The sequence below is a fragment of the Companilactobacillus hulinensis genome, assembly GCF_003946555.1.
GTDB classification, from domain to species: Bacteria; Bacillota; Bacilli; order Lactobacillales; family Lactobacillaceae; genus Companilactobacillus; species Companilactobacillus hulinensis.
The window spans coordinates 1-57671 of sequence record NZ_RHOO01000015.1 but is presented as its reverse complement, the minus strand read 5'-3'; the positions used below and the strand labels follow the sequence as shown (position 1 = coordinate 57671).

Sequence of the window (57671 nt, the reverse complement as noted above, 5' to 3'; positions counted from 1 at the left end):
CACTTGCCAAAGTTGCTCCGCATCAAACTGCATTATTACCACGACAATAATCGCTCCAAGAGCAAACCAAGCCACTTGAGAAATAACATTTCTAGTAGGACTCTGTGAATCTTGGATAGTCGCAACGTAAATAGACATTAAGCCAATTATGGCCAACATCATTACGGAAAAGATTATTCCGTAATCGATTCGTGAATCCGTATCATTTGCTTTCTTATTATTTCTAATTTGCATTTTTACACCTATTAATGATTATGTAGATTGTATTGCATAAGCAATTCATTTATAGCGTCGTCTAATTTCACCGACTTAAATGGAGTATCAGTACTTTCAATAAATGAAAGATAACGTTCCCCTTCTTTTGTAATTGTACCAACATACTTCTTGCCATCCCATAATTCATATCTCTCAGGATCGCTGCTAATATCTTTTAGGTTAATTTCAACTGCTTTCTTCTTCTTAGACATTAAATCTTCCTATTCTTTTCTGTTGTGAAATTTCTGAGCAATAATTTCATCCTCATAGTTCTCTGGATGCGGATTTCGAAAGATAGTGAAATTGTCCGGAACTGGATCAACACCACCACGAACGAAAGGGTTGCAACGTAATATACGAGCAATCCCCATAATTGAGCCCAAAATTGCACCATGTTTTTTTACTGCATCAATAAAATATGTAGAACAAGTTGGATAGTACCGACAACTTGGAGGTAAAACTGGTGATATAAATTTTTGATAGATATGGACTAAGCCAATTATTAATTTTTTTATCATAATTATCTCAAGAAATCAAACATATGCATCCAAGTCCCAGGCCATAGAACAGCTAAGGGATTTGATCCACCTAAAGCTGATCCAATGAGCATGCCTAAAACTAGAAAAATAAGCATAATTAATAAAACCCAACCAATTTTTCTGAAAATATCATGACGATATTCTTTACCAAAGTCTCGTTTCATCATTCACCTTAATATTTCTTATGTTTTTCAATGTTATCCAATAGAATTCCAGTTCCTAATGCAACTGAATCTAATGGGCTTTCTGTCAACAATACAGGTACTTGTAACTCATCTGCCAATAGCTTATCAAGATTCTTCAGCAACGAACCACCACCAGTAAGCATGATACCACGATCGATAATATCAGCTGATAATTCAGGTGGGGTTTGTTCCAATACACCCTTAGCAGCTTCGATAATCTGTGTGACACCATCTTTTAATGCATCTTCAACTTCTTTTTCGTTGATAGTGATTTCTTTTGGTAATCCACTAACAATATCAATACCACTAGCTGAGAATGTGACGCTTTCATCTGCGTCCATTGCACAACCAATTTCGATCTTGATTTGTTCCGAAGTTCTTTCACCAATGATAAGGCCATGATTTTGCTTAACATAGGCTTGAATAGCACTAGTCATCTTATCACCCGCAAATCTCAATGAACGGCTTGTAACGACGTCTCCCATTGATAGAACGGCAATATCACTAGTACCACCACCGATATCAATAACCATGTTACCTTGTGGCTTGAAAATATCCAAACCTGCACCTACTGCTGCGACCTTGGGTTCAAGTTGTAAATAAACCTTGCCACCGCCAGCTTGTTCGGCAGCTTCAATAATAGCCTTTTGCTCAACTGGAGTAACGTTTGTCGGAGCACAAATCATAATGGTTGGCTTAGAAAAACGTCCTCCTACATTTAATTTATCAATGAAATATTGAAGCATTTTTTCTGTTATATTGAAGTCAGCAATAACACCATCTTTCAATGGACGAACCGCTTTAATATTTGCTGGTGTCCTACCAACCATCATATAAGCGTCTTTACCAACAGCGACTACATTGTCGTTCTTGGTATTTATTGCGACCACAGAAGGCTCATTCAAGACGATACCTTCCCCTTTTACATCTATAAGTACATTTGCTGTACCCAAATCAATTCCTAGATATTTTGACATGCGCTATATCCTCCAAAATCTAAACACAAAAAGTATATCATAATCGAGCGTATCATATTAAATTTTCAATAAAAAAAGAAAGTGGTATTCCACTTTCTTAAGATAATTCTAAGCTAATTTTGTAACACTAGATACTGTATTGAACACTAAACTTTCTCTACCATTTTCATCGATAGAAACACGTCTAACGTTAGCACCCAGATCTCTTAATTTCTCAGTAAAACGGTAATATCCGCGGTCCAAATATTGAAGGTTGGAAACTCTAGTCTCACCTTCAGCAACTAATCCTGCTAGAACTAATGCAGCTGCAGCACGTAAATCAGTAGCAGCTACTTTGGCACCAGACAATTGAGCTGGTCCAAACATAATGACAGAATTACCTTCAATTTTATAGTCAGCCTTCATTTTTCCAAATTCAGGAAAATGCATAAAACGATTCTCAAATACAGTCTCTGTCATAACGGTGGTTCCAACACTTAATAATTGTGCCAAGGTCATTTGAGCTTGCATATCTGTAGGGAATCCTGGATGTGGCAAAGTTTTAACATCAACTGGTTTCAGTTGATTAGAACCAATGACACGAATTCCTTCATCGTTCTCCTCAACCGTAACGCCCATTTCTATTAGCTTTGAAATCAAAGGTTTGTTATGAGCTGCAACGGCGTCTTCGATGAAGATATCACCATTTGTAACGGCAGCGGCAACCATGAAAGTTCCTGCTTCGATACGATCTTGCATAATTGAGTGTTCACAACCATGCATTGATTCAACACCAGTAATACGGATAGTGTTTGTACCAGCACCAGTAATATCAGCACCCATTTTGTTCAAAACATTAGCTAAATCAACGATTTCTGGTTCACGAGCAACGTTATCAATAACGGTTGTTCCATCAGCAAGTGATGCTGCCATCATGATGTTTTGTGTTGCACCTACACTTGGAAAGTCCAAGTAAATATTTGCTCCATGCAAACCATCTGTCTTGGCATCGATAAATCCACCATTTTGGCTAAATACAGCCCCCATGGCTTCCAATCCCTTGATATGTAAATCAATTGGTCTAGAACCAATTGCACAGCCACCAGGCATAGCAACGTGAGCCTCTTTACTACGAGCTAATAGCGGTCCTAAAACGACAATAGAAGCACGCATTTTATCAACAAGTTCTTCAGGAGCCGTTGTAGAAATACCATTAGAAGTATCAACAGTTAAAATTTCATCATTTTCATCAAAAGTTACATCAGCGTTTAAGGCTCTTAAGACTTTAGCCATCGTTGTAACATCAGAAAGTGGAGGGATATTTGATAAGGATGTTTTTCCTTCGGATGCTAACAATGTTGACGCCAAAATAGGTAGCGCAGCATTTTTAGCCCCCTCAATTCTAACTGATCCCTTTAATTGACTAGGTCCATTTACGATAATTTGTTGCACAATATTCTCCTCCGAAACGTTGGATTCATTAAAAAAGTAAGGTTAGGTTTTGTGAAACACTGATGATGTTCAAAAAGAATGAACTCACCGTATAACCCAGAGCGATTGAAACAAACGCTACAAGTAATTGTAACATTCTAGGATTGGATTTGTTATAAATTTTTCTCCAATCTACAACTTGTAATATATTGAAACTGAGCCAAATGAATACCACATGACTAACCAGTGTGATTATCGCATTTATTCCTAAGCTTGTCATTTTTTAAACCTCGCTTTTTTATAGAGTAACACGGTTGGTGTTGCTATGATTTTTTTTCATAATATTTTAAAGGTTACTTTAAAATATTAGCAGATTATTTGACAAATTTAAAACTTCATTTGAGCAACAAAAAAGGACTGACACTTTCCACATGGATTTGTGTTAGTCCTTATTTATTTACATTTTAAGTCTCTCTACTTATTAAGATGAGAGCTTACATTGATTCTATTCACAGCTTTACGCAAAGAAACTTGAGCACGTGCTAAGTCATCGACATTATGCTTCTCTTCAGCCGTCTTAATTGTAGTTTCGGCTTTCTGTTTAGCATATTCGGCACGTCTTAAATCAATATCTCTAGCTCTTTCAGCACTATTAGCTACGATAGAAACTAGATTATTGCTGAACTCCAAGAATCCGCCGTTTACAGCGATAGCATCTTCGTGATGCGGATTATCAGTACGCTTTACACGCACCTCAGCAATTCTAAGTGGCGCAATAATTGGTTCATGGTTAGCCATGATACCTAAATCACCATCAATTGCACTCGCAACCAAAAGATTGGCGTGATGGTCATATACAACACCATCAGGAGTAACAATATTGACCGTCACAACATTATTTTGATCAGCCATATTATTCCCTCCTTATTAGTTAGCTACTGCCTCAGCAGTATTATCATCTTGTTGTTCGTCATCTGCAGGTGTCCAGCCCATCTTCTTGGCTTTAGCGATAACATCTTTAATTCCACCAACACCATTAAAGGCATCTTCTGGAATGTCATCGTACTTACCTTCAAGGATGTCCTTAAAGTCCTTAACTGTTTCTTCAACAGGAACATAAGAACCTGGAATACCTGTAAATTGTTCAGCAACACTGAAGTTTTGTGACAAGAAGAATTGAATACGTCTTGCACGTGCAACGACAGTCTTCTCTTCATCAGACAATTCGTCCATACCAAGAATTGAAATAATATCTTGGAGTTCACGATATCTTTGAAGAACTTGTTGAACTTGTGTAGCAACATCATAGTGTTCTTGTCCAACAACATCAGGATCAAGGGCTGATGATGATGAAGCCAATGGATCAACAGCTGGATAAATACCTTGTTCAGTTAACTTACGTTCCAAGTTGGTTGTAGCATCCAAATGGGCGAAAGTTGTGGCTGGAGCAGGGTCAGTATAATCATCGGCAGGAACATAAACGGCTTGAATTGAAGTGATTGAACCCTTCTTAGTAGAAGTGATTCTTTCTTGCAATTGACCCATTTCTGTAGCCAATGTTGGTTGATAACCAACGGCTGAAGGCATACGTCCAAGCAAGGCTGAAACTTCAGAACCAGCTTGTGTAAATCTGAAGATGTTATCGATAAACAATAGAACATCTTGTCCTTCAACATCACGGAAGTACTCAGCAATTGTCAAACCTGTTAAGGCAACACGCATACGAGCACCAGGTGATTCATTCATTTGACCATAAACCATGGCTGTTTTTTCAAGAACACCGGATTCCTTCATTTCATAATAAAGGTCATTACCTTCACGTGTTCTTTCACCAACACCAGTAAATACTGAGATACCACCATGCTCTTCAGCAATATTGTGGATCAACTCTTGAATAAGAACGGTCTTACCAACACCGGCACCACCGAACAAACCAACTTTACCACCACGAACGTATGGTTCTAGAAGGTCAATAACCTTGATACCTGTTTCAAGAATTTCTGTTGATGTGTTTAATTCATCATATGCAGGTGCATCACGGTGAATACTGTCTCTTCTGAAATCGGCAGGGAATTCCTTACCTCCATCAATTGTTTCACCTAAAACGTTGAACACACGACCCAGTGTTTCTTTTCCAACAGGAACAGAAATTGAACTACCTGTGTTTTCAACATCAGCACCTCTTTGAAGTCCGTCAGTAGAACCCATGGAAATAGCACGTAAGGCGCCATCACCTAATTCTAGAGCAACTTCAAGGGTAATCTCTGATCCGTCATTTTTCTTAACAACCAAAGCATCATTAAGTTCTGGAAGGTTTCCATCTAAAGGAAACTCAACATCAACAACTGGACCGATTACCTGAATAACTTTACCTTTGCTACTCATTTATTTGGCTCCTTTCTAAACTATTCTAGTGCAGCAGCACCGCCGACAATTTCAGTGATCTCTGTAGTAATTTGAGCTTGACGAGCACGGTTATAATGCAATGACAAACTTGAAATCAAGTCGTCCGCATTATCAGTAGCACTCTTCATGGCTGTTACAGATGCAGCGTGTTCCGCTGTCTTCGCATCCATCATTGCTCCGAAAATTAAAGACTCAATGTATTGAGGTACGATTGCAGACAAGACCGCTTCAGGACTTGGATCTGTAATGTATTCACTTGCAACATGTTCTTCTTCTAGAGTGGTATCTGTAGTCTCCGCAAGTGGGAGTAGTTTATCAGTTGTAAACTTAGATACCAATGAATTAACGTGATGATTATGACAAATATAAATTTCGTCAAATGTTCCAGCTTGATATAACTGCAAAATGGTCTTCATAATTGGAGTTACATCTTTAACAGTTGGAATATCAGGTAATCCACGGATTTCATATGAAATATCAATTCCACGTGTCTTGAAGAATTCAGTTCCTGTGGCACCTAATGAAATAACAGTAAACTTACTTTGGTCATTATGGTATTTTTCACTAAAAATACCCATCATTTCCTTTAAAATATTACTATTATATCCACCAACTAAACCACGATCACTGGTAATAACAACATATGCAGTCTTTTTGACCTCACGCACTTGTAGAAGATTGTTCAAACTCCATGGATCTGCATCATTTTCAGATGAAATGGTAATATCTTTGAACACGTTTCCCATTGTCAAATGTCTGACAATATCTTCAACTTTTTTTGCGTACAATTGATAAGCAATAGATTTCTTTTCAATACGAGAGAGTTTAGCACCAGAAACCATTTGCATGGCTCTTGTTATTTGACCGGTTTTCTTAGTAGAAGAAATTCTTCTTTTAATATCCATAAGTGACTCAGCCATAATTTAAACCTCCTGTATTATTTATCTTGCTTTCCTGATTTAGAAGCTAAGAAGTTTTCAGTGAATTCTTTTACACCGTCGCTCATCTTATCTTCATCAGGTAGTGTACCTTTTTCTTTAATTTCAGTTAAGAGATCAGAATGATTTGCGTCGAAGAATTCAGAAAGTGATGATTCATATTCCTTGATGTCTTCAATGGCAACCTTATCTAAGAAGCCTCTTGTCAAAGCAAAAAGGATCAATACTTGTTTTTCAACAGGAATTGGTGAGTGTACTGGTTGTTTTAGAACTTCAACTGTACGACTACCACGATCCAACTTAGCCTTTGTAGCTTCATCAAGGTCAGAACCAAATTGAGCAAATGATTCCAATTCACGGTATGAAGAAAGATCTAGACGTAATGTACCAGCAACCTTCTTCATAGCCTTGATTTGTGCGTCACCACCAACACGAGAAACAGAAGCACCAGCATCAATAGCTGGACGTGTACCTGAATAGAATAAATCACTACCCAAGAAGATCTGTCCATCAGTGATTGAGATAACGTTTGTTGGGATATATGCGGAAATATCACCGGCTTGTGTTTCAACGATTGGTAAGGCAGTCATTGAACCACCACCCAATTCGTCACTCAACTTAGCAGCACGTTCTAGTAAACGTGAGTGCAAGTAGAAAACATCACCAGGATATGCTTCACGCCCAGGTGGTCTACGAAGCAATAATGACACTTCACGATAGGCATTAGCCTGTTTGCTTAAATCATCATATACGATAAGAACGTGCTTACCATTATACATGAAGTATTCACCCATAGCTGCTCCAGCATATGGTGCGAAATACAACATAGGAGCGGGTTGACTAGGACCAGCCTCGACAACGATGGTATAATCCATTGCTCCATTCTTTCTTAAGGTTTCAACTTGACTTCTAATAGTTGATTCCTTTTGACCAATAGCAACATAAACACAAATCATGTCTTGGTCTTTTTGGTTGATAATTGTATCAATAGCGATTGAAGTTTTACCAGTCTTACGGTCACCAATGATCAACTCACGTTGGCCACGACCGATAGGTACAAGTGCATCAACGGCTTTCAAACCAGTTTGTAATGGTTCAAAAACTGACTTACGTTGCATAACACCGGGTGCAGGAGATTCAATAGGTCTTGTCTTATCAGTCTTGATTTCACCAAGACCATCAACAGGTTGACCCAATGAATTTACGACACGTCCAATAAGTGCATCACCTACTGGAACTTCCATGATACGACCAGTTCTCTTAACTGTATCGCCTTCACGAATTTGATCGTAATTTCCCAAAATGATAATACCAACATCATCACTTTCAAGGTTTTGAGCCACACCATATGTACCGTCTTGGAATTCAAGTAACTCAGATGCCATAGCATTTTCAAGGCCATTAGCACGAGCGATACCATCACCGACGTATGTAACTGTACCTACTTCATCAACTGAGAGTTCATTTTTATAGTTCTTTAACTGTTCTTTGATCAGTGAACTAATCTCTTCAGTTTTGATGCTCATTCTTTTCACCTCTACTTATTTGTTAACAATAGCATATGTTTAATGTCGTTAAATCTCTTAACGACACTTCCATCTATAACTTGATCACCAACACGGATAACAATCCCACCGATGATGGATGGATCTACTATTTTCGTTAAATTTACTTGATTTACTGAAAATCTATCTTTAACTACAGATTTTAGCTTATCTTCTTGTTCAGGACTTAAATCGATTACGGAAGTTACCGTAACTTCTTCGATACCATGTTCGGAATCGTATTTTTCAATAAAAGCTTCAGTAATTTCCTCTAAACAATTCAACCTATCTCTGTCAAAAAGCATACTTACGAAATCTTGCATTAATTCACTTAAATCAGACTTCAAAGTATCAACGATTTTAGATTTTTCAGTGCGGGAAATGGCACGTCCTGAAAATGCAATATTTAATCCAGGATTTTCTGAAAACACTTGGTTCAAACTCTTAAGTTCTTCCAAAGTATTATCGACTGAATCCTGTTCTACTGCAACCTCATAAAGTGCTCTACTATAACGTTTTCCCACTTGGAATTTACTTAGTTTCATTGTTTACAGTCAACTCCTTAATATAAGAGTCGATCAGTGACTTTTGGTCATTTGCATTGAGTTCTTTGGAAATAACTTTTGAAGCAACTTCCAGAGACAAGCTAGCGATGTCATTTTGTGCATCGTTCATAGCTTCTTGTTTAGCTCGTTGTGCATCTAACTTAGCCTTTTGTCTTACTGATTCGGCTTCACTATGAGCGTCGGCCATAATGGATTTCTTTTGATCTTCACCATTATCTTTAGCCTTATTAACGATCTCAATAGCTTCAGCACGTGAATTCTTAAGTGCGTCTTCACGTTCCTTTGCCAACTTGTCAGCACGTGCACGTTCTTGATCAGCGTAATCCAAATCTCCGGATATCTTCTCTGATCTTGCATCCATCATCTTTGTGACAGGACCCCATGCAAACTTCTTAACAGCTGCAGTTAAAAGGACGAATGAAAGTAGAATAAAAAGCATGTCACCTAAAGCTAATTTACCTGCTCCAAGCACTAATAAACTTGCCAATATTCTCCACTCCTTCCTTATAAAACATAAAAAGGCGATTTGTTTAATTTATCGCCGATTTGATTGTATGTATTATACGAAAAGAATAACGAATGCAATAGCAATAGCAATGATAGGAACGGCTTCGATCAAACCAACACCAATGAACATTGTTGCTCTTAAGTCACCAGAAATTTCTGGTTGACGAGCCATACTTTCCATTGTTTTTGAAATAACAAGTCCGTTACCGATTGATGCTCCAAGAGCTGCAAAACTAGCTGCAATAGCTGCCGCGATTTCTTTCATGATGTAAAATTCCTCCAAATAAAATTATTCTTTTTCCAGTTTACGTGAAATATAAACCATTGATAAAGTGGTAAATACATACGCTTGGATGGCTCCAATAAAGACTGAAAAGCCTTGCCAAATCATTTCTAGTGGTAAAGCAACCACAAACGAAACGACTCCAAAACTCTTAGCAACAGTCCCAATAAGTGCAAGAAGTACTTCACCGGCAAAAATATTACCGTAAAGACGTAATGATAACGTCAAGAAGTTGGTGAACTCTTCAAGGATATTTATTGGTAACAAGAAACCTACAGGTTTTACATAGTTGCTTACATAACCACCAAATCCAAACTTCTTCACTGAATAATAATGTGAAATTAGCAATGATATTAAGGCAAGAGCCATTGTGATCATTGGATTTGTAGTAGGAGATTTAATGTAAGTATATCCGCCTACTTTCACTTGGAATATCAATCCCAATTGGTTTGCGAAAAATACAAATGTAAACAATACGAACGCATATAATCCGAATTGTTTAACCGCTGCGTCAGGCATTAGTGACTTTATAATATTGTTTGTAAAATCAATAATCCATTCGAGCACATTCTGTGCCTTACCTGGCCTCATTGTAACGTGTCGTGACAATGCGAATACAAAGATAAAGACAAGAATTGCGGCGATCAATGCTGATAAGTCATTAGCAACATTGAATCTCAAACCTAGGAATTCGATAAACTTATATTTATCATTCAACAATACCCCCCCTTTCTTCGCTTATTGAAAACAATTGATACCACAAAATAATAACACTTCTAAAAATATATTCAAACAATGTTTTTATTTTATTTAGTACCGAATAGTCTATCACCAGCATCACCTAATCCTGGGAAAATATAACCACTATCAGTGATCTTTTCATCTAATGAGGCAGCGTAAATGTCTACATCTGGGTGTGCTTCTTGAACAGCTTTTACACCTTCTGGTGCAGCAACAAGAACAACAAGACGCATGTGTTTTGCTCCACGTTTCTTCAATGCTTCGATAGCCATATTAGCTGAACCACCAGTGGCAAGCATTGGATCGACGATGAACAATTCACGTTCATCAATATCACTAGGTAACTTCACAAAGTATTCATGTGGCTTAAGAGTTTTTTCGTCACGATACATACCAATGTGACCAACCTTGGCAGCTGGAATTAGTTCCAATACACCATCAACCATGCCCAAACCAGCACGGAGAATAGGAATAACTGCTAACTTCTTACCTGCAAGAACCTTTTGTGTTGATTTGCCCATTGGTGTTTCAATTTCGATTTCTTTCAGTGGCAAATCTCTAGTGATTTCATAAACCATCAATTCACCAATTTCATTGGCAACTTCACGGAATACCTTAGTACCTGTGTGTTTGTTTCTGATAATTGTTAACTTGTGTTGGATCAATGGATGGTTTAATACTTGAAATTTAGACATTTTTGACTCTCCTCTTTTTTTATAACTTTTATTAATTAACTTAATAACCCTTTTACTATTTTTCGAAATGCTTTTGACCAGCTGATTTATTCAAACGGTTTCTATATGCCTCGCCGTGATCAGCATCTGGGAAGCCTTGGGCAAGAATGTACTCCACACCTAAACCATCAAGACCACGTAACCCAGCAAACAATTCCTTCGATGCACTGTAGATATCGTCACCTAACGAAAACTTAAAATACCCCTCATCGTCAGAAATCTTAGATAAAACGTCATCGGTTGCCATGATACCAAGCTTCGTATTCTTGTAATCATTAATAGCTATACCAAAATCGTTTACATCATCAACGATAATAACCTGTGCACTTGGTGCATAATGTTTGTACTTCATCCCTGGAGCCTTTGGTATTTCACCAGCCGCCACCTTATGATGATCGCTGTTTACATTATCTAAGACTTGAAGCAAGTCTTCAACCGTAATCATCCCGGGACGCAAGACAGTTGGTATATCCGTTGAAAGATCAATAACAGTTGATTCAACTCCCAGCTTAGTTGGACCATCGTCAAGAATAGCTGAAATCTTACCTTTCAAGTCATGATATACATGTTTTGCCAAAGTTGGACTTGGCTTACCACTAGTATTGGCAGAAGGCCCAACAATTGGCTTACCAAATGATTTGATCAAATTCAACGTTGTCGAATTATTTGGCATTCTAAAAGCAGCAGTTGTTAAACCACCTGTTACAGCCTTAGACAAACTTCCCGGTTGAATAGGCATAATAATAGTTAATGGGCCTGGCCAAAACCTATTCATAAGCTTCTCAGCGACTGACTTATAACTATTATCTGCATATTCCCAAACCATATCAGGACTTGAAACATGCACGATCAAAGGATTATCACTCGGACGACCCTTAGCTGCATACACATCTTTAACAACATCTGGACGTGTCGCATCAGCACCAAGCCCGTAAACAGTCTCGGTTGGAAAAGCAACTAGCTTACCATCAGCAAGAAACTTAACAGCTTCTGATATTTCTGTATTCTTTAATATCTCTGTTTCCAAAATCTATACCCTCTCCTTTTCAGCTTTCAGATATCGATAATTGCCACTCATATCTTTATGAAATTCTACCTTAAATCCCGGCATATTTTTAGCAAAAATTTCTTCCAAAGCAGATTTTTGATGATAACCAAATTCCATATACAAAATACCATCCTCGGTCAAATATTCTTCAGCATTCTGCGATATGTCTTGATAAAATTTTAATCCATTTTCCTCGCCATATAAAGCTAAATCGGGCTCATATTTAATGACGCTCTGATCCATAACTGGTTGTTCTTGATGAGAAATGTATGGAGGATTCGAGACAATGACGTCGAATGGTTCAGGAACAACGTTCTCAAACAGATCACTCTGTTCCAAAAACACATTATTTGCCTGATAATTATCTGCATTCAAACGAGCAACCTTAAGCGCATCTTTAGAAATGTCGGTTGCTAATATATCATCATCTGGAAACGCCAGAGCCAAACTAATTGCGATAACTCCAGATCCTGTACCAATATCCCAGATATTCAGATTTTTATCAACATGATCATCAATTATTTTTTGAACCATCTCTTCGGTTTCCTGTCTAGGAATTAGAACATCTGGACTCACTGTGAAACTTTTGCCCATAAAATACGCATTACCAAGGATATATTGTACAGGTTCGTCCATACCCAAACGAACTACTCCATCTCGAAAACGCCTCATGATATGACCCGGCACTTCATCGTTACGATGCAATTGCAATTGGGTGTAATTGAAACCTGTTAATTCTTCCATTAAGTACTCCGCATCTTCAGGAAACTTGTCTTCCTGTTTTAGCATTAAAAAAGCCCTTTTCAGGGCATTAGAATAACTTAGTTTCTCCACTTTGAATTTGCTCCAATTTTTGAGTTTGATCATTGACGATCAAAGCATCAATGATTTCGTCAAGTTCACCATTCATAATACGATCTAACTTATTCAGTGAAAGACCAATACGGTGATCCGTTACACGGTTTTGTGGATAATTATAAGTTCTAATTCGCTCAGAACGATCTCCTGTACCAACAGCTGATTTACGTTTCTCATCATATTCACTTTGATTTTCTGATTCATAATAATCATAAACACGTGACTTAAGAATTTGCATCGCTTTTTCACGGTTTTGTTGTTGTGAACGTTGATCTTGCATGGCAACAACAATTCCGGTTGGTAAATGGGTCATACGAACGGCAGATGATGTTTTATTGATATGCTGACCACCGGCACCAGATGAACGATAAACATCAGTACGGATATCCTTTGGATCAAGGTCAATATCAACTTCATCATATTCTGGCATAACAGCAACAGTTGCAGTTGAAGTATGAACACGTCCAGCTGACTCTGTTGAAGGTATACGTTGCACACGGTGTGCACCATTTTCATATTTGAGTTTAGAATAAACACGCTTACCAGTAATCATAACGGCAACGTCTTTGTATCCACCAACTTCAGTTGAGTTTTCATCGATAATATCAAAACTCCAACCTTGTTTTTCGGCATATTTGCTATACATACTCAATAAATCGGCAGCAAACAAACTGGCTTCATCACCACCAGCAGCTCCACGGATCTCCATAATAATATTCTTGTCATCATTAGGGTCCTTAGGAAGCATCAACAATGTGATCTCATGTTCGAGATTTGCTGCTTCTTCCTTTGATGAATTCAATTCATCTTTGGCCATAGCCTGCATTTCTGGGTCATCAGTTTCACGCATGATCTCATCGCTGTCACTGATACTCTTTTGTAATTCCTTGTAATGGTTGAAAGCATTAACGATATCACGCATATCAGCTTCTTCTTTTGAATAAGCCATGTAACGCTTAGTATCATTAATAACTTCAGGATCACTCATTAATTCCTGCAGCTCGGCATATCTTTCAACTAGTGTTTCGAGTTGTTCTAAAATTTTATCCAATTTAACGATCCTTTCTATTTATTGTCTACCATTGGAGGATGATTATAATGGCGTCGACATACTGGGTAATACATTTCATTTCCACCGACAGAGATCTGATCACCTTCGTAAACAGGCTTTCCATCGTGCATACGCATATTCATTGTAGCCTTTTTCTTACAGAACCAGCAGATTGTCTTCATTTCTTCCAACTTATCAGCGTAAAGTAGCAAGTACTTGGTTCCTTCGAATAATTCATTCTTGAAATCATTTTTCAAACCAAAAGCCATAACTGGAATTCCTAAATCGTCCACAACTTGAGTTGCTTGAAGCACTTGTGCCTTAGTCATGAATTCACATTCATCAATAAGAAGACACGCTGCATTAGGATTCTCTCTCTTAACAATATCATAAACATCAGAGTCTTTCTTCAATGCAATAGCATCTCGGTCCAATCCCATGCGACTTTTGATTTTTCCAGCACCTGATCGAGTGTCTATAATGCTCGTCATCAGTATGACTGATTTGCCTTGTTCTTCATAGTTATGTGCTACCTTCAAAATTTCGATAGATTTTCCACTATTCATAGCACCATACTTAAAAAATAATTGCGCCAAAGTTCCGCCTCCAAAATTACGTCCTTGAAGATTATAACTAAAAAAATGCTCCTTGAACATATTAAACATTGAGTAAATTCAATCAAAATCAGATAAAATGTAATTTAGTTGTGATAATATATTTCTAATACAAACTAATTGGGGTTTTAAAATGACATTTAAATCAAGCATTGCTACACTTACTGGAAAATCATCATACTTTATTTTAAGTAAGTTTTTTAACGGAGGATCTTCTTATCCGGGAAAGATTGCTTACAAAATAGATCCAAACATTTTAAAAAGTCTTGGAAAAAATTATGATTTAATCATCGTTACTGGTACTAACGGTAAAACATTGACGACATCATTGATCAATAAAATGGTTACTCAAAAATACGATGACGTTCTTACAAATCCCACTGGATCAAATATGATTCAAGGAATCGTTACAAGTTTCGTTACTCACCAAAAGAAGAGCAAACGACCATTAGCCGTTCTTGAAGTTGATGAAGCTAACGTAGAAATTATTTGTAAATTCATCAAGCCAAAGTATTTCGTGCTAACAAATATCTTCCGTGATCAAATGGATCGTTATGGTGAGATATATACAACTTACCAAAAGATCCTCAACGGCATAAAGCTTGCACCAGATGCAACAATTATTGCTAACGGTGACGCTGCTATCTTCTCTTCCAAACCATTACCAAACAAAGTCATTTATTATGGTTTCTCAAGTAAGGGACACGAAAATGACGATATCAAAGCTCCAACTAATACTGATGGAGTTCTATGCCCTAACTGTAATCACATCATGCACTACCATTCAATCTCTTATGCCAACTTAGGAAGTTACTTCTGCCCTAATTGTGGATTCAAACAAAATGATCTTAAGTATCAAGTTACAGATATCAAAACTCTATTGCCAAACAAAACTGAATTTGAGATCAACGGTAATCCATTCACAATGAATATCGGTGGTAAGTATAATATTTATAACGCACTAGCTGCTTTTGCTATTGCCTCTGAAATGGGAATCAACGTCGAACAAATGAAAAAAGCCTTCTCATATGATGAGAAGGTCTTCGGACGTCAAGAAACAATCACTGTTGGTAAAAAAGACGTTAATATTATTTTGGTTAAGAATCCGGTTGGATTAAACCAAGTTATCGAAACAATTTTGAGTGACAAATCAGATTATTCATTGGCATTCTTGTTAAATGCTAATTACGCTGACGGTATCGATACTAGTTGGATCTGGGACGCAAACTTTGAAGACTTCGATTACGACAAACTACCACTTGTGATTACTGGTGGTAAACGTATCAAAGATGTCACTTATCGTTTCAAGATTGCCGGGTTGAACATGGACAAGAATATTGAAACTGTTGAAATTGAAGACTTTGTTAAGCAAATTCCTAATATTCCAACTGATAAGATTTATGTTCTTGCCACATATACTGCTATGTTGGGATTACGTAAAGAATTAATGGATAAAGGTTATTTGAAACAAAAATAGTTACTTATAGTTAAAGCCTGATTGTAATTGTTATTCCACTCAGGCTTTTTGTTTGTTTTCGCTTCCGGATGTGAAACCAAAATTGATATAACTATGAATTAATGTGTAATGAAGTCCTTCGTATAAGACTGCATGGAACGTTCAACAATAACTATAAATATCCTTTACTCAGACCCAAGCAATACATTCAAAGCTTACTTACTTTCCCTCAAAAACGTATCTAGAATCGTATTTCTTCTCTCCAAGAACACTTGATTGTGATCAACTGGGTGAACTCTATTCGTCAGAACAACCATTGCATTGTGATGTGTGTAATCTAACGCAATAAAATGACCAGTATATCCAGTATGAAATAGGATATTACCAGGCTTAATATCCCAACCTAGCGAACGTCCTGGATTCAAATCTGTAAAGTTCTTATACAAAAATTTATACTTCTTAGACAGCATGGCCTTAGAGAATTCCATAACATCGATCAAACTAGAAAACATCCCCGCAGATCCGCAATGTTTGCCCAATTGGCGAGCTTTTGGATCATTTGGTATTCCTATAAGCATCTGACCATTAACCTCGTACGTTGGCGTGCAACGGCTTATTTCAGGTGAAAATGTCGTATCACTGAGATTCCATTCATTGCGAACAAAACTTTGAATTACATTTTGTACCGGTTTTTGATAAATTTTTTCAATTATTAATCCTAAGAAAATCATTCCAGTATCAGTATAAACAACCTTTTTGTTGAAATTATTTGTGACCGGTAGCGTGAACAGTGCATCTATCAATTGTTGATCATCTAATTGATCACGATCAGGGATATACCCCGCAATACCTGATGTATGTGTCAGTAAATGAAATATCTCCACACGATCATCTTTGAATTGTGGTAAATATTTTTTGATAGGGTCATGAAGCCTAATCTTCTTCTCATCAATTAACTTCAGAATTAACGGAACGGTACCCATTACTTTTGTCAAAGATGCCAAATCATACAATTCATTACCTTTAAGTGGTTCAATTGTTGGAACCCATTGTGCATCCCCAGCAAAATTCGATTCATCATATGTTGTCTGAATATCATCAACATCATGGCTACTAATGAATCCATAACTAACCCCTGGTACGACTTGTTGATTTACCATATCGAGGATTTGTGCTTCAGTTTCTTGAAATTTTTTCATACTGTTATCTCCAAAACTATTAATATTCAAATTGTAACGTAAATTCTCCTGTGCCTCACAATTAATTAACTCAGAATTACCTAGATACAACAAAAGGAGCCAGAATAACCAATTGGTTATCTTGACTCCTTTTTATTTACATAGCAACATTTCCGGCAAACTGTGAATTATAAAGATCAGCATAGAAGCCGTTCTTTGCCATTAATTCCTCATGATTACCTGTTTCAATAATTGAACCGTGATTCATAACAATAATACTGTCAGCATCACGAATTGTTGACAATCTGTGGGCAACAACGAAACTTGTCCTGTTCTTCAACAATCTCTCCATAGCATGTTGAATATGAACTTCAGTTCTTGTATCAACTGAAGACGTAGCTTCATCAAGAATCAATATTTCTGGATCAGCAACAAAGGCTCTAGCAATAGTAATTAGTTGTCTTTGTCCTTGAGAAATATTTGATGCTTCCTCATTTAGAACTGTGTCGTATCCATCTGGAAGCTGTCTTACAAAGTTATCAACGTGAGCAGCCTTGGCCGCATTGATGATATCTTCTTTAGTGGCATCTTCGTTACTATACTTCAAGTTGTCATAAATTGTTCCAGTGAAGAGCCAAGTATCTTGAAGCACCATAGCATAATGCTTTCTGACTTCTTCACGAGTCATATTTCTAACATCTTTACCATTGATCTTGACTGAACCACCACTAACATCGTAGAAACGTTCAAGCAAGTTGATAATAGTCGTTTTACCAGCACCAGTTGGTCCAACAATAGCTACCATTTCACCCGGTTTAACATGTAAGTTATAGTCTTCAAGCAAGATAGGCTTACCTTCATAACCGAACTTAACATGATCCAAAGTAACTTTATCATCAGTCTCTACATCAGGAACATCTACCTTATCATTATTCATTTCTGGTTCATCAATAATTTCAAAGATACGTTCAGCAGACGCAATTGTCGCCTGAATTGTATTAGTTAAATTGGCTAATTGTGAAATTGGTTGTGAGAATTGGTTCATGTACTGCAAGAATGCCTGGATATCCCCAAGTGGTAAATTACCATTGGCAACTGAAATACCACCATACATTGCTACAAAAACATAACCTAAATTATTCAAGAATGTCATCAAAGGCATCACAATACCTGAAATCATTTGAGCCTTCCATGAAGCCTTGTACAACTTGTCATTTTCACTTTCAAAAACATCAATTGAATCTTGTTCATGATTAAAACTCTTAACGACAACATGTCCAGAATAATTCTCTTCGACTTGATTATTCAACAAACCAAGTGATTTCTGTTGTCTCTTAAAGAACTTCTGTGATTGAGGTGCGATAACACCAACAACCAGCAAACTAACAGGAATAGTTGCAAGAGCAATCAATGTTAACTTCCAACTAATAGTGAACATCATCCACAATACACCGATGAAAGTAACCGTACTTGTAACCACCTGCGTGACACTTTGTTGTAGCGTACCAGCAATATTATCCATATCATTGATTGCACGTGACATAATATCACCATTTGAATGTGAATCGTAATATCCAATTGGTAAACGTTCCATCTTGGACTTCAAATCACGTCTTAACTTGAAAACTGTCTTCTGTGATATACGAGTCATTGTAAATTGTTGCAAGAATGTGAACAATGCTGAAGCCAAATACATCAACATAACGATCAAAATGATATGTTCGATCTTAGTAAAGTTGATTGGAAGCTGGCTCACTTGTATACCAGCTTTTTGCTGAGCAGCACCAGTCATAACACCCTTGTATATCTCAGTTGTAGCTTCACCCAAAATTTTAGGAGTTCTAATTTGGAAGACAGCTGAAGCAATAGCCAGTGCCATAACAATAATGATACCAACTACATATGAAGACATATACTTGGCCAAACGACCTGTAGTCTTCCAGAAGTTCTTTGGCTTAACAACTAACCCTGGACCATGTCCTGGACCGTGACCACCACTTGGTTGAGCGGTTTTTGTATCTTCTTTAGCCATTATTTTGCCTCCTTAATCTGAGACTCGATAATTTCTTGATAAGTCTTATTATTTTCTTTCAATTCTTCATGAGTACCAAGACCAACCATCTTACCGTCATCAAGAACAACGATTTGGTCAGCATCAGCAACAGTTGAAATTCTTTGACCAACAATCACGACCACACGTTTACTAATTGCAGCATCATTTTTGAGTGCTGTTCTTAGATTCAAGTCGGTCTTGAAATCAAGTGCTGAGAATGAATCATCAAAGACATAGATAGATGCATCTTTTACAAGAGCTCTAGCGATAGCCAAACGTTGCTTTTGACCACCAGAGAAGTTATCTCCACCCTGTTCAACGATTGCATCGAGTTGTCCGTCTAGTTCCTTAACAAAATCATCAGCTTGTGCGACTTCTAGTGCATGCCAAATTTCATCATCAGTAGCGTCATCCTTACCATAAGTCATATTACTTCTTATAGTACCCTTAAATAAGATGGCCTTTTGAGGAACCATGGCAACTTTTCGATTAATGTCTTCAGTACTCAAAGCCTTAACATCAGTACCGTTCAAACTTACAACACCAGTTTCAGAATCAAAGAACCTTGGAATCATATTGATCAAGGTACTCTTACCAGATCCAGTACCACCGATAATAGCTAATGTTTGACCTGCGCCAACTTTGAAGTTTAAATTAGATAAGGCTAAGTTTTCAGCACCACTGTATCTGAAGTTCACATCACTAAAGCTAAGTGATGGTTCGTCTTTGATCTTAGCGGGCTTAGCAACTGTATCAATTGTGCTTTCAGTAGCAAAAACTTCTTGGATACGAGCGGCTGAGGCTGAAGCACGAGGAACGAATACAAACACTAATGAAAGAATCATAAAACTCATTAGAATCTGCATTGCATATGTCATGAAAGCAATCAAATTACCAACTTCCATTGATTGATTAGCAATATACTTCGCACCCAACCATGTGATACCAACATTAGTACCACTCATAATCAAAGTAACAATTGGGAACATCAATGCTACAATAGTAAATACTTTGATAGCATTGTTTGTATAGTCAGCATTAGCGTCCTTGAAACGATCTTGTTCGAACGCATCTTGACGGAAAGCTCTAATAACACGAACCCCAGTTAATCCTTCACGGAAAATAAGGTTCAACCTATCTGTCTTCTTTTGCATAGCCTTGAACAATGGCACAGCAAAAAACATGACTAATCCAACAAGGACAATCAATATAGGAATTGAGATAAGGAAAATCTTTGTCATCTCAGCGTTCTTCTGATAGGCCATAATACTTGCACCTATCAACATAATTGGTGCCATGATCATCATACGAAGCATCATGATCATAACATTTTGAATTTGAATAACATCATTAGTAGTTCTAGTTGTTAATGATGATGTATCAAATTTGTCAAACTCATCATTTGTGAAGAACAAAATTTTTCTAAACAAATCAGATCTTAATTTCTTCCCCAAACCTTGTGAAGCTTGAGCCGCCATCAGAACATTTCCAACAGCAGCGATAACACTAACGATTGAAATCAATATCATTTTCGTTCCGGCATGTATAATATAATTAGTATCACCGGTAGAAACACCATTGTTAACAATGTCAGATGTGATGTTAGGCAAATACAACGTGGTAATAACTTGTACAGTCATAAATGCAACCGCACCAAGTACTTGCCACAGATTAATCCTGCCACGAGCAATCTTAAACAATCCATTCACTCCTTTATAAAAAACTCATTATAGTATTAAAGCACTTATTTAAACAAAATACTAATAATAATTATCAATAAGGCGGTACCCAAATTGAATAATAAAATTAATACCCTCAATCCAATTAAAGGACTGTTTCGTATTATAGCATTTATATTACTATTTATTGCAGAACAAATTCCATTAGCAATACTTACTTTGACAAAAAAAGACTTGGGATCTAAGTACTCAGCCTATTTAAAAATTGCCCCAATCGCAACCCTGGTACTGTTAGCGCTTGCATCAGCAATAATCTGGATAGTCTTCAAACGAGTACAAAAGTTCCAGTCAGTTAAATTTAACAAAACCACTTGGATAGTCATTATTATAGCAACCATATTGGTCTTCGCAGTTAATGTTGTAACCGTGCCATTGATGAAAAATACGAATGACAACGTTGCTGCATTGGAATTAGTCGGCAAGAATAACATGCTTATTCTAGTCTTTTTTACAATAATTGTCGCACCAATTTTGGAAGAAATTCTTTTCCGCGGTATATTTATGAACTGGTTCTTTGTCAATAACCCACTTATATCAGTCTTAGTAAGTGGCATTGCTTTTGGATACGTTCATGCACCCTTTTCACCGGGAATTGATTGGATCTATGCTCTATCCAAAGTATTGCTAGGAATTATACTAGCAGCCGTGTACTATCGAACCAAAAATATTAAGGCAAATATCACTGTTCACTTTTTGAACAATTTTCTTGCCATCTTAGCAGGCCTATTATAATGAAAGAACGCGATCGAAAAAAAATAAATGAAGCATACCAAAATGTACTAAGAAAAGTAGTGATTTGGGGAGTATTATCGATGCTTTTACTAGCATCATCCAAAATCACTGGTTGGATCATTATGGAATTTACTGGACTTGCCAGCGTAGTTTACACAATAATCCTAGTAGGAATACTATTTTATATAGCCTTCATGAAGCGACGTTAAAACTAACGTCGCTTTTTATTTTTCACAAAATCAATGATACAAAAAAAGCTGTAAGCGCAGGGCTTACAACTTCCTAGTATTACTATAAATCACAAACTATCACCCGTATGGGAATCGAACCCAATTTTTATGGAATGCCCTTAAATTAACGTTTACAGTGCTTTGATAAGCTGTATTTTTAAATTGACTAGGATAATGACTAGGAGTGACTAGAAATCTAGGTAATTTACTAACTTTTTAGATGCTTCTTTATTTTGAGATTGAGTTACATGTGTGTAAATATTCAACGTGGTTTGAGCGTCCTCATGTCCCAATAATTCTTGAGCTTCTTTAATAGTTGCACCAGCGGAAAATAATGCACTGGCGTACGTGTGTCTAAATCCATGGATGGTTATCTTAGGTAACTTACAATCATCTCTATTTAAAATGGCATACAACCATTTACGGGGTGTGTTAAGAGATCTAAAGGTATTCTTATTAGTAGCAAAAAGTAATTGTTCACTGCTATTTGTATTAACTCCTAACATTAAATATTCTTTCCGTTGCTGTATGTGCCAAAGTTTTAAATATTTCATGGTAGTATTGTCTAAAGGAATGATTCTAGTGCCTTTTTTAGTTTTAGTATTATTAATTTGTAGTTTACCTTTAATACCTTGAGCAAGAGTTTTATTGATGCTTAGGGTATTTTTTTGTGTATTAACATCATCCCATGTCAATGCTAAACACTCGCCACGTCTAATACCACTAAAAGCTAGAACACGGAAAAGAATATATTTTTCTAAGTTTTTTTGTGGATCAATAAAGGAAAAGAATGTTTTTAGTTGCTCTCTAGTCCAAAAATTAGGTGCCTTGTCCTCGTATTCCTTATTCTTAGGGATGATAACACGGGTGGCGGGATTATCGCTTATATAGCCTTGCTTAATAGCATACTTAAATATTGCATTGGTGTAATTGAACCACGTCTTATAGTTATAGGTGGTTTCCTTAAACCAGCCATTCACAGCACGCTGTATTTGTACCGTTTTAATAGTCCTAATACGATACTTGCCCAACTTAGGTAAAATACGATTCTCAAACATTTTTTGTCGCTTATACCACGTTGATTCACGTACTGTATTGATGTAGCTAGAGAACCATTCTTTATACACTTGCTTGAAAGTTATATTCTCATTGGGATTCTTTTGCTCAATCATCCCTTGAGTGGTTAAGTATTCTAACCGTTTTAATTCCATGGTTGCTTCTTTAATTGTCCTGAAACCCCGACGGGTGGTCATACGTTGTTTACCAGTTTGTTCATTGATTCCTGTATATATTTGAAACTTATAGGCGGTTGCACCGTCTTTTTTTGTATACTTTTTAACTCGTTTATCCATTATAGGTTTACTCCTAAACGCTATCGGGGCAATTTAGTTTCAACGTGAGTTAATTAATATTTTTTGGCAAATCTATATTATTAATTTTCTTCTTAGTATCCTCCATAACTTGAATATACTCATCAATTTGTTTAGTTAGTTCATTCAATGCATATTCTTTATTGATATGTGGGTAATAACCATTTGGAGCTATCACTTGCTTTAAATCATGTGGCATTAATAAAGAATTTTCACAGACTTTTATAAAATTTTTATATTCATTTTCAAAATTCCTATTAAAATCTCCATTCAATTCATCATCAATAACTTTTGTCGTGGCATTGTAAATAATATCAGCAGTAGGGTTTTCTGAATCTCCTACCCAATCATCAAAGGCATTCCAATCCATATCATCATAATTTCTTGATTCTTTCACTATGTTAATAATTCTATCAATTATAGGTTCCATATCATTTTTAAAACTTTCAGGAGTGTATTCGGGTAAAAATAGTCCTGCATGTTCATCTAGAAATTTCATAATATCAATTATATCAATTTTTTGTAAACCGTCCGTTACTTTGATATACGTATCAATTTCAGACGCAATATTCAAATAATCGAGTACATACAATTTCCAAATAGCATTTATATAATCGTCTTTTGTGTCATTTCTTATACCTTGCAAATATGGCACTGTTACTCCTAATTCTTGTGCTAGTTTTTTCCACATCTCTAGTTTAGGTTCACGATCGCCATTTTCATATTTACTAATTGACTGTCTAGCAATTTTTAATTTTTTAGCCAAATCTGTTTGACTGTAACCCTTGTTAATTCGGGCTCTTTTTATATTATTCATGACTGCTTGCGACCCCCTTTTTGTTTATTTTACTACACTTTTTAAAAAAGAGCACCAAAATGTAGACAAATTAAAATGAAAGTTTTATAGTATGTTTATATCATCTAGCACCAAAATGGGGCTAGATAAAAAGGAGGTTAATAATTTATGAAAACACTATCGAATGATTTTGTTAGTGATGTGGTTAAGGCTAAAGGAATGACATCCGTTAAGGACTTATCACGAGTTACTAAGGTTAACCGTTGGACGTTATCAGACGTTTTGAACAAGCGTAAAAACAACGTTAGTGATGAAACATACACTAGACTGTATAACTTTAAACTATCTAAGGAGGATAAATAAAAATGGTAGAAATAACACTATCACACGATCAACAAGCATCCCTAGGGGATTACATTTATAAATTGGTTACTGATTCAATTAATCAGGCTCGTAAAGATGCAAGCATAGACAGTAAGGACTTCTTTCGTAAAAAAGAAGCATGTAAATATCTAAACGTATCAAATAACACTTTTGATCACTTCATAGAAAGTGGGCTACCTTATCATGTCGTACGTGGCATTACTATTTATAGCAAAAAAGAATTAAGTCAATTTGTATTAGAACACTAAAAAATAATTAGCTATCGGGGCGTTATTAGCAATACATGGATTTAATAGGAGGTAATGAAATGGAACAAGAGAACCAACTAGATAAAGAATTAATGGAGTTACTGGATGATATGCAAACATATCTCACGGTAATAGGCAATGATGATTATGTAATTGAAAATGGTATCTCATACGGTGCTACTGAATTGGCTATTAAAATGGCTAAGGATTCTTTACGAGTAGCTGAAATATTGCATATCTATGATGTAGAGACGGCAAAACATCCATATAATCCAGAGTTGGACAAATAAGCATGAATATAAAAAAGGGTAAAAAAATAGATTGCTTGCACCGACCAAAGTTAAGCAATCCAGAAAATTAATTATATTTTACCCTTTAATTATACATTGAGGGAGATTTACAAACAATATGAATGAACAAATACAAGAAATACTAAACAGTAATTTAAAGAATAAGCAATTAATTGATTTAATCATAAATATGGTTGACACAACACAATGTTTATCATCCGAAAGTAAAGTAACGGCAATATTCACGTTATTAGATCAAGGCGGTTTAAATTCTATTCAAGATAACCTCATGAATGTATCGCTATCAATAAACGATGTTAACGCTAAACTATCCGATCTATTGGAGGATATTAAACATGACTAAAGTAGTTGATCCTTACGACATTGAATATATTGCCTATCATATGAACAACCTAAGTAAAAATTTACTAGAACTATTAGCAGAAAACATAGACAACCTATCTAATAAAAATATTAGTGGTAAATATACCGATAGCGAAATAGTAAACGAGTTAGATCGTGTCACACCCCACTTACAGGCGTTGTGTGATGTCTTATTAAGAGGTGCTAATGCCAATCACGATAAATTAATAGAACTAGTTAACGGCGCAATACACGCTGACATTGGGGATGTTAACAATGACTAAGAACTTATTAGAATACGCCCTACGATATGCGGAAAAAGGGTTTTACGTCTTACCTTTATCACAAGACAAAACACCACTTATTAAGTTTGCAAATCATCCCTCTTTAACATCTGATGATATTAAAACAATCTGGAATAAATATCCCTATGCACAAATAGGATTACGAACAGTTCAATTTTTTGTTGTTGATATTGATAATGAGGCGGGACATGGTACGGATGGCTTTAAATCTATTAAAGGTATCAACTTAAATGAAACGTTGTCACAGACTACGGCTAGTGGTGGAAAACAATTTTTTTATAAAAAGCCTAAAGACATTAGCCTAAGTCAAAATATAGGTGTATTGGATGGTGTAGATATAAAAGCTCACATTAATAATTATGTAATGGTTGCCCCTAGTGAGAGAAATAACACCGCTTATACGTGGGACAATCATTTACCAATGAATGAACCTAGCACTGACATTATTAATCTAATGAACCAATCTAAGCTTAAAATACAATCCAAAAACATTATATTGAATTTCAACAATAGTAACGGCATTAGATTGAAAAAATATACGGGCAAACTAATAGACGAAATAGTTACAGGTACGACCCACGGTACACGCAACGACTGGCTAACAAGAATGACAGCTAAACTACTTAATAGCGGTGCAGAACGTGAAAACATTTACTACCTGTTATGTGTAATTAATCAGAATTTTATAGATGAACCACTTGAAGAAAGCGAGGTAAATAAAATTTTTAGAAGTATGGTAAATAAGGATGGTGGACAATGAAAGAAATTCCCGAAGAAATTAAAAAAGCTATTGATGATAGCAAAATAAAGATAGTTGAAAAGTCGCCTAAATTGATTCCATACGATATTAATTTCACTACTCCACCGGATGAGATAACGGCAAGCAATCCCGAATTGTTAAAAGCATTCAATAAACAAATTAGTGACGATACTCCAAAATGGCTAAACATATGGTTTACATATACACCGCCCACCAAAAAATTATCAAGTAAAATCACTCTAAAACATAACGTAGATGATGTAATTTATGGAGATGAGTTCCTTAAATCTCATATCATGAAACGATCTAAAGGGATGATGGAGGGGTTTAATTATTTACCCGATAAAGGTATATGGAATATATACGGCAAAAACGAGGCACAGGCAACTATTGAAAGCATATTAACACGTGATTTACGTGCATGGGGAATTTATGACAATGGGAATGTTATTAAAGTTAGACTTTATATTCTAAGGATGATGTTTGATATATCCCTAGGTAATACATCCCCATTTGATACATCACGACCTGAATTAGTAGCATTTAAAAACGGTACTTATAACATTCTAACTAATAGAGTACAGCCACATGCCTCCAAAGATTATTTACTAACCTATCACAATTACAGTATTGATCCCTCAAATAATAGTTGTCCCGCTACTGACCATCTTATGAAAAAAATGTTTGGAGATGCCTCTATCACATTACAAGAGTATATAGGATATATGTTTTATCATTCATATTCAAAGTTCAATAAAGCCGTGTTCTTACACGGAACTGGTGGTAATGGAAAAAGTACATTTATAAACCACGTTTTAAAGAATGTAATTGGAGATGATAACAATTCAGCTATCCCACCAAATGAAATGGGGAGTAAACAAAATAAATTTAACAAAGCCGAATTGTTTCGAAAAGAAGTTAATATGGTTGCAGACATAGATGATAGTTATATTGAGAATACCGCTATTTTAAAGAATTTAACTGGTGGTGATTCAATTAATGCAGAGTTTAAAGGTATACAAGGTTTTCATTTTAGAAATTATGCTAAACTTCTTTTTTCAGCGAATAGCTTACCTAAATTTAGGGATGATTCAGACGGCTTTGCTAGTAGACTAATCACTATTGATACAATCAATCCTAATACAAGAAACGAGCCTAACGGACATCCCGAATGGTGGAACGACATTGATATGAATGCAGTTAAAAAGGAAGCTCCATCTTTTGCAGTCAAATGTATGCAGTTATTTCGTGAAGTATTAGATCGTAACGGATTCACTATCCCCGATAGTGTTCGTGATAGCACTAACAAATGGAAAGACGATAATAACAAATTTAAGAATTTTGTAGAGGATTGTCTTGAACTTACTGAGGATGATACCAATGGTGAAAAGGCTATTTACATACACGATCAATGGGTAAAATACGCAAAAAATAATGGCTATTCAGATAAAATGAGTATTCAAACGATGGCTAATAAATTAGAAAAGTACGGAATACATAGAAAAAGAAGTCGAAATGGCTACGGAATATCAGATACCACCAATGCTATTTCTAGATTTATGGGTGTTCGTGTAATTACTGATGGCTACGATTAATAGCATACTGACACACTGACACATAACTGACACACGTTTAAACGTTGATATAATAGCATTTACAGAGTATTTGTGTCATGTGTCACTTTATTTAACTTTTATAATATAAATAAAAAAAATAAATAATAGATAGTAATAGTAGTATAAAACGAAATAATTATACAGTGGAAGTTTTTCTAAAAATAACTGACACACTGACACATAATTAGGCGTAAGCGTTGGTAGAGTATGGCGGTGGTCTGTGTCAGTCTTGTGTCAGTTGTGTCAGTATTTTGAATAAAACAATCAATAATACTATTAAGGAGGACAATAATATAAAACGACTTGAATATTTTAATGGTAAAAACTTTATTACTATTAGTGAAGTTAAAGATTGTAAAGAAATACGTTTGGCAGAAGACAATACAATTATTAATAATTTTATAAACAATACCGTTCTCAATAATATAGTTCTTATTATTCTCAACTGCATCTGCTATTGGCGCATTCGACTATCTCCATTAAGATACTCAGTATTATAACTTTCATTTTTATAATCTGAATATAATTGATCATCTTTTGTCACATCACTAAAATCTTGTTTACCGTCATCCCACTTTTGAAGAGTTCCATTTTTATCAGCATAAAAATAGATAGTTTGGTCATTTATCTTTTTAGATATGGTTTGATAATAATCAGTATCATTATTTATCGAAGCTGGCACCTTAGATAATTGATCAACGATATGTAAAATATAGCCATTCCCCAAATCATCTCCAGCCTTCAATTCTCCTGATTGTAATCTATTAACTAAATTTGTGTTATCAGACCAATTCAAATAATTGTTTTTACTTTCATCAGAATGAAGTGCAATATCACCATTATTTTTATCATAACCATCGTCATGTTTGATTTGATAATCATCAACAGTATTTTGTTTTTCATTAACTGCATTATCTAATTCATTCTGGCGATCAACAGGTAAATAATTGTTTTGAATACTGTTTGTATTCTTGGCATTATTAATGTCTTGTATTTGGCTAGGCGTTGCCAATATGAAATTCTTGCTTTCGTTATTATAAATATAATACTGATTATCCTTTTCAATAAAAGTTATATTCTGATTCTGTGTAGTAACACTCTTAGTCAATGGAGTATTATTATTGATTGAATAATTACTATTATTTGATTTTCCTTGATCACTTTGTATACCACTTTTATCTGTATCAGAATTAGATATTTGGCTTAAGGTTACTTTATCAGATGTATTAATAGTATCAGCTAATATAATTTGCGAATTCCATAAGAAGAATCCCCCTAAAACAGCATTACTAAACAAAAAAATTTAGTTATTTTATGATCTTTACTCATTTTATATTCCCCATAAATATTTTGTTTTATTGCCTAACAGAGGAATTATACTTAGTCAATTTCAAATTGGGGACATTTTAGGATAAATTCGAAAAATTATACATATCATTTTACTAAAAATATCTGGTTAATATTAGAAACAAAAAAGTCACAAAACTTCAGCTTAATTGCCGTTGCCTTGTAACTTTTTTATTATTTAGCTTTCAAATTCTAATAACCAGTACTTGAATAACCATATGTCGAACTATTTGAACCTGCTCTAGAGGTTGTCGAACGCTGTGAACCTATATTCTTAATTTCCTCATCAGTTTTTGTTGTAGAAGAACTTTGAGTTGCAGGGTCATATTGTATATCACCTGTCTTAGCCTTTGACAAATCTAAGTTTTTACGAATAAAATCAGTTACTCGTTGTAATTCGGATTTCTTCATAACTTCCATACTTTGGTCAGCTACTTGTGCACTAGTACCTTGTAAATGAGTTTCGGAAGTATTCTTTCTAACCGAATTATAATCCTTAGCAAGTTTTGTTAAATCATTAAAGGTCATATCCGTTTGTGTTTGATTGGCAATTGAGTTAATGAAGTATTGATTCAATAACGTCTTAACCGAACTACTCTTCTTCAATAGTGCTGTTAGAACAGCTCTTTGACGTGTCTGACGACCATAATCCCCTTGAGGATCATCATAACGCATTCTCGAATATGCCAGAGCTTTTTTACCATTCATATGAGTTTTCTCACCATTAGTAAAAGTATAGCCTTGATATGTAAAAGTTAAAGTTGGAGTCACATCAACTCCCCCAGCTCGGTCAATGACTTTTCCCATACCGCCCATATTAATAAGTGCATAATAATCAATTGGAACATTCAATAACTTTTGAACAGTTGTGATGGCGGTCTTAGCTTGACCATAAGAATAAGCTGCATTTATTTTAGCAGGTGAATCCTTCTGATAACCTGGAATATTAACGGCCGTATCACGAGGAATACTTACCACAGTTGTTTTATTGGTAATTGGATTCAAAGTAAGAACCATCATGCTGTCAGTCCGTCCTTTGTAATCACGACCAAGCGCACCAGTATCAGTTCCCATTAAAAGAATTGAAATTGGTTTCTTATCTTTTAGTTGTTTACTGACATCACGTTGTTTAGCCACACCTGACGGTTTGAATGAACTATTAACCGCAGTTTTAGCACTACGATAACGTGTCATACCATAGGCTGCCCCACCTAATACAACCAATAGAATCAATGCTAAGAATGTATTTCTTAATGTGTGCTTCTTTTTCCTTTTATTATTATGCATATATTCTCCCCCTAAAAATTAAACGATAATGATATTAGATTAAACTTGAAATTCTTTCCTTACAGTCTGTAAGGCAGCCATAATAGTTTGATCCATATTGTAATAACGATATTGACCCAAACGACCACCAAAAACAACATTTGGACATTCTTTTCTAGCCAATTCAACATACTTAGAATACAATTCCTTATTACGTTTATTATTAATTGGATAGTAAGGCTCATCACCACGATGCCATGTTTTAGGATATTCATGTGTAATAACAGTCTTACCTTTATTTCCCTTACCAAATTCAAAATGTTTATGTTCAATAATTCTGGTAAACGGTGTTTCTACATCGGTATAGTTAACTACTGCATTTCCTTGATAATTATCTTGATCCAATACTTCAGTATCAAATTTCAAACTACGGTACTCTAGCTCACCTAACTTATAATCAAAAAACTGATCAATCATACCAGTAAAGATAATTTTATAGTCAGAATTCAAATATTCTTCTTTCCTGTCAAAAAAATCAGTACTAGTTTCCACATCAATCAAATCATTATCTAATAATTTCTCAATAATTTGTGTGTATCCACCAACTGGAATTCCTTGGTAAGGATCATTGAAGTAATTATTATCGTAAGTGAATCTAACGGGTAATCTCCGAATAATAAAGGCAGGTAAATCTTTAGCTGATTGTCCCCATTGTTTTTCTGTATAACCTTTAACAAGCTTTTTATAAACATCAGGTCCTATTAAAGAGATGGCCTGTTCTTCAAGATTTTTAGGGGCTCCATCCAGAGGAAACTCTTTTTTTTGTGATTCAATTTTAGCTTTTGCCTCATCTGGAGTTATTACTCCCCAAAGTTTATTAAAAGTGTTCATATTAAAAGGAAGGTTGTAAATTTCACCATTATAATTAGCAATTGGACTATTGATATAGTTATTAAAATCAGCAAATTGATTTACATAATCCCAAATATCCTTCATTTTTGTATGAAAAATATGTGCTCCATACTCATGAACTTGAATGCCTTCTACTTCTTTTGTATAGATATTTCCACCAACATGATCACGCTTTTCTAAAATTTTAACATGACTGCCACGCTTTGACATCTCATGAGAAAATACTGACCCAAAAAGGCCAGATCCTACAACTAAATAATTTGTCATTTTAATCACAAAATCCTTAACTTATTTTAAATTTAAATATTATTTCTTAAACAGATTATAAATATCTTTTAAATTACCAGTAACAAATAAGAAAATAATAACTTCAATGGCCCAAATGAGGCCTCTTACAACTAAAGTTAAAAAAACACTATTAAATTCTACAGTCATTTTAACCATTAACATTACAATCATACTAACTATTCCTGATAACAATGGCACAATTAATGTTTTAATTAATTGAAAAAGATTTGACTTCAATCCCTTTTTCATTAACATTCCAGCTGATACAAAGAAATTTAAATAATATGAGAATGAAACAGCGAGAGCAACATAAATGATAGAGTGACTAATTATTCCAATACAAATAAAAAAAGTAATTAATACAAAGGAAATTTCTCCATTTTTTGTTTGTAGTCTCGGAAGGTTCAATGATTGCCAAATTGGTGTTACTATCTGTGAAAGCAATTGAACCCAAATACTCAACGACAAAATACTCATAGGTAAAATTGCCCCAGTCCATTGTCTACCAAACAAAAAATAAACTATTTCTTTTGAGTTAACCGAAAAGAAAACTGATATTGGAATCGAGATGAATGCAATTTCCTTACTAATTTTTATATAAAATTTTCTTAGATACCCAACATTATCCTCAAAATTAGATAATACCGGCTGTAATACAGGAGTTATTATTCCCAAAAACAACGTAATTGGTTGTGAAAGAAGTTGATAGCTTTTTGAATAGTATCCTAAATCTGTAGATCCAAAAAATTTTCCTATCAATATATTATCGATATTTCTATATCCATAATTAAGAACCGAAAACTTAGACTGTTCAATTATATATCTGCCTACTAATCTTACTGGTCTTCTATCAAGACTATTGTTATATTGAATATCAATATAAAATAAATTAAATATCAGAGTAAAGACAACAGGAACTACTAAAGTAATTACTATTGAATATATTCCTACTCCAAAGACTATTGCAACAACTCCCGATAATAATCCTAGAACAGAGCTTATTATTCGTCTAACGCCCAAAGCTTTAAAATTAAGTCCCTTCAAAAATAATCCTTGTGGAACACAATTAATAAAAGATGCCAAAACTAAAATAGACATCAACCAGCTCACAGGTATATAAATACTATTATTAAAGAAAAAAGATAGAATAAAACCAAAGCACCCGAAAAAAATAGTCGCAATGATTCCAAAAACAACACTATAGTTAAACAAAATTCCGTAGTCTCTATCTTCAAGCTTCTTATTCTGAATAATGGCAGAAGGTACTGCCTCACTAGTAAAAAGGTTCATAAAAGTTGCAACAATTTGTACTATAGTTACTATACCAAAGTCACTAGGACTTAATTTATGAGATAAAATTATATTGATTACTAACAAACTAACTACATTAGCGAACTGGGCAAGTGAGGTATAAAGAAATCCTTCCTTAATTTTATTCATCAAATTATTTGATTCTCCTATTCCACTGTTTTTCTTTTTCTTAGGTGATTAATCAAATTACCAGCTAAAATGGGATTTATAGAGGCACAATAGGCTTTCATTCTCTCTTTTAAGCCAATCTCAAGTGACTTTGAAACTTGTCTTCCATTTTTAGTTTTCCGAACTAGGTCATTAAATAAGTTCATATTATTTCTAATTTCATTACTTGATAGCATCTGCATTAAAAAATCAAAATTTGTATGCCATTCTGCATATTTTAAAGCCTTGTCAATACGATCAGATCTTACAATTAATGTTTTATCCAGATACTTTAATGCTAATAAGCCATTTCTTATTTTATCCATTTCCACTTTTGTCATAGCACTATTAGGATTACTTACTCTATAAAAATATATTGGTTTGTTACTAAATGCAATTTTTTCTGCATTACTAAAGGCTAGAACATTAAAATTAAATCCTTCACCTATAAAAAGGCTATCATTAAAATATATTCTATTTTGTTCTAAAAAGGATTTCTTAAATATTTTAGAAAAGCAACTAACAACTGTCATTTTGTATAATAATATTTTTTCCAAAGCATCTTCAGAAGTTCCGACTGTTTCAACAATTTTCGAATTATAGCTCTTATCAAGGGAATCACCAAATTTATAAAACGTCAAAATATTGGTTGCTACAGCTATATTGACATTTTTTCTCAATATTAAACTAACTAAACATTGAATATAATCTATGCTCACAAAATCATCCGCATCAATAAAGCAAATATAATCCCCATGTGATTTATCAATACCATAGTTTCTTGCACGAGAAACGCCGACCCCCTTCATGTGAAAAACACAAATTCGTTCATCAGCAGTAGCAAGTTGATCACAAACTATTCCCGTAGTATCTTCTGAACCATTCTCCACCAGAATTATCTCTATATTCTTATAATAACCTGAACTAACTGACTCAACACATGTTTTTAAATATCTACTCACATTATGAGCCGGAATAATAATTGAGACTAACGGCTGATTTATTGGTTTCAAATTAACACCTCACCTTAATTACTAATTGCATTTTTTAGATATTCATCTACACGTAATCTTTCATTCTCTAAAATATTATTAACTTTTTTAAAATCAACTTTTTTATCTATAATATCTAAATCTGTATATTTTTTTAAATGTCTATCACTCTCATCAACAAGATCTAAGAACTCAGATATTCTATTCGAAAACATTTTTGGATAAATACATATTGGTTCAGTATTCATTAACATAGAAAATGCTGTGGCATGAAAGGAATCCGTTATTACATATTCAGCATTATCTATTAGCGAAACAAATTCGGTAATTTCAGGAATAAGCTTACTATGACCTGTCCGAATAATTTGATCTAAACGCGTACAAAACCGTATTAACTTTAATCCAGTTTTTTTCGACAATTCCTTTGCATACTTATCTAGAGAATCATTTCTATTTAATGAATAAATTAAGATATATTTTTCCGAAATTTTATTTTTTGGACTAATGTTTCTCCAGAAATCGGCAGGCATACTTAAAACCGGATCCACTAATTGTTCAACATTGATATTATTGATTTTTAATTGATTTTTTATTATATTCACACCTGAAGGCTCACGAACAGAAATACACTTAAATTCTTCTAAGTATTTTTTTACTTCATTAAGATTTTCTTCTTCTAACTTATTCATTCCAAAGCTTGAAGAAAAACTAATCTTAGGTTTTCCTTTAGTCACAAAATTTAGATAAAGAGCAGGAATTACTCCACCATTCCATCCCGTATTCCAGACTTGATCGCTCCCCACAACATAATAATCAGCATTACTTTTAAAATTGTCAAAGTCACTATCTTTTAAATATTTCTTTTGAGTAAGATTTAAATATTTTTTTCTGAATCTATTAAATTTAAAATGCCAAATCAACAATGTTGGTAAACTCGCTAATCCTCTAAAAATATTTCCTTTTGAGAATGTTTTTAACAATCCTATTCCATAAGTGTCCCTTCGCCGATAATCAATAAATTTCACATCATCAAAATACTCTTTCAGCTTTTCTTGTGTTGCTAAAGCCTGTAATTGAGTTCCATAATTAGCCACACTATGTAATGTAATAACATTTGCTTGCATCTTTAACCCCTATCGAATAATAAAATAAATGGATATAATTTTATACTATTCATAAATATCCTCTAAAGTTTCTTTTTTTATACATATTAATAACAATATTAAACTGAGAAAAAAACTAGTACTTCCTAACTGCCAAATCATAAATGACCCCACCAGAGCCTTGACTCCTAATAAATATAGCGATAAATACCTAGTACTTTTACCTAAAAATGCTTTATAAAATACAATTCCAGATACACTACCAAAAATAAAAGAACCAATGTACACACCTATGGTTCTAAAATCCTCATAAAAAAAATAAAACAACGTGCTAAATGAGTTCATAGATTGCATAGGAAAAACTTTTATCCAAATGTCCTGTGGCAAGCTTTGCCACTCAACGACATTTTTTACAATTTCAGAACTTAGTCCAATCAAATTTCCTCCAGCATTTATAAGCCATGTGAATGGATAAAAAAAACTAAGTCCATAGCTTTGAATGTTGAAATTATCCACATAATTCATCCAATAAGAGAGTAATACAACTGGTGCGGAAAAATAGGCATAAAAAGAACGAAAGAGGCTGTTTGAACTTCTTAAGTTAGAAAGTACAACTAGAGCAACAAATGAAACAATGATTATCACAAAGCCTGTTCTTTTTATCCTTTTAGAAATATAAATTTTTTCATAAAACATAACAACGAAGAATTGTATAACCGTATATACCAATATAATTCTTGATCCTGTTGCTAAAATATTTAATATCAAATCAAAAAAAATAAGGCCAGAAAAAAATATATGCTCACGTTTTACAAATAGTAATATTGCAATCGGTAATAACGCATACAGTCCCGGTCCAGAAATATAACTTGACATTACACCTATAATTGGATTTATTGTACTAGTTCCTAATGTTGAATCACCATATCCTAACAAGGAATTTCTAAGCTGGATATAATTTCCTCCACCCATTAAAAATTTCATTGAATAGATAAAAGTTATAACATTTCCCAAGGTAACAATCATCATCAATGGTATAATAAATTTCCAGCGAAATACCAAATTAGTTGGATACTTTTTCACCCTAATGATGTTTCTTAAAATTAATCGAGCAAGGGACACGCCAATATCAAAACATAACACCCCAATCTCAATCAAAAAAACTGCTTTATTATCAAATGCACCTATACCGTATCTTCTTTGAATAGCTAAAAATACTATTAACATGAACAAAGAATTAAACATGATTATAGGGGAAAACAAATTTCTATAGACTAACCAGTCTGCTATAGTAACTAGCAGTATTAGAATCAGCCAAAAAGTCATAATTTTTATCCTCCCACAAACGACTAATAAAGCGGTGTTAAAGAGCACTTAATTAGTCTTATATTATTTATTTAAATACGAACCTTGTACTTAAATCATAAAAGATTCAAACACTTCTATTTTTATACATTCTAATATATAAAAGTGGAAAATATCTTGCAGCAATTGATGCGACTTTATAATTATCATCCAGAAACACTAATGAATTAAAAAACATTTTGAAGTTAACAAATGTCATTAATTTTTTTTGAGCTGATGTATTCCATCTAGAATCATAATTAATATGATGATGAACAAGATGTAATCTGGTCCTAATTTTGAATGCTATATATGCCTTTTTCGGTAAATGGATTGACATTTCATCTAAAAATATTTTGACTTTTTTTTCATATAAAGTAGCAAAATAATCTATTTTTGCATTAAAATGCATTGTTGTAGACATACCATCACGTTTATACAAATTATAATATGTGTCATCCACGAATTGAATCTTTTCAAAACGAATAGCACACAGATACTTCAAAACAAACAACGAATCTTCGAAAAAATTACCATTTTCAAAATGCAAATCATTATCCTTAATAACGTCTAATTTAAAAACCTTGTTCCACAATCCAACATCAAATTCCTTGTTCCTAGTAAGATAATTTATTATGAGATTCTTTTTATTCTGAGCAAGATTAAGCAATGTTTTATTTTCAACAATAACCTTATCCGAGAACACTTTATTTATCCCGCACATAACAAGATCATTATTATCATCAATTAAGTTAATCATGTTCCTTAGCATCCCCTGATTAATATCATCGTCACAATCAAAGAACATAACATACTTGCCTTTGGCATAATTCAAGCCATTATTTCTAGCAACAGATTGTTTTAAATTTTTTTGACATAAAAGAACTATATTGTTATATTTTTTGATTATTCTTTTTACTATTTTTATTGATGAATCCGTAGATCCATCATCAATAATAATTATCTCGTATTTAAAATCAGTTTCTTGAATTTCTATAGAATCTATGCAACCTATTATTGTCTTTTCAGCATTATACATTGGAATGATTATACTCAATTTCATCTCCATTTTATCCTACCCTTACTTTACAAAAAATATCATTTTAAAACCTATAATTATCCTTACGCAAAAATTATATTACAGCCCCAGCATTGATCGATTAGTTTCGACACATTCTGCATTAGCCTATTATTAATTTATATATCATCAAATGACATTAACAATAATTTTAATATAAGGCTTTCATATTTTAACTAGAAATGTGTCTTCCCTTTTTTGAATCCAAATTTTCTGAGGATAAAATAAATCATTTTTTTAAAATAATGTTTGTTACCCACTTGATACCATGGTACTTCAGTATACTGAATATTATTTTTTATAATCCATACATCCATTAATAATTCAGAAAGATAACCGTAGACTCTTGCCTCTTCAATAGAGAAATCTTTAATGTCTATTTTTTTTTCTAAATCACTTAAGACGCTAAAAATAAACTTAGAATAAGAGTTAAATCTTTCCTTCTCCATAATAAACATATTAAACATATGTGCCTTTCGACTTTTCAACATTATATTAAACGCCTCAGAATAGCTTGGATAATTATTGTCAATTATTCGTTCCAACTCAATCAATGGCACCTCGTTATGAGCATGGATATAGTGAGATTCATTAGTTTCAATATAATAATGCCTTTTTTTGGGAAGAATCACATCATTGTGTTTAAGTAATTCTTCTACTTCATTTTTTTGTATTGGTACATTTCTATTACTTCTTGAGGCAAACAATCTTCTATAATGCACTAACCCAATCGCATCAATGTTATTAAGATTTTTCCAAGCCCAGTAAATTGCAGTTAATTCATTATAATTAGGATTTTTAGAGGAAATATTTTCCCCATCATCATCTCTTTGAAAATCTATACCTTCTCTATAATTTCTAGCAGCACCAACTAAAACAGGCATATATAGACCTCTATCACTAGGCATTTTGAATTTTTTATGTGCAGCAACCATAATTTTAATATTTGACATATCTAACCTTTCGTAAAACCTAATTAATAAGCACCATTAGGTTTAACAAAAACCAAAACAGTCTTAAATAATACATATAAATCAAACATAACTCCACGGGAGTTAATGTATTTTAAATCCAATTCAACCATTTCATGAAATCCAACATCATTACGACCACTAATTTGCCATAATCCCGTACATCCAGGCTTTACTGATAATCTTTGACGATCACGGTCTGTATAACTTTTAACCTCACGTGGTAGTGGCGGTCTTGGTCCAACAAGGCTCATACTGCCTTCTAGTACATTTACTAACTGTGGAAGCTCATCAATACTATATTTTCTAATGAATTGACCCACCCTTGTTACACGGGGATCATCTTTCATTTTGAACATAGCACCCTCAACTTCGTTTTTATCCAATAAGTCAGTTAAATGCTTATCAGCATTAACTACCATTGAGCGAAATTTAAACATTTTAAAGGCTTCTTGCCTTTTGCCCAATCGTATTTGTGAATAAAAGACAGGTCCTTTAGGATCCTCAACTTTAATAGCGACTGCCACAATTAAGAAAACTGGTGACAAAATTATTAATCCTAATATACTAGCAATGAAATCAAATATTCTTTTAAATGCTCTATAAATATATCGTCTCTTTTGATAAGAAAAATCTATGACAGCATTATCATCTTTATTGTCAAAGTATTCCATATATGCAATCCCCCCAGAATGTTCTCCTCTAAAATAACCAAAATCTTTTTTTCTTCTTTTTCAGCGAAGAAATCTCAACAAAATCTACATCTCCAACATCATCGCCATTAATAATGTTCTTGGCATTGGCATTGAATAGTTCAGCCTTGCGTATGCCTTCTTCTTTTTCCAACTTATCAAAGGCCTCTTTCATCAAGAACCTTCGTCCTTTAAAATTGTGAGCATCTGAAGCAAAGACAAAGCCTAAATTAGCTTTGATTATTTTTTCTGTTAACGTTTGAACCTTTTCACCGAAGACACCCAGATAGCTACTACTTGTCAGTTGTGACAAGCAACCCATTTTGATGAAATTATAAAGTTTGTCAGGATCTTCCTGTATACCTAAATTTCTCTCTGGATGGGCAATTACTGGTGTAATTCCCCGTGTAGTTAAATCAAATATCATATCTTCTGTATAAGCCGGAATACCATCATGTGGTAGTTCCAACAACAAATAACGATTAGTAGCATCCATGAATAACACATCATCTTTAGCAATTGCATCCATTAACTCCCCCGTTAAGTGGACTTCTTGTCCAGCAAAAACAGTTAATGGAATGTTTGCTTCATTTAATGCATCTTGAAAATCACTAGTCTTTTTAATTACATCTTTTTTATGGTTAGTATAATCTCCATCCATATGGTGCGGAGTTAATAAAGAATGACTTATTCCTTGATCTACAGCCACCTTGGCCAAATCAAGCGACATCTGCAAATCCTTAGACCCGTCATCAACTCCTGGCAAAATATGGCAATGTAAATCAATTAATTTCATTTTTTATCCTTCCCCTCAGTTCCATAATATCCACCGTAATAACCACCATAGTAGCCACCGTAATAACCGCTAGATTTTTGTTTAGTAACACGGTTCATTATTGCTCCTAGAATATTGGCGTGTACTGTTTCTAGAGCTTGTTTGGCATGTGCAACTCCTGCTTTTTCAGCAATTCCTTGAGGAATAACCAAGATTACTCCATCAACTTTTGAAGCTAATATTTGAGAATCAGTTACTGAGTTTGCAGGCGGAGCATCAAGTATCAACAAATCAAACTTATCTTCAAGGCGTGTAAATAAATCTTGAGTTCTCATACTCCCCAATAATTCAGAAGGGTTTGGTGGAACTGGACCTGAAGTAATAACATACAAATTGTGAACCATTGTTGGTTGAATGATGTCTTCAAACGAAGCATTACCTAGTAAATAACTTGATAACCCCGCACGATTACTAACATTAAAGGTCTTATGAATCGTTGGTCGACGTAAATCAGCATCTACTAGAACAACTTTTTCACTTTGTTTAGCCCATGAAACACCTACATTATTACTAATAGTAGACTTACCTTCTGAAGATGCTGATGAAGTGAAAAGAATTGATTTCAGTTTCTTATCAACTGAAGAGAATTGAATATTAGTTCTAATCGTATTGAACTGTTCAGTTATCGTACTTGAAGGATCGTCATAAGTTATTAAACCAACACCATGCTTCAAACTATAGTTGTCTAGCTTTGTAGTCTTCTTTTTAAATAATTGCATTGTTTTCACCTAGACCCTTCTACTACCTTTTATAATTCCACTGTTGCTGGTCTTAGTTTGGAAACTACGATGTTCAACAGTCTTTTCAATATCTTTTTGATCAATTTCACTAACAATACCTAGATTTGTTAAGCCAAGTTCATCTGTTATAAAACTTTCATCTGAAACAGTTCTATCAGTTAGTTCACGAATAAATGCCAAAGCAATTCCGAGAATTAATCCAATAACTAAACCTGCAGCGATGTTAAGAGTCTTTCTAGGACTAACAGCTTTAGTATTTGTTTCTGCCTCCGAAACAATCGAAACGTTGTTAACGCTCATAATCTTAACAACTTTCTTCTTAAATACTTCTGCTGTAGAATTAGCGATTGCGGCAGCAGTTCCTGCATCTGTTGATTTAGCACTTACTGAAAATACTTGAGAGTTTTGAGAATTACTAATTGATAGTGAATCTTTCAATGCATTCATTGATCCAGGATATCCAGGGTAATCTCTAATCTGCTTATTCACATCCCTTAAAACAGTTGGGCTAGTAATAATGTCCTTATATGTACTGATCATTTGCACGTCAGCTTGCACTTGTTGAAACTGTGCCGCCTGCATGTCTGATGATAACTTACGATTAACCAAAATCTCTGTTGTGGCGCTATACTTAGGCGTCATAACAAAAAAAGTCACAAAAATTGCGGCCAGCGTTACAACTAATGTTGTCCCGGCTATAGCCCTTATATGTTTACGTAGTATGCCAAATATTTGAATCATACTGATAGTTTGTTCTGATCCCACTTCGTCCTCCGAATAAATCCCAAAATATATATAAATTAATCCTAATACATATAAGAAAGTATAGACCCGTTGACATATTACGACAATAGGCAAAGAACAAATAAATAAGATTGATAAAGCAGTTAAGCCATTGAATGAACGGCAAAAGCAAATACTTACATTGACTTACTTTAATGAGTATCGTGCATCCGAGTATATTATTATGGATGTCATGAACCTTTCAGATCGTGGCGATTATATTGACCTATGGGATGATGCTCTAATAGACTTTGCTAATAATTACTATGATAAAAATACTATTGATAGTTGTTATTATGAACGTGCTAAGTTTGAATTACATACAGAATCATATGAAGACTTCATGAAACGATTGAGAGCAAGCAACAAATAGCTATTACACATGAGTGTATTAATACATCAAAATAGAATAGATACGATCTAATAGAGTGTGTACTTAATTGTATGCTCTCTATTTCTTTATAGACCCCCCCGCGTACTGTTTCTAGGGAGACAGCTCGCATAGTGGGCATGAGATTTAAAAAAATTCCGAAAATCAAATATTTAGCGTCTTTTAACGTATAAGTAACATTACATAGACATTATTAGAATGTATTAATCATTGATACTAAGGCAACTAAGAATTGTATTCATTAATCGATAAGAACTATAAAACCTTATTAAGTTGCTCTAAATTACTCTATTTTTGCATGATTTAAAGTAAGTTTTGTTAGTTTTATATAATCAATTGAATTAGTAATTCTAATTATATTTAGGACGTTGACACACGCCGTGTATGACTTAGTTCACTTATCATACCAACGATTACACACTATACCCCTTGTATATTAACGGGGCTTAGATTAATAATATTTGATTGAACGTACAACCTATTTTTTATACGCTAAATTCTATTTATTAATTATCCCAACAATCCCGACACCATAAAGGACAATTATTTTTTATTGCTTAATAATTTTAGAATACAAAAAAAGATCGCTAATCTAATGATTAACGATCCATATGCCCCGACAGCAATATTTTTTGACTAGGCTTTTGACTAGGATTGACTAGGACTTTTATAAAACCCAACAAAATTCATTTTTGTTAAAACGTTGATTTACCAAGGCTTAGAGCTTATATAAAATTGATTGGAAACTCAAAAATCACCCGTATGGGAATCGAACCCATAACTCCACCTTGAGAGGGTGGCGTCTTAAACCATTTGACCAACGGGCAATCAAACAACAAATAACATTTTACCTGTTAATATGCTGTTCTGTCAATACAATTTTATTAATTTTAACTACAAACTCTTATTGCTAATATCTTTAACAACTACAACTGTTTTGCCATCTTGATAACCAGTGAAACTTACTTCGTCTCCACCTTGTACAAACATATTACGAGGATAATCTTTGATCGATGCATAAAAGACATTCTCGTCTTCATTCAATAAGAATGCAATCTCTGAGTTATTTACTTTAACGACTCGCTTAACTGTTCCTTTGAAAGTCTTCTTTTTACCACTATATGAAGAACTTGCAGTACCCAAATCAGAATTGAATAGATTACGATATTTTTGCAATGTTGACTTAGCATCAGTTCCTACCGCAACGGAATCCTGAGTACCGTTACCATTTGCCAATAAATAAACGTATGACATGAAAGCACCATTGTCATCGATCATTGAAACAACCCAAGTTGGCTTACCATCGATTCTATACAGCAATGGCATATTAGCCTTCCATTGAGTCTGCTTCATTCGATTCTCAGCCAAGCTATCTGCACGATTAGGCGTCATGGCATCAGCTTCTTCACGATAATAGTAGGTTTTACCATTCTTGGCGTTAACGTACATGTAACCCAAAACTGAAGTTTGTTTCTTATTATTACTTGTCATAGATGTGAAATAATAAATATTATTCTTATAGGCAATCGGTGTAAATATATCGTCACTACCCTCTGTTCCGACTTTTTCAACCGACTTCATAACTCCTAGTCTTGAACCACCGAATCCATGAGCATTCCACCAACCATTACGCTCTGCAGCATAAGAATAGATCTTGTCACTGGCGATACTAGGATCGAAGGTTACATCGACCCATTTAGGCTCATCACCTTGTTTATATAATTTAACTTTACCCGTCACAGAATCCAATACAGCCACATAGATCTTGCGATAATTCTTACGTTTTGACATTCCATATTGTTTATAAAGTGTCTGAACATAGTATGGATGACCAGATTCATCTATTTCAAGTTGTGGTGCACTACCAGAAATGACCAGTCCACGTCCAACAATAGATGCATAGATTTTACGTGATGCGTCATGTCCAAAATACGCCGAAGGAGTGTACTTCATACTCTTGCGAATAAACTTAGGTTTAGCATTTTTGGAAGTAGCGTCGACGACAAAATATCCGGGAACTTGTTTGTAATGATTATATCTAAAGAAGGACCCATCAAAGTCTAGTGGTGCAATATAAACTAACTTTCCATGATAAAACTGGACCCTAGCATGATTCAATGAGTAAACATTGGAATCCGGAACATTAGACAAAGAATTCTGCATCTGGTTGCGCACAGTCTTATATGAATTAACAACTGGAACTTCTTTACTCTGTGAGTTGATCACAGGCATTGGAGCATTCTTAGTAGTAGCATTCTCAGATACATCAGTTAATCCTGCTACCGCCTTTGTAGATGCATAACCAGCAATGATAATTACTACCATCACCAAACCCAAAGCCAATGTTGAACCGACCGCAGTAACAAGTAGCTTGCTTTCGAATCTATGTGTTGAACGTTTGGAAATTGCCAAGACAACGCCATGCAATGCTGCTGCTATTGCTAACATTAACAGGTTATTCTCTAGAACTGATTTCCATGTTTGATCTGGTCCCATAAAATAAACAACAAATAGTGAAACCAAAAATAAAACTACCTGAATTGCAATGTGTAAGCTAAAACCAAGCTTGGAATTTTTATTCTTGATCAGTGCGTATACGAACGGAAAATACGATAGTACTGTAAATTCAAGTGTAAGTAGTACAAATAATAGAAACATAACTCATCCCCCAATATTTTTACTCTGCTTCATATACCATCCATTGATAGTTGTCAGAGTCTTTTAACAGCATGTACAACAAACCTTCATATGGTTCCTTGGTAATTGGAATTATTAATTCAAATCCAGCTTTAACAGCTGCATCCCTAGTCTTTTCAATATCATCAACAATAACATTCACCCAAATGGTTTCTGGAGTTTGATCAGGAACCTTAAATCCAACCTCTTCGTTCTTGCTCAAGAAATGGACGTGCATACCTTCCATATCAACCAGAACAGTATCGTTCTTTTTTGCGGTACTTTGAACCTCCAAAATATTAACATCAAAAACTTTGCTAAATGTTTCAGCCGATGTCATAGCATCTGTTACCACAATATCTAGTTCAATTCCCTTTTTCATAATCATCCTCCGATAATATTGATGTGGTTTAAGTGTACCAAAAAAGTGGAGCTGTGACGTAAATATATAAGTCACTAGATTTTTAGTGTGAACGTGCGATTAAACTTACCTTTTTCCATTCAACAAAAATAGGGGTTGCAACCCGTAATTGGATTACAACCCCTATCTTAATGCTCGGAAGTTAAGCGTGTTTTGCCACGTACTGCTTTTAATATTATGCACTTTTTTTCATTAATTTATTAACGGCCTCTTCGATCGATTTACCGCATGCAGAAATATTTTTATTGTTTTTCTCTACGACGGTAAACAGATGTTTCTTTTTATCCATTGAAACAGTATATTTTTTCATATTGTTTACCTCCACGTTCGAATTTTTAATTTCTAACTATACTAGCTTTATCGAGAATGTCAAGTTCACATCTTGATAACTGCAGTTTACGACCCTCCGAAACTTTTGATTAGTTATTTGCCCATACAATACAAAAAAGCAACCTCAATTGAGATTGCTTTTCTTAAAACACATTTCACTCTATAGAAGCTTTGCTTCTTTCATCAATTCTTCGATGTATGTTCCATGAATCTTTTCAAGTAATTGTTTTTCAACCATACGCTCTTTAAGTGGAAGTTTTACATCTTTCAAACCTTTTTGATCATTCAAGTAATATACAGCTCTCATCAATACACGAGTATCGAATGCTGAAGCAAATACTTCTGGAACACCACGATCAACATTCAACAATGTATAAACGGCTTCCATAGCTGTACGTACTGAATACTCAGTTGTAAAGACTGTGTCACGGTCTGTTTCAGAGAAGTTACCAATAAAGGCTAAGTTCTTTGAACCTTCTGGAACTACCAATGGACGATCTCCAACTTTTCTAGGCATGAAGTATGAAGTGATGTATGGCATATGTGCTGGAATTGTACTTGCGTGGTTCTCAGCAATATCCTTGATCTTGTCAGTAGGAACACCGATGTGATATAGCCACTCCTCACATAATTCTTCACCAGAGCACTCAGTGATCTTCTTATTCACAAAGTTACCTGGTTTATCTGAGAACAAGCCATATACCCAAACAACTAATTCATTAGGCTTTTGTGCCTTAAAGTGTGGTTGACGACTAATTGAATATCCATACAACCAGTTTGAATCCTTAATACTTACAGGACCACTGGTTACGATTGAGCCACTATGTGGATCTTTTTTACTGATATTTTGAATATATGGAACTACTTCATCATCTGTTAATGTGATAGTTCCTGAAATTACCCAGTTAGCATCTGGAATATTCTTACAGAATTTATCTGGATTACCAAAGGCAGAATCTTGTTTTGCCAAGTTCTCCCATAACTTCCAGCTATCGCCTAATTCATGTTCTACAGGTGCTGGATGTGTTTGATCACCATAAGTTGTACTCTCAGTAATTGAGCCATTAGTTACGAAGACCAAATCATTTTCTGTCAAATCAACTGAAGCATCTTTGCCATCAGTTGTCATATCGATCTTTTTAGCAACTTTTTCGTTGTTTGAAGTATCTACTTCGATATTTTCAACATGAGTATTGTATGTGAATTGAACTCCTTTGCCTTCCAAGAATTTAACAATAGGCAAAATCAATGATTCGTATTGATTGTATTTTGTGAATCTCAATGATGACAAGTTTGGCAATGAATCAATGTGGTGTACAAATCTCATCAAGTAACGTCTCATCTCCATGGCACTAGCCCATGGTTCAAAGGCAAACATTGTTGACCAATATAGCCAGAAGTTTGACTTGAAGAATTCATCAGTAAATACTTCATCAATTCTCTTATCATTCAAATCCTTCTCGGGTGTTAACACTAGATCCAATAATTCTTGAACTGCTTTAGGTGTCAAAGTTAATTTTTCAGGTGTATCAATTGCTTTACCCTGATTTTGAATAGCTCTACCACTTGAATAACTTGGATCCTTCTTATTCAACCAATAGAATTCATCCAGAATTGAAACGTCTGGGTTTTCAAGTGTAGGAATTGATCTAAATAAATCCCAAAGTGTTTCGAAGTGTGGTTCCATCTCTCTACCACCACGGATAATGTAGCCTTTTTGCTCATTCCAAATACCGTCCATGCTTCCACCAGGAAGTCCTAATTCTTCAAGGACATGAATTTTATCGCCTTTCATTTGACCATCACGTACAAGGAACGTTGCGGCAGCCAAACCAGCTAATCCAGATCCAACAATGTATGCTGACTTGTTATCAACACCTTCTGGTTTCATAGGATGTGCAAATGCTTCATAATTACCGTTACTTCTATACATAAGAATCACCTCTTGAATTATTTAAAACACGTTATGTAACTGCTTACACGTTTAATATAGTTCCATCATCTTAAAATAACAATAAAAATATAGCAATTTTCTGTTTCTATTTTTGAATTATTATTTACTATTTTTTGATATTCAATTTTAATACACAAAAAGCACGAAGTTGGGCATTAACTCCGTGCTTAAAAAAAACCAAATTTTATAAAAAGCCATTTTATATAAAATAACTAGATTAGAATTCTTCATATTCAGCAGGATCTTGATTTTTCACACGACCGTCTACTTTTGTTAAAGAATTGATTTTTTTAATATCATCATTCGAAATTTCAAAGTCAAAAATATCAATATTATCCATTTGCCTAACTGCATTAGCAGATTTAGGAATTGGTAAAGTATCGATTTGGTGTTCCCATCCCAAAATAATTTGACCAACGGACTTATTGTACTTTTTAGCAAGTTCAATTAATAATGGATCTTTCAAGACAGAGCTTGCTCGACCAAGTGGACTCCAATCCATCGTGACAATTCCATGTTGGGTATCATAATCACGCATTTCTTTTTGATTGAAGTATGGATGTAACTCAATTTGATTAATAGCAGGAATCACTCCAGTTTCCTTCTCCAATCTATCAAGATGCTCTGGCAAGAAATTGCATACTCCAATTGACTTAACTAATCCAAATTTTTGTGCTTCAATCAAAGTTTCCCATGCCTCAACATACATATCACGCTTTGGATTAGGCCAATGTAATAGATATAAGTCGAAGTAATCAAGATGTGCACGATACAACGATTCTTGAATGGCATCAATGGCATCATCATGCTTATAGTAGCGACCTGGTAACTTAGACGTTACTGTTAATTCAGTTCTTGGAATCGAAGTTCTGCTGATTGCCTCACCAACTGCGCCTTCATTCTCGTAATTATAGGCAGTATCGATCATTCGATAACCGTTATTAATTGCTGAAACAATACTTTGAGCACCTTTATTCCCATTCAACATGTATGTTCCGAAACCAATTTCAGGAATCATTTGACCATCATTTAATTTATACATTAATAAAATCCTCCTTATATCTAGATTACTTCACAATAAAAAAATGCACAAAAAAAGTTCCTTCACCAATCCGTGGCAAAGGAACTTATGAGGTAACTCTATAGAAATCTTTGGAATGTATAGAGTTACCCGTTTTTGCAGGTAGGCTACCTGCACAACTAATAATACACGTTTCAACTATAAATAGCTAATAATTATTTAACATATTATATATTTGGACAACAGTTGGCTTGATATCAGCTGCTAAACGTTGGTAATTTTCCAACACTACAACTGAGTCTTTGCCGTCGTTAGATATGTGGATCACTGACTGGAATCCGTAGCCCCATCCATTGGCAAACTTTTTATGTTTACGATTATAAAATCCACCGCCATATGAGCTCTTGCTACCAGACTTGAACAATTCTTTTCGAGACTTCTTAGTCAACATCTTACCAGCAACTATATAATTCTCTGCCTTATACAAATCTTCAGCACTCATATACACCTGTCCAGTTCCCAATTCATCATAAGTGTAGAACTTATTAGTTCTGAATGCATTGCGATAATCAGCTTTGGCAGATAGCGGATCAATATTACTATAGCCAGCAGCTTTATCAATATGAGGAGATTTGTCATAAGCAAAAATAGTGTGTTTCAAATGGAGCTTTTTAATATATGTCTTCGTGAACATGTAACGATAGGATTTACCAGTCACCTTTTCAAGAATTCCACTTAATAAATTAAAGTTTATCGGTGAATAAAGCCATCTATTGTAATAAGCGTTGGAAAAATGAAGCTTTTCAATATCAGCTTTCAGAATATTATCATCTGACATAACTTGATTGGGACCAATTTGAGTCGGCATCATAAGTCCTGAAGTCATATCTAACATTTGTCTGATAGTAATCTTCTTGCTGCCCTTTATCTCTGGATAGAACTTATGGAGCTTATCATTAAGAGATAATTTTCCCTTTTCAACTTGTTTCATGATCATCGCTGCAGTCAGAGCCTTTTGAACAGAGTCGATTTCGTATGACGTATGTTCTGTATTGAATTTGCCTTTAGCATAATTAGAATATCCCATGCTATTTTCATACAGAACCTTCCCTTTTCTCATTACCAAAATCGTTCCAGAAAAGTTTTTGCCCATTAGCAGCGCTGTGACCGTCTTGTCAAAATCAGCCTGATCCATTTCATCTGTAGCCTCTGTTGTACCGTTTGTCCCAGTAGTATCATCCGCACTAATTACATCAAATGGTAAAGTTGGTAATAGTAAAATTACACAAAGAAAAGAAATTAACACAACTTTAATTTTATTTTTCATAAGCTGATCCTCTCAAGAAAATATCCATAAATAAATTTCTTTTATGAACTAAATTATAAATTATTTTAAATAATACAAATAGTAATCGACCCCTGAATATCCAATTTGTCCAGTAAGTGGAAATTTAGGCTACTCTATGCATATATGGTAGAATTACCATAATAAAACTCAAAGGAGAAACCTATGTCCACAATAATTATTGTCGTAGTTGTCATTTTATTGGCATTCATATACGCCGGTCTATATAACGGTCTAGTTAAATATCGTAACCGTGCCCGTGAATTCAGTTCACAAATTGATGTTCAATTGAAACGTCGTACTGATTTGATCCCTAACTTAGTTGAAACTGTTAAGGGATACGCAACTCATGAAAAGGAAACACTTTCTAAAGTTGTCGAATTAAGAAATAATGTCACAAATGCCGATTCATTACAAGACAAAGTTGATGCTGATAATCAACTTACTGGAGTTTTAAGACAAGTTTTCGCTTTAGCCGAAAATTATCCTGACTTAAAAGCTAATCAAGAATTCGGTAAGTTAATGGAAGAATTATCAAATACTGAAAATAAAGTTGCATATGCACGTCAAGCATACAACAGCCAAGTTCAGGCATACGATACAGCAATCCAAACATTCCCAAGAAATATCATTGCCAAGATTCATGGATTCAAAGAAATGGAATTCTTACAAATTCCTGAAGCAGAAAAAGAAGCACCTAAAGTTAAATTCTAGGAGCTAAATTATGATATATCAGCAAATTGACAAAAATAAGCGTAAAACTTATTTGATTTTTACTATTTTCTTCATTATTTTGGCTGGTATTGGAAGTTTCATCGGAGACTTTTTCATGGACAATATCTGGGGTGGCTTAATAATCACACTTGTTGTTGCCGTGATTTATACACTGATAACATACTTCCAATCAACCAATATCGTGATGCAGATGAATGGTGCCAAAAAGGTCAACTCTGCTGAAGAAGCACCGGATCTCTGGCACATAGTTGAAGATTTGACCATGGTTGCTGATATCCCTTTCCCTGATATCTACATCATTCAGGATGACTCACCAAACGCATTTGCCACCGGACGTGACCCAGAGCATGCAGCTGTTGCTGTCACTACTGGATTATATAAGATGATGAATCGAGAGGAATTAGAGGGAGTTCTGGCACACGAAATATCGCACGTAAAGAACTATGATATCCGTGTTTCAACCATATCCATCGCACTGTCATCTGCTATTGTCTTTTTGAGCTACATGATCGGTAATGCTTACCGTTTTGTGTTGCCATTTGACGATGACCGTGACAGAAATAATAACGGTGGCGGATCATGGGTAGCAATTAGATTGGTATTATGGTTGATCGGTATTCTGTTCATGATTCTCGGACCATTTATTGCTAGTTTAGTACAACTGGCAATATCGAGAAATCGTGAATATCTAGCTGATGTATCTGGTGCTGAGCTGACTCGTAATCCACAAGGATTGATCAATGCTTTGGAAAAACTTAAAGCTAGTACAAAACCAATGAAAAAGGTTGATGAAGCTAGTGCCGCATTATACATTGACGATCCAATGAAGAAAAAGAAACACTTTGTACATCTATTTGATACTCACCCACCATTGGATGATCGAATAGCTGCACTCAAAAAGTCATTTATGTAGGATTCAATCAAATTTGATTGAATCTTTTTTATTGTAATTATCAAATTAGTAATTACTAATCTTATGGCTGAGAAATAAGCTAGTCATATGATAAAATAACAGTTGAAGATTTTTTATAAATCTTTGAGTTGAGGGGAATTTTTATGTATATGTTTTTACTGATCCTACTTGGGGTCATTGTACTATTTACCACATTTATGACGAAACCGAAAAAACGGATTCATCGTCGACTAGTCTCATTAGGATTATTGTTAGTCGTCGTTGGTGGATCAGGTGTTTATGAAAGTTACCAAGGAAAAACTCCTACTGGAGACAATCCTAGGCAAACCGTCAAAACAACCACCAATTCATCAACTGATCTTTCTAAATTGAATTACCAGAATGATCAAGAAATCGAAGTTAATAATAATAAACCTACTTTTACCAGTTCAGATCTAAATGTTCAGAATGGAGCTTGGCAAAGCTTCGCTAATCTTGATAATCTCAACCGAGCTATTCAAGCTGATGCTTTGCTTAGTAAGAGTCTAATGCCAACCGCAAAACGTGAACCTCTATACGTTAATCCAACTGGCTGGCATAACAAGAAACTCAAAACAGGCTGGTTGTATAATCGCTCTCATTTAATTGGCTATCAACTTACTGGTCAAAATAACAACCCAAAGAACTTGATGACCGGAACACGTTCATTGAATTCACCAGAAATGTTGAAACATGAGAACGATATAGCTTACTACCTGAAGCAGAATCCAGATAATTATATTAGATATCGAGTTAAGCCTATCTATCGTGGCAACGAGCTGGTTGCCAGAGGAGTTCAAATGATGGCTGAATCGATGAATAATCAAGGAACTGCGGATGGTCAAGTTTCATTCAATGTTTATATTTTTAACATCGAAAGTGGCGTAACAATCAATTATTCTGATGGTACTAGTGTGGTCAATAACAATTAAGGAGATGCTTTGAATGCAATATAGCTCAGGTGATAAAGAAATTTTTGATTTAATTGAAAAAGAGGAAGAACGTCAAAATCGTAATATCGAATTGATTGCTTCTGAAAATATTGTCTCAGATAACGTTAGAAAAGCTCAAGGCTCTGTTCTAACAAACAAATATGCTGAAGGTTATCCTGGCAAACGTTATTATGGTGGTTGTGAATACATCGACCAAATTGAAACTTTGGCAATTGAACGTGCCAAGAAATTATTCGGTGCTGAATATGTCAATGTTCAACCACATTCAGGTTCACAAGCTAATGCCGCTGCCTACCAAGCTGTTCTAAAACCTGGTGACTCAGTACTAGGTATGGATCTTAATGCTGGTGGACATCTAACACATGGCTCAAAAGTTAACTTCTCAGGTAAAATGTATCAATTCCATTCATATGGCGTTAACGATGAAGGATTCATTGACTATGATGACGTACAAAAAATTGCTGAAGAAGTTCAACCAAAACTCATCGTTGCTGGTGCTTCAGCATACAGTCGTATCATTGACTTCAAGAAGTTCAGAGCAATCGCTGATTCAGTTGATGCTCTATTGATGGTTGATATGGCACATATTGCTGGATTAGTTGCAGTCGGATTACATCCAACTCCAATCGGTGTAGCTGATATCGTAACTACTACTACTCACAAGACTCTTAGAGGACCTCGTGGTGGTATGATCTTCGCTAAGCCAGAACTTGGCAAGAAAATCAATTCAGCTATCTTCCCTGGTACACAAGGTGGACCATTGGAACACGTCATTGCTGCTAAGGCTGTTGCTTTCGGTGAAGACTTGCAACCGCAATTCAAGGATTATATGGAACAAGTTGTTAAGAACGCTGCTGCTATGGCAGAGGTTATTAACGACTCAGAAGACTTATCAGTCCTTACTGGTGGAACAGACAATCACCTTCTAAACGTCGTTCTAACAGGCACAGATATGAATGGTATGGAAGTTCAAGACATGTTGGACTCAATCCATATCACATCAAACAAGGAAGCAATTCCAAACGATCCATTGCCTCCTAAGTACACATCAGGACTACGTCTTGGAACACCTGCAATCACAAGTCGTGGATTTGATGAAGATGATTGTCGTGAAGTTGCACACATCATTGTTGAAGCAATCAAGTATCACGAAGATGCTGATAAGCTTAAAGAATTGGATGCACGTACCAAAGCTCTTACAGACAAACACCCAATTAAATAATTCAAAACAAATCAAAAAGGACAAAACTCAAATCGAGTTTTGTCCTTTATTTTTTTGTTAATTTAATACTGAATCTTCATCATCGTCTTCTTTAGCCTTTTTAGCTTTTTGTTTACGATCATAGTTACCATATAGAATCAATGCGATAGCACCGAAGACAACTGGTCCAATAATAGTCCAGAAGGCATCTGAGTACGCATGTTCAAGGATTGGTTGAACTACGGTAAAGATAACAGCTAATGCCAAGACAGTGAACGAAATGATAGATACAGTCCACATAGCGGTCTTATTCTTATAGAACAGATATGGTTTCTCAATCTTATCATTTCTATTAAAGAACGGATAAGCACCAACCAAGAACAAGTATGGAATAGTTGTTGAAACGTTAGCCATCAATGTTAAGACATTGTACAATTGCTTGGCATCTCTACCACCAAAGGCAATAAGCAAAATCATGACCCCAACGAATCCAGCTTGCATCCACATTGCGTTAGCTGGCATACCATGTTTATTCAACTTAGTTACACGTTCTGGCCAGAAGTCCTTTGGTGTACCCATAATAAATGACTTCAATGGTGAATAAACCAAAACAAAGAATGAACCCATGTATAGAATAAACATATCAAAACCAGTGAATCTAGCTAACCACTCACCAGTTGTAATAGCTGCAGCATGACTCCAGCCAATACTATCAGCGAATTGGTAGCCTAAGTTGCTCATCATAACATAAGTAATATTACCCAAGTTAACACTAGACTTACCAAGAATTTGGTTCCAGTTAGTACTAATACCCCACATAAGAATTGTTAGTGAGTATGTAACAGCGATAACACCAGCGGAAATCAAAACACCACGTGGGAAATCACGTTTAGGGTTCTTCATACTATCAGTAACAGCACCAACTGATTCCATACCACCGTATGCGAAAATCGCATAAACAACGAATGAAATCATACCAATTGGTGATGCAAAGGCTGGGTTAGCTGAATGAATAAATGTATCCAATCCAGTAATTGGCTCAGCTGAGTGGAATCCTGTTGTAAACAATAGAATCAAACTCAATAGGAAGAAAATACCGTTCAATGCGATAGTTAAAATACCACCGATCGATGAAACCTTAGAAATTTTGTCCATTCCCAAACTAGCGAAGAATGTAACAAAAATAATCCAAAACAATCCTAAGACACCAATGACTTGAGTTGCACTCAAACCAAGCATGCCCCACGATTGTGTACCATCATGCCCTACAAAGAAAGTTGATAGTGGAATCCATACCTTTGTAGAAGTTGAAACTAGCCAAACTTCCCAAGAAGCTAGCCAGATAAATGTACCTGTGAAGGCAATCTTTGGTCCTACAGCTCCTTCGATCCAAGAATAAATTCCACCTTTAGCTTCGTTAAAAGCAGAACCATATTCAGCCATCATAAATCCTGCAGGCAGGAAGAAGAATACAGCTGCAAAAATGTACCAAATAATACTTGCTAATCCCATCTGCTCGTAAGCAACTGTTGTATTAGCAAATCCGAAAATCGCCGTAAAAATCATCATTATTAATCCAAATAATGTAATGGTTTTTTTCGTCGAATTACCATCATCCATGTTATTAATCCCCTTAACGGGTTCCAGGACGAATCCCTTCGCCCTTCTCTAAATTTAAATTTTCAATGTACTATTACAAGTTCATATCAGTCTTAAAGTTCAGAGGTGAAAAATCAGTCGAGTCCGTAATTAGTTGAGCAATTAGCTCTTTGTATGCATCCAGTGATGTTTTAGCCATCTTATTAGATGCATCCGTCAAAAATTGTGGTAATTCTTCAGAATCTTTACTTAAAGCTTGCATATCATAATCACGCAATTGATCGCGTAATGTAATGTTGATTTCTTTTTGTTTGGCTTGATAATCCTTGCCAAATTCCTTGTAATGACCATCTAGCAACACACCAGCCAACTTGTATGTCCAATAAGCTGACTTGCTGTCATATGGAAGTTCACCGATCTTATATTCTTCTGGAGTATCAGTGATACCCATATAGAACGGAACATAGATACTTTGTGATGCAACACCCATAGCAAGCCACTGAACACAGGCAATTTCTGGTTCCATATCAGGACGAATCTGCAAGACATGTGACTCTTGCGTCTTAGCCAAACTGATTGGACGATAACGTTTGTTATTCTTACCTGGATTCAATGGATCAAACTCAGTTTTTTGATAATGTGATGCTAAATAGTCTTGAGCATCATCGACACTTAATAGTCGATCAGCTTTTTTAATGAAAGACAAATCTTCACTCTCAGGACTCTCGTCTGTCTTGCCTGAGAAGTTTTGTTGTCCCCACCATACACGTGGTGTACTGTAAATTTCATCCGATAAATCATGAGTTCCAAAAATATTTCTAAAATTGAATCCCTTCGGATTTGGATTCAAATTATTATCGTTGACGAATTCTTGTAGATCATTTCTGAACATGAAATGATCTGGATCATCAAAGTCGATTTCTTGAATCGCTAACTGGTTAGCAACAACAGCATAAGAATCATCGGGGATGCGCTGTGCTACCCAATAGTGGCCTGAACCATTTTCAAAGTACCAGACTTCATTCTTATCAGAAAAAAGAACACCATTTGTTTCACAAGTTCCATATTCTTCAATAATTTTGCCCAAACGTTCAACACCTTCACGAGCCGTCTTAACGTATGGCAAAACCACTGTAATCATGGCTTCTTCACCGATACCATTTTTTTCAAGCGGATCAACGCCTAGAACACGCTGATTGGAATAAGCACTTTCAGTTGCACTCATCCCTACACCGAATTCGTTGAATCCATCTTCTTCAAATAAGCCTTCTTTGAAAGTCCATTCAGGAGTAGCTGAACATTTATAGCGAGTTTTAGGTAGATCCATCTTAAAATCATTAGCTTTAGAAACGAACTGCTGGTCTTCTGTATAGTCCTTGTGTTCATGAATGATAAAATGCTTTGGCCATGAAGGCATAGCATCTTCATTTCTTCCAATAATAGTTGAGCCGTCAATTGTGGCTTTTTTACCTATTAAAATACTCGTACAAGCAGAAAGAGAACTCTTGTTATAATCTAATGACATTTAATCTCACCTTACTTAAATTTTACTGCGGTACCGTAAGCCGCAACTGTTTCCATATCGGCACTGATAGAATCAGAGTCGAATCTCATCATTACTACTGCATCGGCACCCATATCTTCAGCGTTTTTGCGCAAACGACTGATGGCAATATCACGTGCTTCAGTTAGTAGCTCAGTGTAAGCCTTAATTTCACCACCAACGATGTTCTTGAAGCCAGCACCAATATTTTTAACGACATTCTTTGATTGAGTTGTTAATCCAAACACCTCACCGATAATTTCGTATTCTTTTCCAGGAACACTCTCAGTTGTAGTTACTAATATCTCGCCCTTATCCATGTATTCACCTCACAAATATTTTTTATCACTCCCATAATAAAGATAACACAATAAAAGTCATATTTAACTAAAATATGTACATATTTTAACTTGACTTTATGTTTATTTTTGTTTAGTATTTTTAATGTTAATGGGCAATCGCCAAACGGTAAGGCAGCGGACTCTGAATCCGCAATTTGTAGGTTCGAACCCTACTTGCCCAATTTTAGGGTTTCAACACATTTCAATGCGTGTCAAAAGCACTGATAAGTCAACGTTTTAGCAAA

62 protein-coding genes and 2 tRNA genes (1 of these 64 running past the window's edge) are annotated in these 57671 nt (G+C 34.8%); 16 read left to right on the top strand and 48 right to left on the bottom strand.

What is annotated here, in order from left to right:
• The 20 genes from EKM66_RS08575 to EKM66_RS08480 form a co-directional block, all read right to left on the bottom strand.
• Positions 1-234: the beginning of an FtsW/RodA/SpoVE family cell cycle protein gene (locus EKM66_RS08575; protein ID WP_125763631.1), read on the bottom strand. 969 nt of this gene lie to the left of the window's left edge; only the first 234 of its 1203 coding nucleotides appear in the window; the start codon lies at positions 232-234; its stop codon lies beyond the left edge, outside the window.
• A gap of 11 nt (positions 235-245) precedes the next feature.
• Positions 246-467 (bottom strand): DUF2969 family protein, encoded by a 222-nt coding sequence (locus tag EKM66_RS08570; protein ID WP_125763629.1) that lies wholly within the window; start codon positions 465-467, stop codon positions 246-248.
• A 9-nt stretch (positions 468-476) separates the two neighbouring features.
• Positions 477-773 (bottom strand): membrane protein insertion efficiency factor YidD, encoded by a 297-nt coding sequence (gene yidD / locus EKM66_RS08565; RefSeq protein ID WP_404811463.1) that lies wholly within the window; start codon positions 771-773, stop codon positions 477-479.
• A gap of 2 nt (positions 774-775) precedes the next feature.
• Positions 776-961 (bottom strand): DNA-directed RNA polymerase subunit beta, encoded by a 186-nt coding sequence (locus tag EKM66_RS08560; RefSeq protein WP_225426578.1) that lies wholly within the window; start codon positions 959-961, stop codon positions 776-778.
• Positions 962-966: 5 nt separating this feature from the next.
• Positions 967-1956 (bottom strand): rod shape-determining protein, encoded by a 990-nt coding sequence (gene mreB, locus EKM66_RS08555; protein WP_125763627.1) that lies wholly within the window; start codon positions 1954-1956, stop codon positions 967-969.
• A 108-nt stretch (positions 1957-2064) separates the two neighbouring features.
• A complete protein-coding gene (gene murA, locus EKM66_RS08550) occupies positions 2065-3387 on the bottom strand; it encodes a UDP-N-acetylglucosamine 1-carboxyvinyltransferase (RefSeq protein ID WP_125763625.1) in 1323 nt (440 codons plus the stop codon).
• Positions 3388-3415: 28 nt separating this feature from the next.
• Complete coding sequence (locus EKM66_RS08545; RefSeq protein WP_125763623.1) at positions 3416-3646, bottom strand: DUF1146 family protein; 231 nt, start codon at positions 3644-3646, stop codon at positions 3416-3418.
• Between the two features lie 194 nt (positions 3647-3840).
• Complete coding sequence (locus tag EKM66_RS08540; RefSeq protein ID WP_125763621.1) at positions 3841-4278, bottom strand: F0F1 ATP synthase subunit epsilon; 438 nt, start codon at positions 4276-4278, stop codon at positions 3841-3843.
• 15 nt (positions 4279-4293) lie between these two features.
• Positions 4294-5751, bottom strand: coding sequence for a F0F1 ATP synthase subunit beta (atpD, locus tag EKM66_RS08535; protein ID WP_125763619.1), 1458 nt, complete (start codon positions 5749-5751; stop codon positions 4294-4296).
• 20 nt (positions 5752-5771) lie between these two features.
• Positions 5772-6692, bottom strand: a complete 921-nt coding sequence (locus tag EKM66_RS08530) for a F0F1 ATP synthase subunit gamma (protein WP_125763617.1) — start codon at positions 6690-6692, stop codon at positions 5772-5774.
• A gap of 17 nt (positions 6693-6709) precedes the next feature.
• Positions 6710-8236, bottom strand: coding sequence for a F0F1 ATP synthase subunit alpha (gene atpA / locus EKM66_RS08525; RefSeq protein WP_125763615.1), 1527 nt, complete (start codon positions 8234-8236; stop codon positions 6710-6712).
• Between the two features lie 11 nt (positions 8237-8247).
• On the bottom strand, positions 8248-8799 hold the full coding sequence (atpH, locus tag EKM66_RS08520; RefSeq protein WP_125763613.1) for an ATP synthase F1 subunit delta: 552 nt from the start codon (positions 8797-8799) through the stop codon (positions 8248-8250).
• Complete coding sequence (gene atpF / locus EKM66_RS08515; protein WP_404811465.1) at positions 8786-9259, bottom strand: F0F1 ATP synthase subunit B; 474 nt, start codon at positions 9257-9259, stop codon at positions 8786-8788. The genes atpH and atpF overlap by 14 nt, the downstream gene beginning before the upstream one ends.
• A gap of 120 nt (positions 9260-9379) precedes the next feature.
• Positions 9380-9592, bottom strand: a complete 213-nt coding sequence (gene atpE, locus EKM66_RS08510) for a F0F1 ATP synthase subunit C (RefSeq protein WP_025024264.1) — start codon at positions 9590-9592, stop codon at positions 9380-9382.
• Between the two features lie 24 nt (positions 9593-9616).
• Positions 9617-10327: a F0F1 ATP synthase subunit A gene (gene atpB / locus EKM66_RS08505; RefSeq protein ID WP_125763609.1), complete on the bottom strand. Its 711-nt coding sequence runs from the start codon at positions 10325-10327 to the stop codon at positions 9617-9619.
• A gap of 89 nt (positions 10328-10416) precedes the next feature.
• Positions 10417-11046 (bottom strand): uracil phosphoribosyltransferase, encoded by a 630-nt coding sequence (upp, locus tag EKM66_RS08500; protein ID WP_125763607.1) that lies wholly within the window; start codon positions 11044-11046, stop codon positions 10417-10419.
• Between the two features lie 55 nt (positions 11047-11101).
• Positions 11102-12115: an L-threonylcarbamoyladenylate synthase gene (locus EKM66_RS08495; RefSeq protein WP_164505099.1), complete on the bottom strand. Its 1014-nt coding sequence runs from the start codon at positions 12113-12115 to the stop codon at positions 11102-11104.
• The gene (gene prmC, locus EKM66_RS08490; RefSeq protein ID WP_125763603.1) at positions 12116-13000 is read right to left on the bottom strand and encodes a peptide chain release factor N(5)-glutamine methyltransferase; all 885 of its coding nucleotides are present in this window, start codon (positions 12998-13000) and stop codon (positions 12116-12118) included. It lies immediately after the preceding gene.
• Entirely contained in the window at positions 12945-14042 is a 1098-nt protein-coding gene (prfA, locus tag EKM66_RS08485) for a peptide chain release factor 1 (protein WP_125763601.1), read from the bottom strand. Before prfA ends, prmC begins: the two co-directional genes overlap by 56 nt.
• Positions 14043-14056: 14 nt before the next feature.
• A complete protein-coding gene (locus EKM66_RS08480; protein WP_125763599.1) occupies positions 14057-14638 on the bottom strand; it encodes a thymidine kinase in 582 nt (193 codons plus the stop codon).
• Positions 14639-14789: 151 nt separating this feature from the next.
• On the opposite strand from EKM66_RS08480, the gene EKM66_RS08475 reads away from it, so the two are divergent.
• On the top strand, positions 14790-16133 hold the full coding sequence (locus EKM66_RS08475) for a Mur ligase family protein (RefSeq protein ID WP_125763597.1): 1344 nt from the start codon (positions 14790-14792) through the stop codon (positions 16131-16133).
• Between the two features lie 194 nt (positions 16134-16327).
• Here EKM66_RS08475 and EKM66_RS08470 read toward each other — a convergent pair whose 3' ends face one another.
• The 3 genes from EKM66_RS08470 to EKM66_RS08460 form a co-directional block, all read right to left on the bottom strand.
• A complete protein-coding gene (locus EKM66_RS08470) occupies positions 16328-17311 on the bottom strand; it encodes a serine hydrolase domain-containing protein (protein WP_125763595.1) in 984 nt (327 codons plus the stop codon).
• A 136-nt stretch (positions 17312-17447) separates the two neighbouring features.
• Entirely contained in the window at positions 17448-19322 is a 1875-nt protein-coding gene (locus EKM66_RS08465) for an ABC transporter ATP-binding protein (RefSeq protein WP_125763593.1), read from the bottom strand.
• Complete coding sequence (locus EKM66_RS08460; RefSeq protein WP_125763591.1) at positions 19322-21043, bottom strand: ABC transporter ATP-binding protein; 1722 nt, start codon at positions 21041-21043, stop codon at positions 19322-19324. The genes EKM66_RS08465 and EKM66_RS08460 overlap by 1 nt, the downstream gene beginning before the upstream one ends.
• A gap of 93 nt (positions 21044-21136) precedes the next feature.
• Here EKM66_RS08460 and EKM66_RS08455 point away from each other — a divergent pair, with 93 nt between their 5' ends.
• Positions 21137-21814 carry a CPBP family intramembrane glutamic endopeptidase gene (locus EKM66_RS08455; RefSeq protein WP_125763589.1) on the top strand — a complete coding sequence of 226 codons (678 nt, stop codon included), beginning with the start codon at positions 21137-21139 and terminating at the stop codon, positions 21812-21814.
• Positions 21814-22023: a hypothetical protein gene (locus tag EKM66_RS08450; RefSeq protein ID WP_125763587.1), complete on the top strand. Its 210-nt coding sequence runs from the start codon at positions 21814-21816 to the stop codon at positions 22021-22023. Before EKM66_RS08455 ends, EKM66_RS08450 begins: the two co-directional genes overlap by 1 nt.
• A gap of 209 nt (positions 22024-22232) precedes the next feature.
• On the opposite strand, the gene EKM66_RS08445 is transcribed toward EKM66_RS08450, so the two are convergent.
• Together EKM66_RS08445 and EKM66_RS08440 are read right to left on the bottom strand one after the other, a co-directional pair.
• Entirely contained in the window at positions 22233-23396 is a 1164-nt protein-coding gene (locus EKM66_RS08445) for a tyrosine-type recombinase/integrase (RefSeq protein WP_125763585.1), read from the bottom strand.
• Positions 23397-23445: 49 nt separating this feature from the next.
• Entirely contained in the window at positions 23446-24231 is a 786-nt protein-coding gene (locus EKM66_RS08440; RefSeq protein WP_125763583.1) for a helix-turn-helix domain-containing protein, read from the bottom strand.
• Positions 24232-24378: 147 nt separating this feature from the next.
• On the opposite strand from EKM66_RS08440, the gene EKM66_RS08435 reads away from it, so the two are divergent.
• The 7 genes from EKM66_RS08435 (at position 24379) to EKM66_RS08405 (ending at position 28155) form a co-directional block, all read left to right on the top strand.
• Entirely contained in the window at positions 24379-24573 is a 195-nt protein-coding gene (locus tag EKM66_RS08435; RefSeq protein ID WP_125763581.1) for a hypothetical protein, read from the top strand.
• Positions 24574-24575: 2 nt separating this feature from the next.
• Positions 24576-24842, top strand: a complete 267-nt coding sequence (locus EKM66_RS08430) for a DNA-binding protein (protein ID WP_125763579.1) — start codon at positions 24576-24578, stop codon at positions 24840-24842.
• Between the two features lie 59 nt (positions 24843-24901).
• Positions 24902-25132 carry a hypothetical protein gene (locus EKM66_RS08425; RefSeq protein WP_125763577.1) on the top strand — a complete coding sequence of 77 codons (231 nt, stop codon included), beginning with the start codon at positions 24902-24904 and terminating at the stop codon, positions 25130-25132.
• Positions 25133-25250: 118 nt separating this feature from the next.
• Positions 25251-25496, top strand: a complete 246-nt coding sequence (locus EKM66_RS08420; RefSeq protein WP_125763575.1) for a hypothetical protein — start codon at positions 25251-25253, stop codon at positions 25494-25496.
• Entirely contained in the window at positions 25489-25779 is a 291-nt protein-coding gene (locus tag EKM66_RS08415) for a hypothetical protein (RefSeq protein WP_125763573.1), read from the top strand. The genes EKM66_RS08420 and EKM66_RS08415 overlap by 8 nt, the downstream gene beginning before the upstream one ends.
• A complete protein-coding gene (locus EKM66_RS08410) occupies positions 25772-26560 on the top strand; it encodes a bifunctional DNA primase/polymerase (protein ID WP_164505097.1) in 789 nt (262 codons plus the stop codon). Before EKM66_RS08415 ends, EKM66_RS08410 begins: the two co-directional genes overlap by 8 nt.
• Positions 26557-28155, top strand: a complete 1599-nt coding sequence (locus EKM66_RS08405) for a DNA primase family protein (protein WP_125763569.1) — start codon at positions 26557-26559, stop codon at positions 28153-28155. Before EKM66_RS08410 ends, EKM66_RS08405 begins: the two co-directional genes overlap by 4 nt.
• A gap of 475 nt (positions 28156-28630) precedes the next feature.
• Here EKM66_RS08405 and EKM66_RS08400 read toward each other — a convergent pair whose 3' ends face one another.
• From EKM66_RS08400 to EKM66_RS08340, 13 genes are all read right to left on the bottom strand, one after another.
• Positions 28631-29473 (bottom strand): hypothetical protein, encoded by an 843-nt coding sequence (locus EKM66_RS08400; protein ID WP_125763567.1) that lies wholly within the window; start codon positions 29471-29473, stop codon positions 28631-28633.
• Between the two features lie 242 nt (positions 29474-29715).
• Positions 29716-30810, bottom strand: coding sequence for an LCP family protein (locus EKM66_RS08395; RefSeq protein ID WP_125763565.1), 1095 nt, complete (start codon positions 30808-30810; stop codon positions 29716-29718).
• A 39-nt stretch (positions 30811-30849) separates the two neighbouring features.
• Entirely contained in the window at positions 30850-31968 is a 1119-nt protein-coding gene (glf, locus tag EKM66_RS08390) for a UDP-galactopyranose mutase (RefSeq protein ID WP_125763563.1), read from the bottom strand.
• A 39-nt stretch (positions 31969-32007) separates the two neighbouring features.
• On the bottom strand, positions 32008-33429 hold the full coding sequence (locus EKM66_RS08385) for a lipopolysaccharide biosynthesis protein (RefSeq protein ID WP_225426579.1): 1422 nt from the start codon (positions 33427-33429) through the stop codon (positions 32008-32010).
• A 17-nt stretch (positions 33430-33446) separates the two neighbouring features.
• Positions 33447-34460 (bottom strand): glycosyltransferase family 2 protein, encoded by a 1014-nt coding sequence (locus EKM66_RS08380; protein ID WP_125763559.1) that lies wholly within the window; start codon positions 34458-34460, stop codon positions 33447-33449.
• Positions 34461-34474: 14 nt separating this feature from the next.
• The gene (locus EKM66_RS08375; protein WP_125763557.1) at positions 34475-35563 is read right to left on the bottom strand and encodes a polysaccharide pyruvyl transferase family protein; all 1089 of its coding nucleotides are present in this window, start codon (positions 35561-35563) and stop codon (positions 34475-34477) included.
• A 45-nt stretch (positions 35564-35608) separates the two neighbouring features.
• Entirely contained in the window at positions 35609-36868 is a 1260-nt protein-coding gene (locus tag EKM66_RS08370) for an O-antigen polymerase (RefSeq protein ID WP_125763555.1), read from the bottom strand.
• A gap of 106 nt (positions 36869-36974) precedes the next feature.
• Positions 36975-37955, bottom strand: a complete 981-nt coding sequence (locus EKM66_RS08365; protein ID WP_125763553.1) for a glycosyltransferase family 2 protein — start codon at positions 37953-37955, stop codon at positions 36975-36977.
• A 185-nt stretch (positions 37956-38140) separates the two neighbouring features.
• On the bottom strand, positions 38141-38917 hold the full coding sequence (locus tag EKM66_RS08360) for a DUF4422 domain-containing protein (protein ID WP_125763551.1): 777 nt from the start codon (positions 38915-38917) through the stop codon (positions 38141-38143).
• 23 nt (positions 38918-38940) lie between these two features.
• Positions 38941-39609: a sugar transferase gene (locus EKM66_RS08355; RefSeq protein ID WP_125763549.1), complete on the bottom strand. Its 669-nt coding sequence runs from the start codon at positions 39607-39609 to the stop codon at positions 38941-38943.
• A 28-nt stretch (positions 39610-39637) separates the two neighbouring features.
• The gene (locus tag EKM66_RS08350) at positions 39638-40423 is read right to left on the bottom strand and encodes a tyrosine-protein phosphatase (protein ID WP_125763547.1); all 786 of its coding nucleotides are present in this window, start codon (positions 40421-40423) and stop codon (positions 39638-39640) included.
• A complete protein-coding gene (locus EKM66_RS08345; RefSeq protein ID WP_191988040.1) occupies positions 40420-41181 on the bottom strand; it encodes a CpsD/CapB family tyrosine-protein kinase in 762 nt (253 codons plus the stop codon). The genes EKM66_RS08350 and EKM66_RS08345 overlap by 4 nt, the downstream gene beginning before the upstream one ends.
• Before the next feature lie 9 nt (positions 41182-41190).
• Positions 41191-41943 (bottom strand): YveK family protein, encoded by a 753-nt coding sequence (locus EKM66_RS08340; protein WP_404811464.1) that lies wholly within the window; start codon positions 41941-41943, stop codon positions 41191-41193.
• 154 nt (positions 41944-42097) lie between these two features.
• Between EKM66_RS08340 and EKM66_RS08335 the strand changes: the two genes are divergently transcribed.
• A complete protein-coding gene (locus EKM66_RS08335) occupies positions 42098-42358 on the top strand; it encodes a hypothetical protein (protein ID WP_125763541.1) in 261 nt (86 codons plus the stop codon).
• 772 nt (positions 42359-43130) lie between these two features.
• Here the strand turns inward: EKM66_RS08335 and EKM66_RS08330 are convergent.
• The 7 genes from EKM66_RS08330 to EKM66_RS08305 all read right to left on the bottom strand — a co-directional run bounded on the left by EKM66_RS08330 (position 43131) and on the right by EKM66_RS08305 (position 50105).
• Positions 43131-43203 (bottom strand) — tRNA-Glu (locus EKM66_RS08330).
• A gap of 67 nt (positions 43204-43270) precedes the next feature.
• Entirely contained in the window at positions 43271-45034 is a 1764-nt protein-coding gene (locus tag EKM66_RS08325) for a hypothetical protein (protein WP_125763539.1), read from the bottom strand.
• 19 nt (positions 45035-45053) lie between these two features.
• Positions 45054-45434, bottom strand: coding sequence for a VOC family protein (locus tag EKM66_RS08320; protein WP_125763537.1), 381 nt, complete (start codon positions 45432-45434; stop codon positions 45054-45056).
• 214 nt (positions 45435-45648) lie between these two features.
• A complete protein-coding gene (locus EKM66_RS12740) occupies positions 45649-45798 on the bottom strand; it encodes a DUF5945 family protein (protein ID WP_225426577.1) in 150 nt (49 codons plus the stop codon).
• 165 nt (positions 45799-45963) lie between these two features.
• On the bottom strand, positions 45964-47736 hold the full coding sequence (locus tag EKM66_RS08315) for an oleate hydratase (protein ID WP_125763535.1): 1773 nt from the start codon (positions 47734-47736) through the stop codon (positions 45964-45966).
• Between the two features lie 238 nt (positions 47737-47974).
• Entirely contained in the window at positions 47975-48799 is an 825-nt protein-coding gene (locus tag EKM66_RS08310; protein WP_125763533.1) for an aldo/keto reductase, read from the bottom strand.
• A gap of 187 nt (positions 48800-48986) precedes the next feature.
• Positions 48987-50105: a serine hydrolase domain-containing protein gene (locus EKM66_RS08305; RefSeq protein WP_125763531.1), complete on the bottom strand. Its 1119-nt coding sequence runs from the start codon at positions 50103-50105 to the stop codon at positions 48987-48989.
• Positions 50106-50288: 183 nt separating this feature from the next.
• Between EKM66_RS08305 and EKM66_RS08300 the strand changes: the two genes are divergently transcribed.
• The 4 genes from EKM66_RS08300 (at position 50289) to glyA (ending at position 53964) form a co-directional block, all read left to right on the top strand.
• Positions 50289-50837: a LemA family protein gene (locus tag EKM66_RS08300; RefSeq protein ID WP_125763529.1), complete on the top strand. Its 549-nt coding sequence runs from the start codon at positions 50289-50291 to the stop codon at positions 50835-50837.
• A gap of 10 nt (positions 50838-50847) precedes the next feature.
• Complete coding sequence (gene htpX / locus EKM66_RS08295; RefSeq protein WP_125763527.1) at positions 50848-51771, top strand: zinc metalloprotease HtpX; 924 nt, start codon at positions 50848-50850, stop codon at positions 51769-51771.
• 143 nt (positions 51772-51914) lie between these two features.
• Positions 51915-52721, top strand: coding sequence for a DNA/RNA non-specific endonuclease (locus EKM66_RS08290; RefSeq protein WP_125763526.1), 807 nt, complete (start codon positions 51915-51917; stop codon positions 52719-52721).
• Positions 52722-52734: 13 nt separating this feature from the next.
• Complete coding sequence (glyA, locus tag EKM66_RS08285) at positions 52735-53964, top strand: serine hydroxymethyltransferase (protein ID WP_125763524.1); 1230 nt, start codon at positions 52735-52737, stop codon at positions 53962-53964.
• 57 nt (positions 53965-54021) lie between these two features.
• Here the strand turns inward: glyA and yjeM are convergent, their stop codons facing one another.
• From yjeM to EKM66_RS08270, 3 genes are all read right to left on the bottom strand, one after another.
• On the bottom strand, positions 54022-55563 hold the full coding sequence (yjeM, locus tag EKM66_RS08280; RefSeq protein ID WP_191988039.1) for a glutamate/gamma-aminobutyrate family transporter YjeM: 1542 nt from the start codon (positions 55561-55563) through the stop codon (positions 54022-54024).
• Positions 55564-55636: 73 nt separating this feature from the next.
• The gene (locus tag EKM66_RS08275) at positions 55637-57067 is read right to left on the bottom strand and encodes a C69 family dipeptidase (protein WP_125763520.1); all 1431 of its coding nucleotides are present in this window, start codon (positions 57065-57067) and stop codon (positions 55637-55639) included.
• Positions 57068-57078: 11 nt separating this feature from the next.
• Positions 57079-57405, bottom strand: a complete 327-nt coding sequence (locus EKM66_RS08270; protein ID WP_125763518.1) for a heavy metal-binding domain-containing protein — start codon at positions 57403-57405, stop codon at positions 57079-57081.
• A 131-nt stretch (positions 57406-57536) separates the two neighbouring features.
• Here EKM66_RS08270 and EKM66_RS08265 point away from each other — a divergent pair.
• Positions 57537-57608, top strand: a tRNA-Gln gene (locus EKM66_RS08265).
• Positions 57609-57671: the final 63 nt, after the last annotated feature.

Bases quoted from the DNA above. Each gene is read 5' to 3' on its own strand.
- EKM66_RS08570 (WP_125763629.1), bottom strand. From the start codon at position 467: ATGTCTAAGAAGAAGAAAGCAGTTGAAATTAACCTAAAAGATATTAGC.
- yidD (WP_404811463.1), bottom strand. From the start codon at position 773: ATGATAAAAAAATTAATAATTGGCTTAGTCCATATCTATCAAAAATTT.
- EKM66_RS08560 (WP_225426578.1), bottom strand. From the start codon at position 961: ATGATGAAACGAGACTTTGGTAAAGAATATCGTCATGATATTTTCAGA.
- mreB (WP_125763627.1), bottom strand. From the start codon at position 1,956: ATGTCAAAATATCTAGGAATTGATTTGGGTACAGCAAATGTACTTATA.
- EKM66_RS08545 (WP_125763623.1), bottom strand. From the start codon at position 3,646: ATGACAAGCTTAGGAATAAATGCGATAATCACACTGGTTAGTCATGTG.
- EKM66_RS08540 (WP_125763621.1), bottom strand. From the start codon at position 4,278: ATGGCTGATCAAAATAATGTTGTGACGGTCAATATTGTTACTCCTGAT.
- atpD (WP_125763619.1), bottom strand. From the start codon at position 5,751: ATGAGTAGCAAAGGTAAAGTTATTCAGGTAATCGGTCCAGTTGTTGAT.
- EKM66_RS08530 (WP_125763617.1), bottom strand. From the start codon at position 6,692: ATGGCTGAGTCACTTATGGATATTAAAAGAAGAATTTCTTCTACTAAG.
- atpA (WP_125763615.1), bottom strand. From the start codon at position 8,236: ATGAGCATCAAAACTGAAGAGATTAGTTCACTGATCAAAGAACAGTTA.
- atpH (WP_125763613.1), bottom strand. From the start codon at position 8,799: ATGAAACTAAGTAAATTCCAAGTGGGAAAACGTTATAGTAGAGCACTT.
- atpF (WP_404811465.1), bottom strand. From the start codon at position 9,259: ATGCTTTTTATTCTACTTTCATTCGTCCTTTTAACTGCAGCTGTTAAG.
- atpE (WP_025024264.1), bottom strand. From the start codon at position 9,592: ATGAAAGAAATCGCGGCAGCTATTGCAGCTAGTTTTGCAGCTCTTGGA.
- upp (WP_125763607.1), bottom strand. From the start codon at position 11,046: ATGTCTAAATTTCAAGTATTAAACCATCCATTGATCCAACACAAGTTA.
- prmC (WP_125763603.1), bottom strand. From the start codon at position 13,000: ATGATCAAACTCAAAAATTGGAGCAAATTCAAAGTGGAGAAACTAAGT.
- EKM66_RS08475 (WP_125763597.1), top strand. From the start codon at position 14,790: ATGACATTTAAATCAAGCATTGCTACACTTACTGGAAAATCATCATAC.
- EKM66_RS08470 (WP_125763595.1), bottom strand. From the start codon at position 17,311: ATGAAAAAATTTCAAGAAACTGAAGCACAAATCCTCGATATGGTAAAT.
- EKM66_RS08465 (WP_125763593.1), bottom strand. From the start codon at position 19,322: ATGGCTAAAGAAGATACAAAAACCGCTCAACCAAGTGGTGGTCACGGT.
- EKM66_RS08450 (WP_125763587.1), top strand. From the start codon at position 21,814: ATGAAAGAACGCGATCGAAAAAAAATAAATGAAGCATACCAAAATGTA.
- EKM66_RS08445 (WP_125763585.1), bottom strand. From the start codon at position 23,396: ATGGATAAACGAGTTAAAAAGTATACAAAAAAAGACGGTGCAACCGCC.
- EKM66_RS08440 (WP_125763583.1), bottom strand. From the start codon at position 24,231: ATGAATAATATAAAAAGAGCCCGAATTAACAAGGGTTACAGTCAAACA.
- EKM66_RS08435 (WP_125763581.1), top strand. From the start codon at position 24,379: ATGAAAACACTATCGAATGATTTTGTTAGTGATGTGGTTAAGGCTAAA.
- EKM66_RS08430 (WP_125763579.1), top strand. From the start codon at position 24,576: ATGGTAGAAATAACACTATCACACGATCAACAAGCATCCCTAGGGGAT.
- EKM66_RS08425 (WP_125763577.1), top strand. From the start codon at position 24,902: ATGGAACAAGAGAACCAACTAGATAAAGAATTAATGGAGTTACTGGAT.
- EKM66_RS08420 (WP_125763575.1), top strand. From the start codon at position 25,251: ATGAATGAACAAATACAAGAAATACTAAACAGTAATTTAAAGAATAAG.
- EKM66_RS08415 (WP_125763573.1), top strand. From the start codon at position 25,489: ATGACTAAAGTAGTTGATCCTTACGACATTGAATATATTGCCTATCAT.
- EKM66_RS08410 (WP_164505097.1), top strand. From the start codon at position 25,772: ATGACTAAGAACTTATTAGAATACGCCCTACGATATGCGGAAAAAGGG.
- EKM66_RS08405 (WP_125763569.1), top strand. From the start codon at position 26,557: ATGAAAGAAATTCCCGAAGAAATTAAAAAAGCTATTGATGATAGCAAA.
- EKM66_RS08395 (WP_125763565.1), bottom strand. From the start codon at position 30,810: ATGCATAATAATAAAAGGAAAAAGAAGCACACATTAAGAAATACATTC.
- glf (WP_125763563.1), bottom strand. From the start codon at position 31,968: ATGACAAATTATTTAGTTGTAGGATCTGGCCTTTTTGGGTCAGTATTT.
- EKM66_RS08385 (WP_225426579.1), bottom strand. From the start codon at position 33,429: ATGAATAAAATTAAGGAAGGATTTCTTTATACCTCACTTGCCCAGTTC.
- EKM66_RS08375 (WP_125763557.1), bottom strand. From the start codon at position 35,563: ATGCAAGCAAATGTTATTACATTACATAGTGTGGCTAATTATGGAACT.
- EKM66_RS08370 (WP_125763555.1), bottom strand. From the start codon at position 36,868: ATGACTTTTTGGCTGATTCTAATACTGCTAGTTACTATAGCAGACTGG.
- EKM66_RS08365 (WP_125763553.1), bottom strand. From the start codon at position 37,955: ATGGAGATGAAATTGAGTATAATCATTCCAATGTATAATGCTGAAAAG.
- EKM66_RS08360 (WP_125763551.1), bottom strand. From the start codon at position 38,917: ATGTCAAATATTAAAATTATGGTTGCTGCACATAAAAAATTCAAAATG.
- EKM66_RS08355 (WP_125763549.1), bottom strand. From the start codon at position 39,609: ATGGAATACTTTGACAATAAAGATGATAATGCTGTCATAGATTTTTCT.
- EKM66_RS08350 (WP_125763547.1), bottom strand. From the start codon at position 40,423: ATGAAATTAATTGATTTACATTGCCATATTTTGCCAGGAGTTGATGAC.
- EKM66_RS08345 (WP_191988040.1), bottom strand. From the start codon at position 41,181: ATGCAATTATTTAAAAAGAAGACTACAAAGCTAGACAACTATAGTTTG.
- EKM66_RS08340 (WP_404811464.1), bottom strand. From the start codon at position 41,943: ATGATTCAAATATTTGGCATACTACGTAAACATATAAGGGCTATAGCC.
- EKM66_RS08325 (WP_125763539.1), bottom strand. From the start codon at position 45,034: ATGTTTCTATTATTTGTACTACTTACACTTGAATTTACAGTACTATCG.
- EKM66_RS08320 (WP_125763537.1), bottom strand. From the start codon at position 45,434: ATGAAAAAGGGAATTGAACTAGATATTGTGGTAACAGATGCTATGACA.
- EKM66_RS08315 (WP_125763535.1), bottom strand. From the start codon at position 47,736: ATGTATAGAAGTAACGGTAATTATGAAGCATTTGCACATCCTATGAAA.
- EKM66_RS08310 (WP_125763533.1), bottom strand. From the start codon at position 48,799: ATGTATAAATTAAATGATGGTCAAATGATTCCTGAAATTGGTTTCGGA.
- EKM66_RS08305 (WP_125763531.1), bottom strand. From the start codon at position 50,105: ATGAAAAATAAAATTAAAGTTGTGTTAATTTCTTTTCTTTGTGTAATT.
- EKM66_RS08300 (WP_125763529.1), top strand. From the start codon at position 50,289: ATGTCCACAATAATTATTGTCGTAGTTGTCATTTTATTGGCATTCATA.
- htpX (WP_125763527.1), top strand. From the start codon at position 50,848: ATGATATATCAGCAAATTGACAAAAATAAGCGTAAAACTTATTTGATT.
- EKM66_RS08290 (WP_125763526.1), top strand. From the start codon at position 51,915: ATGTATATGTTTTTACTGATCCTACTTGGGGTCATTGTACTATTTACC.
- glyA (WP_125763524.1), top strand. From the start codon at position 52,735: ATGCAATATAGCTCAGGTGATAAAGAAATTTTTGATTTAATTGAAAAA.
- yjeM (WP_191988039.1), bottom strand. From the start codon at position 55,563: ATGGATGATGGTAATTCGACGAAAAAAACCATTACATTATTTGGATTA.
- EKM66_RS08275 (WP_125763520.1), bottom strand. From the start codon at position 57,067: ATGTCATTAGATTATAACAAGAGTTCTCTTTCTGCTTGTACGAGTATT.
- EKM66_RS08270 (WP_125763518.1), bottom strand. From the start codon at position 57,405: ATGGATAAGGGCGAGATATTAGTAACTACAACTGAGAGTGTTCCTGGA.